The organism is Bradyrhizobium sp., assembly GCF_028868675.1.
In the GTDB taxonomy this organism is placed as follows: domain Bacteria; phylum Pseudomonadota; class Alphaproteobacteria; order Rhizobiales; family Xanthobacteraceae; genus Bradyrhizobium.
The window spans coordinates 1-55,361 of sequence record NZ_JAGWUA010000005.1; the positions used below are offsets into that span (position 1 = coordinate 1).

Genomic DNA, 55,361 nt, shown 5'->3' on the forward strand with positions numbered 1-55,361 from the left:
CCTGACCTAGACTTATGTGCCGAATGGGACAGCCAGGTTCACCCGATCCGGCCCAAACGGCAATTCTGCGGAACAACCCCATGCACTGTACAGAGGCGGGGTTCGCATGGCTCATCGCGCCTCGCGTTTTCCCCCTTCAAACTGCAAGTTTTTTGTGCCAATTGCCCGTAAAGATGCCAAATTGACGCAGCGCCCATGCGTGCTGCGTCGGCGAAGCCCGGGAAGACAGGCCTGACCATGAAACTCGTCGTCGCGATCATCAAACCCTTCAAGCTCGACGAGGTGCGCCAGGCGCTGACGTCGATCGGCGTCCACGGCATGACCGTGACCGAGGTAAAGGGCTATGGCCGCCAGAAGGGCCACACCGAAATCTATCGCGGCGCCGAATATGTCGTGAACTTCCTGCCGAAACTGCGGATCGAAATCGCGGTGCCGACCGACATCGCGGAGAAGGCGGTCGAGGTGATCACCTCGACGGCGCGCACCGGGCAGATCGGGGACGGCAAGATCTTCGTGACCCCGATCGACCACGCCCTGCGCATCCGCACCGGCGAAACCGACGCCGACGCGCTCTGACCTTTTCGTCGATCGCACCGTTCGTCGATCGCATTTGGCGGCGACGTCACGGGGCGGCCGGCCTCTCTTGCTGGGGGACCACGACATGGCGGCTCACTCGCGCCGCGCGGCAACGATGGCTGCGCCGACTGGACTCGCGTTCGCATTCTCGCTCGTGACGCCGGCGCACGCCGCGGCAAGCGAGATCAGCGCCGCCGACACCGCCTGGATGACGGTTGCGACCGCGCTGGTCCTGATGATGACCATCCCCGGGCTCGCGCTGTTCTATTCGGGCATGGTGCGCAAGAAGAACGTGCTGGCGACCATGGCGCAGAGCCTCGCCGCCGTGGTGCTGATCTCCATCCTCTGGGTCGCGTTCGGCTATTCGCTCGCCTTCGTCGGCGACGGCCCGTGGCTCGGCACGCTGGACCGCTGGTTCCTCGCCGGCATGGCCATGGACAGCGTGAATCCGGGCGCCAAGACGATCCCCGAGGCGCTGTTCATGCTGTATCAGATGACCTTTGCCATCATCACGGTGGCGCTGGTCGCAGGCTCCGTCGCCGACCGCATGCGCTTCTCCGCCTATGTGCTGTTCTCGGTCGGCTGGTTCATCTTCGTCTACATTCCGCTCGCGCACTGGGTATGGGGCGGCGGTTTCCTCAACAGCGCGGGCGTGCTGGATTTCGCCGGCGGGCTGGTCGTGCATCTGTCGGCGGGCACCGGGGGCCTGGTGGCGGCGATGATGATGGGCCGCCGTCACGGCTACGGCACCGACAACCTGTCGCCCTTCGACCTGTCGCTGGCGGTGATGGGCACGGGACTGTTGTGGGTGGGCTGGTTCGGCTTCAACGGCGGCTCGGCGCTGGCGGCCAATTCGCGCGCGGTCATGGCGATCACCGCCACGCACCTGGCGGCCTGCGCCGGCGCAGCGACCTGGGGCGCGATCGAATGGTCGACGCGGCGCAAGCCCTCGGTGCTCGGCATGATCTCGGGCGCGGTGGCCGGTCTCGGCACGATCACGCCGGCCTCGGGCTTCGTGGCGCCCTGGCACGGCATCGTCATCGGCATCGTCGCCGGCCTGATCTGCTACTGGGCCTGTACCTGGCTGAAGCTGCGCTTCCGCTACGACGATTCGCTCGACGTGTTCGGCGTGCACGGCATCGGCGGGCTGACCGGAACCCTGCTCTGCGGCGTGTTCGCCACAGCCTCGATCGGCGGCACCGGCGGCCTGCTCGAGGGTCATCCGCAGCAGGTGCTGACCCAGCTCTACGGGATCGCGGTCACCTTCCTCTGGTCGGGGGCAGCGACCTTCGTCCTGCTGAAGCTGGTCGGGCTGTTCGTCCCCTTGCGCGTGTCCCGCGAGCAGGAACTCGAAGGCCTCGACATCACCCAGCACGGCGAAGCGCTGCAATAGAGTCTTCAAACGGTATTTTAAAACCGACGCCTGCCCGACACGTGAGCAACAACGTGTCGGCAGTTCAGCCTGCCCAAACCGTAGGCAGGCACGATGACGTTTTGAGCGCGACGTAACAGCGCACTGCGTCCCGATCCAGGGGGAGCGCGAAAAGCCCCGATTTCATAAACCGTTAGACGATGTCGAGCGATCTGGCACGGCATTTGATTCTACGGGTCCCGGCTGTGCCCGCGTAGTGATCCCTTCTCCTCGTGGCGAACCAGTCGAGAGCGCCCGGCCATGTCCGGATCGGGCCCAAGCGGGGATAGGACCCATGAAAATCGTTATGGCGATCATCAAGCCATTCAAGCTGGAAGAAGTCCGTGATGCCCTGACCGCCATCGGCGTTCACGGTCTCACGGTGACGGAAGTCAAGGGATATGGCCGCCAGAAGGGCCACACGGAAATCTATCGCGGCGCCGAATACGCCGTGAGCTTCCTGCCCAAGATCAAGATCGAGGTCGCCGTCGCCACCGAGCAGGTCGACAAGACGATCGACGCCATCACGTCCGCGGCCAAGACCGGACAGATCGGCGACGGCAAGATCTTCGTCATCGGTCTCGACCATGCGGTCCGCATCCGCACCGGCGAGGCCGACGCCGCGGCCCTCTGATTTCGCGCTCAACCTCATCCCATCAGGAGTAAATGAAAATGACGTTCAAGCGTCCCTATGGCGCGGGATTGGCGGCCCTCGCAGTCGGCATGTTCGCTGCGACCGCAGCCTGTGCCGCGCCGACCGTGAACAAGGGCGACAACGCCTGGATGCTGACATCGACGGTGCTGGTGCTGTTGATGACCATCCCGGGCCTTGCACTGTTCTACGGCGGCCTCGTCCGCTCCAAGAACATGCTCTCCGTGCTCGCGCAGGTGTTCTACACGGTCTGCGTCGTCACCGTGCTCTGGGCCCTCTACGGCTACAGCCTCGCCTTCACCGGCGGCTCCGACTTCATCGGCGGCTTTTCCAAGGCCTTTCTGATGGGCATCACGACGGACTCCAGGGTGGCGACCTTCAGCGTCGACGCCAACATCTCGGAGCTCGTCTATGTCTGCTTCCAGATGACCTTCGCGGCGATCACGCCGGCGCTGATCGTCGGCGCCTTCGCCGAGCGCATGAAGTTCTCGGCGGTCGCGCTGTTCATCCCGCTCTGGGTCACGCTGATCTACTTCCCGATCGCGCACATGGTCTGGTACTGGCCGGGACCGGACGCGATCCAGGATGCGGCGAAGGCGTTGGCGGCCGCGACCGACGCGGCGGCGAAGGCCGCGGCGCAGGCCAGGCTCGACGAGATCAACGCCGACGCCGGCTGGGTCTTCAAGAAGGGCGCGATCGACTTCGCGGGCGGCACCGTGGTGCACATCAACGCGGGCATCGCCGGCCTCGTCGGCGCGCTCCTGATCGGCAAGCGCACCGGCTACGGCAAGGAGCTGATGGCCCCGCACTCGCTGACCATGACCATGATCGGCGCCTCGCTGCTCTGGGTCGGCTGGTTCGGCTTCAACGCCGGCTCCAACCTCGAAGCCAATGGCGGCGCCGCGCTCGCCATGACCAACTCCTTCGTCGCCACCGCCGCCGCCGCGCTGTCGTGGATGTTCGCGGAGTGGATCCTGAAGGGCCATCCCTCGGTGCTCGGCGCGCTCTCCGGCGCGGTCGCGGGCCTCGTCGCGGTCACCCCTGCGGCCGGCTATGCCGGTCCGATGGGCGCGATTGTGCTCGGGCTCATCGTCGGCGTCGTCTGCCTGTTCTTCTGCACCGTGGTGAAGAATGCGCTCGGCTATGACGACTCGCTCGACGTGTTCGGCGTGCACTGCGTCGGCGGCATCGTCGGCGCGATCGGCACCGGCATCCTGGTCAACCCGGCGCTCGGCGGCGCCGGCATCGTCGACTACACAGCGATCCCGCCCAAGGTCGCCGACTACGACTTCGCGGCGCAGATGATCGCACAGGCTACCGGCGTCTGCACCACGCTGGTGTGGTCGGGCCTCGGCTCGGCGATCCTCTACAAGGTCGTCGACGTGATCGTCGGCCTGCGCGCCAATGTCGAGACCGAGCGTGAAGGCCTCGACATCACCGAGCACACCGAGCGCGCCTACAACATGTGACTGTTCCTCCCGGGATGCGGCTCCCGACCGGACTGCATCCAAAACTTCGGTTTGGGCACATACCCGGCAATGCCCCGACCGTTGAGGGGCTCCAGCGCAAGCTGGAGCCCTTTTCTTTTTGCCGTGCGCTCAAGAGAAAGGGCAAGAAAGGGGATTGCCAAGCGCGGCTGCCGGCGCAGAAATGGCGGCCACAACAACCACAACGAGGGGAGGTCGCCATGCGACTTGAAGGCGGATGCTATTGCGGCAAGGTGCGCTACGTGGCCGAGGGCGAGCCGATGATGCAGGCGCAATGCCATTGCCGGGAATGCCAATACATCACCGGCGGCTCGCCCAACACGTTCATCGCGATGCCGGCGGCCGGCTTCAGCTACGTCGCCGGCCAGCCCAGGCAGTTCACGCGCAGCGACCTCGAGCGGGCGGTCACTCGGGAATTCTGCCCCGAGTGCGGCACGCATGTGGTGACGCGGGTGCCCGGCCTGCCGATGGCGGTCGTCAAGGTCGGCACGCTGGACGAACCGGCGCAATTCCAGCCGCAGATGGCGATCTACACGATCGACAAGCAGCCCTTCCACCAGATCCCGGCGGGACTGGCGGCGTTCGAGAGACTGCCGGGACGATAGATCGTGACGGGATGAGGCCGAACTGCAGCAGCATCGGAAACTTGCCTCTCCCTTGAGAGAGGTACCGAGGCCCGCGAGGCCGGCCGATTCAACGCGCTCAGGCGGCGACCAGCGAACGCGCGTCGGCCTCGACCACCCGGTCGCGGCCGCGGCGCTTGGCGGCGTACAGCGCGCGGTCGGCGATCCGCATCAGTTCGGCAAGATCGGCGTCGGCGCAGGAGACCGTGAAGCCGATGCTGATGGTCACCCGCTCCAGATGCGAGCCGATCGGGATTTCGCGCGCCGAACAGGCGGTCCGGAGCTGCTCGGCATATTGCTCGGCCTGATCGCGGGTGGCGCCGACCACGAGGCCGGCAAATTCCTCGCCGCCATAGCGCGCGACGAGCGCGCCCTCGTCCTTGGCGAGCCGCCGCAGCACGCCGGCGATCTCGACCAGCACGTTGTCGCCGGCCTCGTGGCCGAAGCGGTCGTTGATCGACTTGAAATGGTCGATGTCGCACAGGAACACCATCACCGGCACCGCGCGCTTCCGCGCGGAGGTCAGCGCCAGGACGGCCGCATCGTCGAAGCCGCGCCGGTTGAACAATCCGGTGAGCTGGTCGGTCTGCGAGATGCGCGACAGCTCGCTGCGGGTCACCGTCAGGTCCCGCATCAGCCGCGCCGAACGATAGCTCAGCGCGGCCGACAGCGAGATCGAGATGAGAGTCGCAACGGCGAGGCTGAAGCAGAGGATGTGGCCGACGCTCACGGTCGCGTCGAAATTGGTGCCGAGATCCGCAAGCAGCGTGATCGCGGTCATGACGATGGTCAGCCCGGCGGCGATCGCCGCGCGCTTGCCGGTGTGGCGAAGGACATCGCCATGCGTCGAGATTTGAGTGGCCATGCCCCGCCCCCGCTGTCGCGGAAGGGCATAGCACCGCGCCTGATTGCGAACCGCTAAGGTGGCGACGTTCTTGAATCCGGCGGTTAACGTTGCGCGACGCAGGCGGCTAAAATGCAGGGAAAACGAGATTGCCGGCGCAACCGTCGCGAGGCCGCATCCCGTTGTCATCGACGGAAATAGTCGGCTCTGGACGGATGGGCCGGCCGATGGTTAATCGCGTCTTAACCTCGCCCTATCTATGGTGAACTGAACCGCTTCCGGCCCGGTTTCACATGCGACCGGCAGTTCCAAGAGTTCAGTTCAACAGTGCTGGCGCCCAACGTATGGCTATGACCGCTTCATCCCGTGCGCCGCAGGGCGGTGGAAGCTCCGAGACCGAGCGCTCGCCCTTCATCCGGCTGACCGAGCTGCTGGCGCCCCATCAGCCCGGTAAGCCTTTGATAACGCTGTCGCTTGGCGAGCCGCAGCATCCGGTGCCGGACTTCGTCGGGCCGGTGCTGGCCAAGCATGTCGCCGATTTCGGGCGCTATCCCCTCGCCAAGGGCATCGAGCCGTTCCGGAAAGCCGCCGCAAGCTGGCTCGGCCATCGCTTCCGCCTGCCGCGACCGGTCGACCCCGACAGCGAGGTGCTGGTGCTGAACGGCAGCCGCGAGGGCTTGTTTTTCGCCGCGCTGACCGCCGTGCGCTATGTCGGCGAGCGCCGTGGCAGGCCGGCGATCCTGATGCCGAATCCGTTCTATCCGGTCTACGGCGCCGGCGCCCGCGCCGCCGGCTGCGAGCAAGTCTATCTGCCGACCACGGTCGAAAACGGCTTCCTGCCCGACCTCGACGCCATCGACGAGGCGACGCTGGCGCGCACGGTCGCGTTCTACATCGCTTCGCCCGCCAACCCGCAAGGCTCGGTCGCCACGCGCGGCTACTTCACGAAGCTGAAGGCTCTCGCCGACCGTTTCGGCTTCGTCATCCTCAGCGACGAGTGCTATTCGGAAGTCTACACCAAGGAGGCGCCCGGCAGCGCGCTCGAATGCGCCGGCCCCGACTTCGCCCGCGTCGTCGCCTTCCAGTCGTTGTCGAAGCGCTCGAACCTGCCGGGCCTGCGCGTCGGCTTCGCGGCCGGCGACAAGACGTTTCTCAACATGTTTCACGAGCTGCGCAACGTGGCCGCGCCGCAGGTGCCGGTGCCGCTGCAGCACGTCGCAACGGTCGCCTATGGCGACGAGGCGCATGTCGAGGAGAACCGCCGGCTCTATCGCATCAAGTTCGATCTCGCCGACCAGATTCTCGGCAATCGCTACGGCTATCGCCGGCCCGACGCCGGCTTCTGCGTCTGGCTCGACGTCTCCGCGCTCGGCGGCGACGAGGCGGTGACCGTCAAGCTCTACAGGGAAGGCGGCGTACGCGTCGTGCCGGGGAGCTATCTGGCGCGGCTGCAGCCGGACGGCTTCAATCCGGGGGCGGGGTTCATCCGCCTCGCGCTGGTGCAGGACGGCGAGACCACCGCCGAGGCGCTGCACCGCCTGGTCGAGACGCTGGGTTAGGCAATCCCCATGAGCATGTCGACGATCGAACGTGTCATCCCGCTGGTCGCTCACCTGCCGCCGTCGGTTCGCGACGCGCTGGCGCGGCGCTTCCGCGAGCTCGCGGGCCTCGGCCTGATCGCGCTGTCCGGTGTCGCCGCGAGCGCGCTGATGACCTGGTCGGTGCTGGATCCGAGCCTCAGCCACGCGACCGCGCGACCGATCCGCAACATCCTCGGCCATGCCGGCGCGATCGGCGCCGATCTCATGATGCAGATCTTCGGCCTCGGCGCGATCATGCTGATCCTGCCGGTCGCGGTGTGGGGCTGGCGGATGCTGACCCATCGTCCGTTCGATCGCGAGGCGCTGCGGCTCGGCGCCTGGGTGCTCTGCACGGTGATCGCGGCCGGCTTCGCCGGTTGCTGGCCGCATGGCGGCGCATGGCCGTTGCCGACCGGGCTGGGCGGCGTGGTCGGCGACGCCCTGGTACGCGCGCCGGCGGTCATCTTCGGCCCGCCCGGCACGATCTACCGCCTCTCGCTCGGGGCCATCCTGTTCGTCGCGACGGCCGCGACCTTCCTCGTCGCCTGCGGCCTCGGTGCGCGCGCCCGCGACGAGGAGCTCACGCCGATCGTGGATGACGACACACCGTTCGAGGCGACGGACGAGGATCGCGGCTCGGTGTCGCTGGGCTGGCTGTTCCATGCGCTGATGAGCGCGAAGGCACGGCTCGGCTGGCTCATCGGCGCCGCTTACCGCTCGCTGGTCTCGAGCGCGCCGAAACCGCACGCGGTATCGTTCGATCGCCAGGAGCCCAGCCTCGGCGGTCGCAATGCGCCTGCACTCGCGCCGCAAACCGACGACGAGGAAGAGGACGAGGAGGAAGAGGAGGAGGCGCCGGCCGCGCGCACCCCGCGCAAGAAACCCGCGCCCCGCGCCGCCGCGAAGAAGGCCAGCGACAAGTTCGATCTTCCCTCCGTCTCGATGCTCGCGGCGCCGAAGGCCACCGACCGCCAGCCGCTCAGCAAGGCCGAGCTGGAAGCCAATTCGCGCGCGCTCGAAGGCGTGCTCGGCGATTTCGGCGTGCGCGGCGAGATCGTCAAGGCCCATCCGGGCCCGGTGGTCACGCTGTATGAGCTCGAGCCCGCACCCGGCATCAAATCGTCGCGCGTGATCGGATTGTCCGACGACATCGCCCGCTCCATGAGCGCGTTGTCGGCGCGCGTCGCGGTCGTTCCCGGCCGCAACGCCATCGGCATCGAGCTGCCGAACGCGCATCGCGAGAAGGTGTATCTGCGCGAGCTCCTGACGGCGAAGGAAGCGACCGAGACGGTGGCGAAGCTGCCGCTCTGCCTCGGCAAGACCATCGGCGGCGATCCCGTCATCATCGATCTCGCGCGCACGCCGCACATGCTGATCGCCGGCACCACCGGCTCCGGCAAGTCGGTCGCCATCAACACCATGATCCTCAGCCTGGTCTACCGCCTGCGCCCCGACCAGTGCCGGCTGATCATGGTCGATCCGAAGATGCTCGAGCTGTCCGTCTATGACGGCATTCCCCATCTGCTCACGCCCGTCGTCACCGATCCGAAGAAAGCGGTGGTCGCGCTGAAATGGGCCGTGCGCGAGATGGAGGAGCGCTACAAGAACATGGCCAAGCTCGGCGTACGCAACATCGACGGCTACAACACGCGCCTGCTCGAGTTGAAAGCCAGGGGCGAAGAGCCGACGCGCACCGTGCATACCGGCTTCGACAAGGAGACCGGCAAGGCGATCTACGAGGAGGAGAAGCTCTCGCTCGATCCGCTGCCCTACATCGTCATCATCGTCGACGAGATGGCCGACTTGATGATGGTCGCGGGCAAGGACATCGAGGGCGCGGTACAGCGGCTGGCGCAGATGGCGCGCGCCGCCGGCCTGCACGTGATTCTCGCCACGCAGCGTCCGTCGGTCGACGTCATCACCGGCACCATCAAGGCGAACTTCCCGACCCGCATCGCCTTCCAGGTCACCTCGAAGATCGACAGCCGCACCATCCTCGGCGAAATGGGTGCCGAGCAGCTGCTCGGCCAGGGCGACATGCTCTACATGGCCGGCGGCGGCCGCATCAGCCGCGTGCACGGCCCGTTCGCCTCCGACGAGGAGGTCGAGAAGGTGGTGCGTCATCTCAAGACGCAAGGACAGCCGGAATATCTCGAGGCGGTCACCGCGGAAGAGCCCGGCGAGGACGAGGACGGCGCGGTGTTCGACGCGACCGGCATGGGCGCGGACGGCGGCGGCGACCTGTTCACGCAGGCGGTTGCGATCGTCAAGCGCGACCGCAAGGCATCGACCAGCTACATCCAGCGCCGCCTGCAGATCGGCTACAACCGCGCGGCATCGCTGATGGAGCGCATGGAACTGGAAGGCATCGTCGGGCCGGCGAATCACGCCGGCAAGCGCGAGATCCTGGTCGAGGAAGAAGACAGCCATATGTGAGGCCGCCCGGCCTCGAAATGGATCATTTTCACGCAAAAACGATATCCGCTTTTCACCGAAACCACGGTAAAAGGGCGCCCAGCCACACAGGACGACGCGTTGATCAGGAATCAGAAAACATCCGCCGCCTGCCTTGCTGCGCGCGGCGTGCGCATGGCGGGCGCGCTCCTTCTCACCGCCTCGATGGCTGCAGCGAGCGCGACCTCGTTCGCGCAAGCCGTGCCGGTGCCGAAGCCGGCGCCGAAGGGCCGCGAGGCGGGAGCTGCGGGCGCCGCCGACGCGCAGAGGGGACCGACGACAACGGGCGCGACCCAGGTGCCGCCCAATCCGGTCATTCCCGATCCGCGCCGCAACGTGCCGACCAATTTGTTCCAGACGTTCGATGCCGGCCAGAAGGCGCAGGCGGCCAAGGTCAGCGCCTATCTGTCGTCGCTGCAGACGCTGGTCGGGAATTTCGTCCAGGTCGGTCCCGACGGCAGCAAGACGCAGGGCGACTTCTACATCCAGAAGCCGGGCAAGGTGCGGTTCGAATACGATCCGCCGAATCCGATCGACATCGTCGCCGACGGATCCTCGCTGGTGGTGCGCGACCGCAAGCTCGCCACGCAAGACGTCTATCCGCTGTCGCAGACGCCGCTGCGCTTCCTGCTGTCGGATCGCATCGATCTGATGAGGGACACCAACGTCGTCAGCGTCGCTTCCGACGACCTCTTCGTCAGCGTCACCATCGAGGAGAAGCAGGCGCTGATCGGCACCAGCCGGCTGCTCCTGATGTTCGGCGCCAAGGACGGCCAGCTGAAGCAATGGACGGTGACCGATCCGCAGGGCTACGACACCACGGTCGCGGTCTACAATCTCGACTCCACCAAGAAGCTCGATCCCGGCATGTTCAAGATCGACTTCACCAATTACGGCACGCCGCCGGGTTGAGGGCCACTGCCGTAGGGTGGGCAAAGCGAAGCGTGCTCACCTCGTTCTTCGCAAGCTGGCAGAAAATGGTGGGCACGGCGCTCTGCGCCTTTGCCCGCCCTACCAGGGCTTGCTAAGACGCATTTTCCATGCGTCTTTCCCTGACAACCTGGAACATCAATTCGGTGCGGCTGCGCATCGATCTCGTCGCGAAGTTCATCAAGAGCGCACGGCCGGACGTGCTGTGCCTGCAGGAGACAAAGTGCATCGACGATGCGTTTCCGCTGAAGCGCTTCAAGCGGCTCGGCTATGAGCACGTCGCGCTGAACGGGCAGAAGGGCTATCACGGCGTCGCCATCGTCTCGAAGCTGCCGTTCGAGAGCAAGGACATCCGTACCTTCTGCGACAAGGTAGATTCGCGCCACATTTCAGTGTCCTTCGGTGAACGTGCGAACATCGCAAAGCCGCTGGTGGTGCATAATTTCTACGTGCCGGCCGGCGGCGACGTTCCCGATCCGGCGCTCAACGAAAAGTTCGACCACAAGCTTCGCTTCCTCGACGAGCTCCGGGCTTGCGAGCCGCTGCATCCGCGCGGCGACGATCGCCACATCCTGGTCGGCGATCTCAACGTGGCGCCGCACGAGAACGACGTCTGGTCGCACAGGCAGCTCTTGAAGGTGGTCTCGCACACGCCGATGGAATGCGAAAAGCTGCTTGCCGCGCTGTCGGCCGGCGAATGGATCGACGTCGCGCGCGAGCGCATCCCGATGTCGGAGAAGGTCTATACGTGGTGGAGCTACCGCGCCGCCGACTGGACCGTGGGCGACCGCGGCCGCCGCCTCGACCACATCTGGGTCTCGCGCGCGCTGAAGGACGCGGTCAGCGATTTCAGGATCTTGCGCGACGCCCGCGGCTGGGAGCGGCCATCTGACCACGTGCCGGTAACGGTGACGCTGGAGGTGTGATCTCATGGGCCACCCGTAGCCCGGATGCAGCGAAGCGCAATCCGGGCTACAAGACTACGAAGCCGGCTCGCACGGGACGTCTCACGTGCTCAGCTTGCCGCCGGCCATCAGGATGTCGCTGGCAATCTGGCTCGAGCGCACCGCGAATTCGTCGCGCAGGCGGCGCGCGGCGGCGGGATCGCTTTCCAGCACGCGCTGGAACAGGCTGCGGGCGATGCGGATGACGGCGGAATGCTCCAGCGCGACCGCGCTCGAGGGCCGCTTCATCGGCACGACCAGCGCGAGCTCGCCGATCAGCGCGCCGGGGCCTGCGATCATCTCGGCGCCGGCGCCGTCCTCGACCCGAAACGCGCCGCGCTGAACCACGAAGCCGGCATCGGCCTCGTCGCCCTGGTTGAACAGCGTGTCGCCGCGCGCGAAACCGCGCTGCTCGGAGCCGATCGCCAGCATGCGCAGCGAGGCGTCTCCCAACAGGCGCAGTGTCGGGACACGCTCGAGCAGCGCTACGTCATCTTCGATCGACATTCAGGACCGAGGCATTCAGGACCGAGGCTCAAAAACACCCGGTTCTACGACGAATCGCGGGTCCTTCGAGCGTATCACGGCACCAGCTTGTAGCCACCGGCTTCCGTGACCAGGATCTCCGGATTGGCGGCGTCCTTCTCGATCTTCTGGCGCAGCCGGTAGATGTGGGTTTCCAGCGTGTGGGTGGTGACGCCTGAATTGTAACCCCAGACTTCCTGAAGCAGCGTCTCGCGCGACACCGGCATCTGGCCGGCGCGATAGAGGAAGCGGAGGATGGCCGTTTCCTTCTCCGTCAGTCGCACCTTGCGGGCGTTGGCAGCGGTCAGCATCTTCGATCCCGGCCGGAAGCTGTAGGGACCGACCGAGAACACCGCGTCCTCGCTTGCTTCGTGCTGGCGGAGCTGGGCGCGAATCCGCGCCAGCAGAACGGCGAAGCGGAAGGGTTTTGCGACGTAGTCGTTGGCCCCGGATTCCAGGCCCAGAATGGTATCGGAGTCGGTGTCGTGGCCCGTCAGCATGATGATCGGAGCCTTGAAGCCGCCCTTGCGCAGCGAGCGCACGACCTCGCGGCCGTCGGTGTCGGGCAGGCCGACATCCATCAGGACCAGATCGGGTGCGTTGGCCTTGGCGGCGCTGGCCCCCTTGGCACCGGTGTCGACGCCGGAGGCTTCGAACTCTTCGTGCAGCGATAATTGCTCCACCAGCGTGTCGCGCAGATCGGAATCGTCATCCACGATCAGGATCTTGCGGGCATTGGCCATGGGGTCATCCTTTGCGGTCCGGCCAGACGCGTGCGACGGGCCGCGCTCGAGCCGTGATGGTAAGTTGAGGGTCGCCAGATTTATTGTTGTTCGTGTTGAAGTAGTGGGCTGTTACCGATTCACAAGCCAGAACCACTCTAACCCAAAATGGCAGGGCATTTCGATGAATGTCCTGTAATGCGGCCGGGACTGCGATCTCGCATGAAAACAATAGATCAATCAAATGCTTATATCAGAGGCCGGTGTGCCGGACCGCTGTCCGCGCTGCGCGTCCGACCGGCCGCCGGCAATCCCAGGCGGGGCTGGCTGACGGCGGGCGCGCTGACGATTCCCGTGGCGCTCGGGCGGGGCGGCATCCGCGCCAACAAGCGCGAGGGCGACGGCGGCACGCCGAGGGGCACCTTCCGGCCGCGGCAAGTGTGGTGGCGGGCGGACCGCCACAGCCGGCCGCAGACCTACTTGCCGGTCCGCGCCATCGACGCCGAGGATGCCTGGTGCGAGGACCCGACCAACCGCCACTACAACCGCGCGATCCGACGCGGGGGCGAGCAGGGCGGCGACCGGCTCGCCCGCGCCGACCATCTCTACGATTTCATCGTCGAGATCGACCACAATACGCGGCCGCGCATTGCCGGCCGCGGCAGCGCGGTGTTCCTGCATCTCGCGCGCGACAATTTCGGTCCGACCGCGGGCTGTGTCGCGATGACGAAATCGGCGATGCTGCGATTGCTGCGGCGAATGGGGCCGCGCACCAGGATCATCGTCGGGTGAGGACCATGCTGAACAACGACCAGATCGCCGCCGCCTCGCGTATCCTCTACGGCCACTGGCAGGCCGGTACCAAGCTTGATGCACTCGAGGCGCCGCTGCAGCCGCGCGATCGCGCGGACGGCTATGCCATCCAGGCCGCGCTCGAATCCCGCTCGAACGAGAAGCCGTTCGGCTGGAAGATCGCGGCGACCAGCGAAGCCGGGCAGAAGCACATCAACGTCGCTGGGCCGATGGCCGGACGCATTTTGGCCGAGACCGTCATCGCCGATGGCGGCACCGCCTCGATGAAGGGCAACGAGATGCGGGTGGGCGAGCCCGAATTCGCCTTCCGCATGGGCCGCGATCTGCCGCCGCGCGCATCAGCCTACAGCGTCGCGGAGGTGCTTGCCGCGGTCGCCACGCTGCATCCCGCGATCGAAATCCCGGACTCGCGCTTTGCCGATTTCGTCAGCGCCGGAGAAGCGCAGCTCATCGCCGACAACGCCTGCGCGCATCTGTTCGTGCTGGGTTCGCCGACGACGGCGGACTGGCGCGCGCGCGATCTCGTGGAGGAGCGGCCGGAGATCACGCTGCGCGGCCAGCGCCATGTCGGCCACGGCAGGAACGTGCTCGGCGATCCCCGCGTCGCGCTCGCCTGGCTCGCCAACGAATTGCGCGCGCTCGGCATCACGCTCCGGGCGGGGGAGGTGGTGACGACAGGCACCTGCCATCCGCCGCTGCCGATCGCGGCGGGCGATCGTCTCGCGGCGGATTTCGGCGTGCTCGGAAAAGTATCGGTGAAGTTCGAGTAGGACGCCACAAGATAGCCTGCTGCGATGTCAGGCTAGCGATGCCCGAAGATCGCCGAGCCGACGCGGATATGCGTGGCGCCGAGCATGATGGCGGTGGCGAAATCCGCGCTCATGCCCATCGAGAGATTCTCCAGCCCGTTGCGCGCGGCGATCTTGGCGGTCAGCGCGAAATGCGCGGCCGGCGGCTCGTCTACCGGGGGGATGCACATCAGTCCGGAGATCCGCAAACCATAATCGTCGCGGCAGCGCGCGAGGAACGCGTCGGCGTCGCCGGGCGCGACGCCGGCCTTCTGCGGCTCCTCGCCGATGTTGATCTGGACGAACAGTTCCGGGTGCCTGTTCTGGGATTCGATTTCCTTGGCTAAGGCCTGGCAAATGCTCGGGCGGTCGACCGAATGGATGGCGTCGAACAGCGCGACCGCCTCTTTCGCCTTGTTGGACTGCAGCGGCCCGATCAGGTGCAGCCGGATATCGGGGTAAGCGGACATCAACGCCGGCCACTTTCCCTTGGCTTCCTGCACGCGATTTTCACCGAAAACGCGTTGTCCGGCGGCGATCACCGGTGAAATCGCATCGGCCGCGAAGGTCTTGGAGACCGCGATCAGCGTCACCGAGGCGCGATCGCGCCGCGCATCGGCGCAGGCCCGCGCGACCTCCCGCTCCACCGCGGCGAGCGCATTTGGTGAATGCCCGGTTAACGGCGCGGTGTTCGTTGCTGTCATGATGTCCGATCGACCGTGATAGTACGGAGGTAGTTCCAATTTTACCCAGTTCAAGAAAGGGTTCTTGAACCCTTCGGCCTACCTTGCGCGCGGGGGTGGGTAACGAAAATGGCAAACGTCAGTCTCAACCGCAAGCGCGTGAAACTCAAGCAGGTTCTCGGCATCCGGGCCAGGCTGGCCCTGCTGGCCGTGATCCTGGTTGCGCCCCTGATGTTCGAGCGCATCCGTTCGCTCGAGGAAGCGCGCGGCAAGCAGATCGCGCAGGCCACGGTCGAATTCACCACCGTGGCGCGGCACAGCGCGGACGCGCAGCGGGAGGTCATCTCCTCGGTCGAGACCATCCTGAAATCGGAAGCCTTCATCCGCGCCTCGATCGGCGGCGTCAGCCGCAGTTGCGACGTGCTGCGCGCGAGCCTGCCGACCAGCCTGCCGTGGATCCGCACGCTGCTGATCGCCGGCCAGGACGGACGCATCCAGTGCTCCACCAACAACATGTATGTCGGCCTCGATCTGAGCGACCGGCCGTATTTCCAGCAGGCGCAGGAGACCGGCCGCTTCGTGCTGTCCGACTTCCTGCTCGCGCGTCCCGCGCAGACGCCGACCGTCATGGCGGTCTACCCGGTCTCGGCGCTGTCGGGCGAATCCGACGCCGTCGTGCTCGCCACCGTGAACCTCGAGTGGATGTCGAAGATCATGTACAATCTGGGCGGCCGGCCCGGCATCTCCGCCGTGCTGGTCGACAGCGCGGGCACGGTGCTCGCGGCCCCCGCCGACCAGCGCAGCGCTGTCGGGCGCCCGCTCGACAACATCCCGCTGATGGCGGCGATCTCCGACATGGCGCTGCGCTCGGACCAGGACGAGGGATCGCTGTCCTTCATGGCGGCCGACGGCTCCAGGCGCGCGGTCAGCTTCATCCGCATCGCCGGCACCAATGCGCGCCTGATCGCCAGCATCGACGAGGACAAGGTCTCCGCCGCCGTCAGCCGCGACATCCGCACCGCCTATCTGCAGCTCGCCTTCGTCGTCGTCTTCGTCCTGCTCGGCGCGCTGATCGCCGCCGAAAAACTCGTGATCAAGCCGATCGAGATGCTGGCCGACATGGCCAAGCGCTTCGGCGAGGGCGACCTGTCGGCGCGCGCCGCGCGCAATCGCCTGCCTTCCGAATTCGTGCCGCTCGCGCGCGCCTTCAACGCCATGGCAGCCCAACTCGGCCAGCGCGAGCGCGAGCTGGTCGCCAGCAACGACCGCCTGACCGTGATGGCCTCGATCGACATGCTCTCGGGGCTCGCCAACCGCCGCGGCTTCCAGAGCCGGCTCGATTTCGACTGGATGCGGGCGCAGCAGCATCACAGCGAGCTGTCGCTGCTGATGATCGACGTCGATCATTTCAAGCTGTTCAACGACACCTACGGCCACCTCGAAGGCGATTCCTGCCTGACCAGAATCGGCGAGACGCTGTCCGGGATCGCCGCCGACACTTTGGGCTTTGCGGCCCGCTATGGCGGCGAGGAGTTCTGCCTGTTGCTACCGAACGCCGACCTGGCGCAGGCCGCCGAGATCGGCGAGAAGGTGCGCGCCGCCGTGCTGCAGCTCTGCCTGCCGCACATCACCTCCGAGCACATGATCGTGAGCGTCAGCATCGGCGTCGCCGCGACCCGTCCGAACGAGACCTTGCGTCCGGGCGACCTGATCGAGGCGGCCGACGCCGCCCTCTACGCCGCAAAGCACCGCGGCCGGAACATGGTGGTCGAGCACGGCGTGGTGCCGGTCCGCGCCGGCATCGCGATGGCGGGCTAGCCGCCGCCCTTCCCTGGGCCTTTTCGGCCGTCCCGGGCGTTGACCCCCGAGCCCCTTTTGTGGCCTAGTCCGCCGTCTTTATCGACGGCCGAATCCACGAAAAACCCCAGCGATTCCATGACCTCCGAACGATATAACGCCCGCGACGCCGAACCGCGCTGGCAAGCCGCCTGGGACGACCAGAAGATCTTCGTCTCCAAGAACGACGATCCGCGGCCGAAATATTATGTCCTGGAGATGTTCCCCTACCCGTCCGGGCGCATCCATATCGGCCATGTCCGGAACTATACGCTCGGCGACGTGCTGGCCCGCTTCATGCGCGCGAGGGGCTTCAACGTGCTGCACCCGATGGGCTGGGACGCTTTCGGCCTGCCGGCCGAGAACGCCGCGATCGAGCGCAAGGTCGCGCCGAAGGCCTGGACCTACGACAACATCGCCACGATGAAGAAGCAGCTCCGTTCGATCGGGCTGTCGCTGGACTGGAGCCGCGAGATCGCGACCTGCGATCCCTCCTACTACAAGCACCAGCAGAAGATGTTCCTGGACTTCTTGCGCACCGGTCTCGCCGAGCGCGAGAAGCGCAAGGTGAACTGGGACCCGGTCGACATGACCGTGCTCGCCAACGAGCAGGTGATCGACGGCCGCGGCTGGCGCTCCGGCGCCGTCGTGGAACAACGGGAAATGAACCAGTGGGTCTTCAAGATCACGAAGTACTCGCAGGAACTGCTTGCCGCGCTGGATGGGCTCGATCGCTGGCCCGACAAGGTGCGGCTGATGCAGCGCAACTGGATCGGCCGCTCGGAAGGCCTCTTGATCCGCTTCGCGCTCGACGCCGCGACGACGCCCGCTGGCGAGACGGAGCTGAAGATTTTCACCACGCGCCCCGACACGCTGTTCGGCGCCAAGTTCATGGCGATCTCGGCCGATCATCCGCTGGCGCAGGCAGCAGCCGCGAAGAATCCGAAGCTCGCGGAGTTCATCGCCGAGATCAAGCGGATGGGCACCGCGCAGGAGATCATCGACACCGCCGAGAAGCAGGGTTTCGACACCGGCATCCGCGCCGTGCACCCGTTCGATCCGACCTGGAAGCTGCCGGTCTACGTCGCAAACTTCGTGCTGATGGAATACGGCACCGGTGCGATCTTCGGCTGCCCCGCGCACGACCAGCGCGACCTCGACTTCGTCAACAAGTACGGTCTCGGCAACGTACCGGTGGTGTGCCCGGAAGGCCAGGATCCGAAGTCATTCGTCATCACCGACACCGCCTTTGACGGCGACGGCCGCATGATCAATTCGCGCTTCCTCGACGGCATGACCATCGAGCAGGCCAAGGAAGATGTGGCCAAGCGGCTGGAAACCGAGACGCGCGGCAACGCGCCCGTCGGCGAGCGGCAGGTCAATTTCCGCCTGCGCGACTGGGGCATCTCGCGCCAGCGCTATTGGGGCTGCCCGATCCCGGTGATCCACTGCCCGACATGCGACGTGGTGCCGGTGCCGGACGAGGACTTGCCCGTGCGGCTGCCTGATGATGCGACCTTCGACAGGCCCGGCAACGCGCTCGACCATCATCCGACCTGGAAGCACGTGAATTGCCCCAAATGCGGTGGCAAGGCGCAGCGTGAAACCGACACCATGGACACCTTCGTGGATTCGTCCTGGTACTTTGCGCGCTTCACCGATCCCTGGAACGAGACCTCGCCGACCACCCAGCCGCTGGTGAACCGAATGATGCCGGTCGACCAGTATATCGGCGGCGTCGAGCACGCGATCCTGCATCTGCTCTACAGCCGCTTCTTCGTGCGCGCGATGAAGGCGACCGGCCACATCGCCATGGAGGAGCCGTTCGCCGGCATGTTCACCCAGGGTATGGTGGTGCACGAGACCTACCAGAAGGCGGACGGCACGTTCGTCCAGCCGGCCGAAGTGAAGATCGAGGGAGCCGGCAACGACCGCCGCGCCAGCCTGCTGGCGACCGGCGAGCAGGTCGCGATCGGCCCCATCGAGAAGATGTCGAAGTCGAAGAAGAACACCGTCGACCCCGACGACATCATCGAGACCTACGGCGCCGACGTCGCGCGTTGGTTCATGCTGTCGGACTCACCGCCGGATCGCGACGTGATCTGGAGCGACGAGCGGGTGCAGGGCGCCTCGCGCTTCGTGCAGCGGCTGTGGCGGCTGGTCGGTGAATCCGCCGGTATCGCCAAGGGCGCGTCGGCCGCCCGGCCGGCGAGCTTTGGCGAGGACGCGACCGCCTTGCGCAAGGCCGCTCATGGCGCGCTGGACAAGGTCACGGCCGGGATCGAGCGGCTGCATTTCAACGTCTGCCTCGCCCATATCCGCGAGTTCGCCAACGCCCTGTCGGAGGCCCTGCAGCGGCCCGGCCAGCCTTCCCCTGACCTTGCCTGGGCGGTCAAGGAGGCCAGCCGGATCCTGGTCCAGCTGTTCTCCCCGATGATGCCGCATCTGGCCGAGGAATGCTGGCAGGCCCTGGGCGGGAGCGGACTGGTATCGGAGGCCGCTTGGCCGCAAATCGAACGCGATTTGCTGGTTGAAGATAGCGTGACACTGGTGGTCCAGGTCAACGGCAAGAAGCGGGGCGAGGTCACCGTGGCAACAGCGGCACAGAATCCGGAAATCGAGGCTGCCGTTTTGGCGCTCGATGCGGTAAAGCTGGCGCTGGACGGCAAGCCCGTCCGCAAGGTGATCATCGTTCCCAAGAGGATCGTGAATGTCGTCGGCTAGGATCCGCATCGCAGCCCGCCTTCTGGCCGTCGCCGGTCTGGCCGCGCTGACGGCCGGCTGCTTCCAGCCGATGTATGCCGAGCGCAGCGACGGCACCCCCGCCCTGCGGGAAAAGCTGATGGGCGTGGAGATTCCGCCCGTCGACAAGCCGAACGCCTCGCGCGAGGCCCGAGTCGGGGTGGAGATCCGCAATGCGCTCGCCTTCAAGCTCTACGGCAGCGCCACCGGCATGCCGCCGACCCACCGCCTGGTGCTGCGGTTCACGTCGAGCCGCTCCTCGCTGATCATCAATCCCAACACCGGCCTGCCGAACAGCGAAAACTACGGCATCGACGCGCAGTACAATCTGATCGAGATCGCGACCAACAAGTCGGTGATGACCGGCACGACCTTTGCGCGCGTCTCCTACGACATGCCCGGCTCCTACCAGCGCTATGCCCGCACCCGCGCCTATCGCGACGCCGAGGACCGTGCCGCCAACGAGATCGCCGAGAACATCACGACCCGGCTGGCCTCGTTCTTCACCGCCGGCATCTGACACCACTTACGTCATTTCGGGGCGCGTAGCGCGCGGCCCCGAAATGACAGCTTGAGGATCGATGGTCGCGCTCCGCGGAAAAGAGATCGACAGCTTCCTCGCCCGGCCCGATCCGGGCCGCCCGATCATCCTGCTCTACGGCCCCGACGCCGGCCTCGTGCGCGAGCGCGCCGACGCGCTGATTGCGTCCGCGGTCGACGATCCCAACGATCCCTTCTCGCTGGTGAAGCTCGACGGCGATGAACTGTCGGCCGAGCCGTCGCGGCTGGTCGACGAGGCCATGACGGTGCCGCTGTTCGGCGGCCGTCGCGCGATCCGCATTCGCGCCGGCTCCCGCAGCTTTGCCGGCGGCGTCGACACGCTCAGCGAGATGTCGGTCAGGGATTGCCGCATCGTGATCGAAGCCGGCGAGCTGCGCCCGGAATCGCCGCTGCGCAAGGCCTGTGAGCGGGCCAGGACCGCGGTCGCCATCGGCTGCTATCCGGACACCGAGCGCGATCTCGCAAAGCTGATGGAGGACGAGCTCAGGCTCGCGAATTTGCGCATCGCGCCGGACGCGCGCGCGGCGCTGATGTCGTTTCTCGGCGGCGACCGCCAGGCCTCGCGCAACGAGCTGCGCAAGCTCACGCTCTACGCCCATGGCAAGGGCGAGATCACGCTCGACGACGTCATGGCCGTGGTCGCGGACGCCTCCGAGCTGAAGCTCGATCCGATCGTCGACGGCGCCTTCGCCGGCCGGCCCGACATCGTCGAGAGCGAGTTTGCGAAGGCGATGATCGCCGGCACCTATCCCGGCGTGATCATCTCGGCCGCGCAGCGCCAGGCGGCGTGGCTGCACAAGTCCGCGCTCGCGATCGCCGACGGCACGCCCCTGTCGGCCGTGCTCGACGGCGGCTTTCCGCGCCTGCATTTTTCCCGCAAGGGTTCGGTCGAGACGGCGTTGCGCAATCTTGGCGTAGCAAGGCTCACCGCCATCATCGAGCAGCTCGCCACCGCAGCGCTCGACACCCGCAAGCAGCCGGCGCTCGCCGCCGCCATCGCCCAGCGCGCGCTGATGTCGATCGCAGCGAACGCAAAACGGCGGGGGTAGAAAGTCTCTCCTCCGTCATTGCGAGCGAAGCGAAGCAATCCAGACTACCTCCGCGGAAACAGACTGGATTGCTTCGTCGCTTCGCTCCTCGGAATGACGGTCAGATCCCCTTCGCCAGCCGCCGCATCACCTCGTCGAGCTGGTCGAGGCTGGAATAGCTGATCTGGACGGTGCCGCCGGGATCGCGGTGATTGACCGAAACCTTCAGCCCGAGCGCGTCGCTGACGCGGCGCTCGAGATCGAGCGTGTCGGGGTCCTTCGCCTTTCCGCCGGCCCTCGCCTTCTGCGGCTTGCGCTCCGGCACGCCCTCTTCATGCGCGAGCGCTTCGGCCTGGCGCACGTTGAGGCCTTCGGCGACGATGCGCCTGGCGGCCGCGAGCGGATCGGGTACGCCGATCAGCGCGCGAGCGTGGCCGGCCGAGAGCTGGCCCTGCGCGATGAAAGCCTGCACCTCCGCGGGCAGCTTGGTCAGCCGCATCATGTTGGCGACGTGGCTGCGGCTCTTGCCGACCACCTTGGCGATGTCGTCCTGGCTGCGTTTGAACTCGTTGGCGAGCGCGTGATAGCCCTGCGCCTCCTCCAGCGGGTTGAGATCCTCGCGCTGCACGTTCTCGATGATCGCGAATTCCAGCGCGTCGCTGTCGCTGATGTCGACCGGGACGATCGGCACCTCGTGCAGGCCGGCAAGCTGCGAGGCACGCCAGCGCCGCTCGCCGGCGATGATCTCGTAGCGGTCCTGCGCGCCCTTCACCGGACGCACCACGATCGGCTGGATCACGCCGTGCTGGCGAATCGAATCGGCGAGCTCCTTCAGCTCGACCTCCGAGAAGCTGCGGCGCGGGTTGCGCGGATTGGGCTTGATGAACTCGATCGGCACCTTGCGCTGCGCGCGCGGCCGTTCGACATGGGCGGCCTCGCCGCCGACGTCGCCGATCAGGCTCGCAAGACCCCGGCCCAGTCGCGAACGCGCTTCGTCGGCCATCGCCAGCTCCCTTGGATTCACGTAGCAACACTCCAGAACTGAATTTCACGTGTGGTGATCGTAGGGTGGGCAAAGGCGCGTCTTCGCGCCGTGCCCACCATCTTCCGACCGGATATAGCTTGGTGGGCACGCTTCGCTTTGCCCACCCTACGGATCATCGCATCAATGCGTGGTGCGCAGCTCGCGCTCGCGCTGGATCACCTCGGTGGCGAGGCGCAAATAGGCTTCGCTGCCGACGCATTTGAGATCGTAGACCAGCACCGGCTTGCCGTAGGACGGCGCCTCCGAGATGCGCACGTTGCGCGGGATCATGGTCTTGTAGACTTTTTCGCCCATGAACTGCCGGACGTCGGCCACGACCTGGTTCGACAAATTGTTGCGCGAGTCGAACATGGTCAGCACGATGCCGTGGATCGACAGGTTCGGATTGAGCGTCGAGCGTACCTGCTCCACCGTCTGCAACAATTGCGACAGGCCTTCGAGGGCGAAGAACTCGCATTGCAGCGGCACCAGGATCGCGTCCGAGGCCGCCATCGCATTGACCGTGAGCAGGTTGAGCGAGGGCGGACAATCGATCAGCACATAGGTGTAGTCGGCGTCCGGCGAGACGTTGTTGTTCAGCGAGCCGATGGCGTCGCGCAGGCGGAAGGCACGGCCCGGCGTGGTGCCGAGCTCGAGCTCGAGGCCGGAGAGGTCCATGGTGGAGGGCGCGATGTGCAGCCGCGGCACCGCAGTCGCGACCACGGATTCGCGCAAGGAGGCCTCGCCGATCAGGACGTCGTAGGTCGAGCAGCTCCGGTTACGGCGGTCGATGCCCAGCCCGGTCGAGGCGTTGCCCTGCGGGTCGAGATCGACGATCAGGACGCGCTCACCAATTGCGGCGAGTGCCGTACCGAGATTGATCGCTGTGGTTGTCTTGCCGACGCCGCCCTTCTGATTCGCGAGCGCCAGGATACGGGGATGGCCCTGTGGCACGGTTTCGGCCTGCTCGTGCTGTGGCTCGTCAATCTCGGTCATGCCCATCACCCAACTCGACCCCCGTCGACCCCTCACCCGCGCCGCTCAATGGCGGCAAGCTCCACGATCCAGCCGTCGCCCGTCCGGCTCTGGTGCAGTTGCGGCTGGATACTCCAATATTTAGCGGCTTCGGTCAATTCAGCCTCTATATCTTGACCCTTCAGAAATAGAGCTTTTGCACCGAGGTGCACCAGCGGCTCCGCAAAACCTACGAGTTGGTGTAGCGGAGCCAGCGCACGGGCAGTGACGCAATCGACCGGGCCGGTGATTCTATCCACATTATCCCCGATCTCGGCGAGATGGACCATGCTCGGCGAGCCGGTGACGCGAATCGCCTCGCGCAGGAAGGCCGCCTTCTTGGCATTGCGCTCGACCAGGTGGACGACCGCGCCCGGAAACTCCGCCATGACGCAAGCGAGCACGATCCCCGGAAAACCGCCTCCGCTGCCGAGATCGACCCAGCTCCGGGCATCGGGCGCCAGCGCCACCAGCTGCAGCGAATCGGCGATATGCCGGGTCCAGAGGTGGGGCAAGGTCGAGGATGCGACCAGATTGGTCTTGGCCTGCCACTCACGCAGCAGCGCGATGTAGCGGTCGAGCCGGGCTTCCGTTTCACGTGAAACAGGCGCGAGCTTGAGAGCGGCGGCCTTATCGGCGGCAAGCGCCGTGTCCAGGGATTCGTCCGGGACAGAAACCGCCTTCGCCGGCGTCTGCGGAGCCGAACCGGAACGACGCCTCGGCCCCTTACCTGCGCCGGATCCTTGAGAATGGGAGGTGCCTTTCGGCGGCCCGCGATGTTTCACGTGAAACGCCCCCTAGGCGATGGCCTTCGTGCTCTTCCGCCGGGCCTCGCGCCGGAGATAGGCGGCGAGGATGCCGAGTGCGGCCGGTGTCATCCCGTCGATCCGGCCCGCCTGCCCGACCGTGAAGGGCCGCGCCGCTTCCAGCTTGGCGCGGACCTCGTTGGATAGTCCGGGCACCAGGCTGTAGTCGATCTCGGCCAGGATCAGGCTCTCGTCCCGGCGGAACGCCTCGACGTCGGCGCTTTGGCGCCCCAGGTAAACGTCGTATTTGGCGTCGATCTCGAGATGGGCAGCGCTGACGGGGTCAATGGCCGACAGCTCCGGCCAGATCGCTCGCACCTGGTTCCAGCCGATCTCGGGATAGGCCAGTAGCTCAAAGGCCGACCGACGCTGGCCATCACGGTTGAGCGACAGTCCGTGCCTGATAGCCTCGTTCGGGGTGATCGCCAGCGACTTCGACAAGGCCTTCGCCGCTTGCAGCGCCGCCATCTTGGCCCGGTGATGCCGGGTCCTGGCCGCGCCGACGCAACCCAAGGCAATGCCGTTCTCGGTCAGGCGCTGGTCGGCATTGTCGGCCCGCAGCGTCAGCCGGTATTCGGCACGCGAGGTGAACATCCGATAGGGTTCATTGATGCCGCGGGTGACGAGATCGTCGATCATCACGCCGAGATAGCCGTCGGCGCGATCGAACACCGTCAGCACGGAGCCACCGGCCGAAAGCGCCGCGTTCAGGCCGGCGACAATCCCTTGGGCGGCAGCTTCCTCATATCCGGTGGTGCCGTTGATCTGGCCGGCCAGGAACAGGCCCCGCAGCCGCCGGGTCTGCAGGGTCGGATCGAGCTCGCGGGGATCGACGTGGTCGTATTCGATGGCATAGCCCGGCCGAACCATCTTGACCCGTTCCAAGCCCGGGATGGTGGCAAGGATCGCGAGCTGGACCTCCTCCGGCAGCGAGGTGGAGATGCCGTTGGGATAGACCGTGCTGTCGTCGAGCCCCTCCGGCTCGAGGAAGATCTGGTGGCCGTCGCGGTCGCCGAAGCGGACAATCTTGTCCTCGATCGAGGGACAATAGCGCGGTCCCGTGCTCTTGATCTGCCCGGAATACATTGGCGAGCGGTGCACATTGGCCCGGATCACCTCATGGGTGGCCGGTGTGGTCCGGGTGATGCCGCACTGAATCTGCGGAGTGGTGATGCGCTCGGTCAGCACCGAGAAAGGCTCAGGCGGATCGTCGCCGGGCTGCATTTCGACCGCGGACCAGTCGATCGTGGTGCCGTCGAGCCGCGGGGGCGTCCCGGTCTTGAGCCGGCCCAAGGTGAAGCCGGCCCGTTCAAAGGACCTTGAAAGACCCATCGCTGGCGCCTCGCCGACCCGCCCGGCGGGCCAGGTCCTTTCGCCGAGATGAATCAGCCCCCGCAGGAAGGTCCCCGTGGTGACGACGATTGCCCCTGCCCGCAGCGTCCGGCCGTCAACCAGACAAATGCCGCAGACGCGTCCCTCCACAACGATCAGTTCGTCGGCCTCGCCCTCGATCACCTCAAGGCCGGCGGTCGCCCGGATGGCGGCCTGCATCGCGGCTGCGTAGAGCTTGCGGTCGGCCTGGGCCCGGGGCCCACGGACGGCCGGGCCCTTGCGGCGATTGAGCACGCGGAACTGGATCCCGCCGGCATCCCCCACCACGCCCATCAGACCGTCGAGCGCATCGACCTCGCGGACCAGATGGCCCTTGCCGAGACCGCCGATCGCGGGATTGCAGGACATGGCGCCAATGGTGGCGAAGCGGTGCGTCACCAGCGCCGTCGCCGCGCCCATCCGGGCGGACGCAGCCGCAGCCTCGCAACCGGCGTGGCCGCCGCCGATGACGATGACGTCGAAGTTGGATCGCGGTGTCGGCATGCCGGAGCTTTATCTCAGGTCGATCGGGGCCGAAAGCGGAAACTTGGCAGGGGTTGTTTCACGTGAAACAAGCTCTTCCAGCCAACCGTTTCACGTGAAACGCCAAGCCGTGGACGTAGAAATAGTCCTAGAACGTAGAACTAAGGCTACTTTCCGATACAAAACTTCTGAAAAATGGCGCCGAGGATGTCCTCGACATCGACCCGGCCGAGCAATCGCCCGAGGGCATAGGCCGCCGCCCGCAGTTCCTCCGCCGCGAGCTCCTCGCCGGCATCGACCAACTCCAGGCTACGCGCCAGCGCCTCCGCTGCCCCGCTCAGGAGCTCCCGCTGCCGGGCGCGGGTGACCAGGGCACCCTCGCTGGTTCCAAAGAACGACGCCGCGAATTCGACCAGCGCCTTGATCAGATCCGCGAGGCCCTCGCCCTGCTTCGCCGAGATCGCGAAGACCGGTCCCTTACCGGGGCCTGCTTCCGGACTCAAGCCCCCCGATTCAAGATCGATCTTGTTCCGCACGGTCCACACCGGCGTGGATCCCGCCGACGGCGCCTCACCCGTCTGCCCGCCGTCGGTCAGCCACAGCACGAGATCGGCGTCCGCCGCCCGCGCGCGGGCGCGCCGCACGCCCTCCTGCTCCACGGGATCGTCGGTCTCGCGGATGCCGGCGGTGTCCATGACGGTCACCGGATAGCCGTCGAGATCGAGCTGCACCTCGATCACGTCGCGCGTAGTGCCGGCATGCGGCGAGACGATCGCCACCTCACGCCGCGCCAGCTGGTTGATCAGCGTCGACTTGCCGACATTGGGCGGGCCAGCGATCGCGACCACCAGGCCGTCGCGCAGCCGTTCGGCTTTGCCCTGTGCCGCAAGCACTTTCGCGATTTCCCCGTGGAGCGCGCCGATCGCGCGCAGCGCCGGCGCGATCAATTCCGCCGGCACGTCGCCCTCGTCGGAGAAGTCGATCCCGGCTTCGATCAGCGCCGAGGCCTCGATGATGCGCTCGCGCCAGTCGCGCGCGCGGTCGCCGAGCAGGCCCTGCAATTGCCGTAGCGCCTGGCGCCGCTGGCGATCGGTGTCGGCATGAATGAGGTCGTCGAGGCCCTCGGCTTCGGTGAGGTCGAGCTTGCCGTTCTCGAACGCGCGGCGGGTGAACTCGCCGGGCTCGGCGGTCCGCACATTCGGAATAGCGGAAATCGCGGCGACGAGCGCCGTCAGCACCGCGCGGCCACCATGGACGTGGAATTCGGCGACGTCCTCGCCGGTCGCGCTTGCCGGTGCCGGAAACCACAGCACCACCGCATCGTCGATCGCCTCACCGCCGACATCGCGTAGGAGCCTCCGGCTCGCCCGGCGCGCCGACGGCAGTTTGCCGCACAGTCGCCGGACGACCTCGCCGGCCGCCGGCCCGGACACCCGCACGATCGCTATCGCGCTCGGCGGCCGGCCTGACGACAGGGCGAAAATGGTCTGGTCTCGCGGATGCATGGCCTATTTGTCCGCCAGCCCTTCAAAACGCAAACGGCGATTTCAGCAAACCCCAAATGCCGACCCGACCGCTATTGCATCGCAACATGGGTGCAACAATTTTGCTGCGAATTCGTGCCTAAGGTCGCTCCAGGCACACAGATATTGTCAAAACCCCATTTATGCCAATGGCTTACATTTCATCCACCGCGACAATCCACCCGCCGCCATGCTGCACCCTTGCCGCAGCAATTGCTGCAACAAAACAGAAAGGGCGCCCGGAGGCGCCCTCTGCAATCTCGGCTGCCACGATCGGCTCAGGTGTTCATGGACTCGAAGAACTCAGCGTTGTTCTTGGTGTTGCGGAGCTTGTCGAGCAGGAAGTCGATCGCGTCCATCGTCCCCATCGGGTTCAGGATCCGCCGCAGCACGTACATCTTCTTCAGCACCTGCGGATCGGTAATCAACTCCTCCTTGCGGGTGCCGGAACGCGAGATGTCGATCGCCGGGAAGGTGCGCTTGTCCGAGACCTTGCGGTCGAGGATCAGCTCCGAGTTGCCGGTGCCCTTGAACTCTTCAAAAATGACCTCGTCCATGCGGCTGCCGGTATCGACCAGCGCGGTCGCGATGATCGTCAGCGAGCCGCCCTCCTCGATGTTGCGCGCAGCGCCGAAGAAGCGTTTCGGCCGCTGCAGGGCGTTGGCATCGACACCGCCGGTCAGCACCTTGCCGGACGACGGCACCACCGTGTTGTAGGCGCGGCCGAGGCGCGTGATCGAATCCAGGAGGATGACGACGTCGCGGCCGTGCTCGACCAGACGCTTGGCCTTCTCGATCACCATCTCGGCGACCTGAACGTGACGCGCGGCCGGCTCGTCGAAGGTCGAGGACACCACCTCGCCCTTCACCGATCGCTGCATGTCCGTAACTTCCTCCGGACGCTCGTCGATCAGGAGCACGATCAGGTAGCACTCCGGGTGATTATGCGTGATCGAATGCGCGATGTTCTGCATCAGCACGGTCTTGCCGGTACGCGGCGGCGCCACGATCAGGGCGCGCTGACCCTTGCCGATCGGTGCCACGATGTCGATGACCCGGGCCGACAGGTCCTTGCGCGTGGGATCGTCGATCTCCATCCGGAACCGCTGGTTCGGGAACAGCGGCGTGAGGTTGTCGAAATTGACCTTGTGCTTGGCCTTTTCCGGCTCCTCGAAATTGAGCGTGTTGACCTTCAGCAGCGCGAAATAGCGCTCGCCCTCCTTGGGGCCCCGGATATGGCCTTCGATGGTGTCGCCGGTGCGAAGCCCGAAGCGGCGGATCTGCGACGGCGAGACGTAGATGTCGTCCGGGCCCGGCAGATAGTTGGCGTCCGGCGAGCGCAGGAAGCCGAAACCGTCGGAGAGAACCTCGACGACACCCTCGCCGATGATGTCGATCTCCTGGATCGCGAGCTGCTTGAGGATGGCGAACAGCAGCTCCTGCTTGCGCATGGTGCTGGCGTTCTCGACCCCGTTCTCCTCCGCAAACGAGACGAGCTCGGCCGGAGTTTTGGACTTGAGGTCTTGGAGCTTGATTTCCCGCATTGGGGTGGTCCTGTGGGGTAGTCTCTGGAAGGGGTGCGAGGAGGCTTGGAATGCGGACGTGCGCGAGGTGCAAGATAAGGTCCGCAGGTCTAGCAAGGTGAGTGCCGGTGAGGCTTCAAACCTGATGCGGTGTCCGGCTCAGAAAGCTCGGAAGCAACCACATCCGCCTGCGTTGGGTGGGATGCACTCAATATAGAAAATCGCTTCTCGCTCCGCAAGCCGAAGCGCTGAGCGCAGGCGAGCGATTTCTGCCTAGAACGGTTTCACGATCACCATGATGACGATGAAGATCATCAGGATCGTCGGCACCTCATTGATAATCCGATAGAATTTCTGACTCCGCACGCGCCGGTCCGCGGCAAAGTCCTTGACCCAGCGGGAGAAAAAGCCGTGGACCCCCGACAGCGTCAACACCAGCGCCAGTTTGACGTGAAACCAGTGCGCCGAAAACCAGTGGCCGGACCATGCGAGATAGAGCCCGGCGAGCCAGGCCACCATCATTGCGGGATTGATGATCAGCTTGAACAGCCGCCACTCCATCACCTTGAAGGTTTCCGACTGCTTCGAGCCGACCTCGGCCTCACAATGATAGACAAACAGTCGCGGCAGATAGAGCATCCCCGCCATCCAGGAGATCACTGAAATCACGTGCAGCGCCTTGATCCATTCGTACATGCTGGTCGTCCCGACTTCCCAACCCCAGCCTTTCGGGCAGTGGGGATAGTAAGAATTCATTCATGAATGTGAGCGCACACATATCCCTGCGCTCGGCTCTTCTAAACCTAAAACTTCTAGATTCTTAAGGTTTGAGTCTGAGTGACGGTGGATTTGACTCACGCAACATCGTCAGCCGTCTTGCCAGCGCTTCTTCACATCGATCAACATGTCCGGCCCCGATCTTCCGCGCGCGGATAATCCGTCCATCTTCAAGGGCTTGCGCAAAACTGTCGGCAGCTTATCAAGAGCTTCCTGCCTGCAATCCCGGTTTCGGCTCATGCAGGCTCCCGACTTGTTCCCTGGCGAGGCGATGTGAAGAAACTTGGCGGTTATCCCGCCGCCGGTGTCGCACAACCCTTTCCAAGGGGTTAAGCTCCACAGCTATTCACACCTCGCCCAGCCGTCATCCGAAGAGTTTTCGTGCCGACGTCCAACTATTTCCATCTCCATCTCGTCTCCGACTCCACCGGCGAAACGCTGATCACCGTGGCACGCGCCGTTGCCGCGCAGTATGCCAACGTGACGCCAGTCGAACATGTCTATCCGCTGGTGCGGAGCCAGAAGCAGCTCGACCGTGTGCTCGACGAGATCGAGGAAGCGCCGGGAATCGTGCTGTTCACGCTGCTGGAGAAGGATCTGGTGGCGCGGCTGGAGGGCAAGTGCAAGGAAATCAACGTTCCGAGTCTCTCGATCATCGGCCCGGTGATGCAATTGTTCGAGGCCTATCTCGGAGCGGCCACCACGGGGCGTGTCGGCGCCCAGCACGTGCTCAATGCCGAATACTTCAAACGAATCGACGCGCTGAATTACACGATGATGCATGACGACGGCCAGCACGTCGAAGGCCTGGAAGAGGCCGACGTGGTCCTGGTCGGCGTGTCCCGAACGTCCAAGACGCCGACTTCGATCTACCTCGCCAATCGCGGCATCCGCACGGCCAATGTGCCGCTGGTGCCTTCGATTCCGATCCCCCATCAACTGGAAACGCTGACCAAGCCGCTCGTGGTGAGCCTTCACGCTACGCCCGAGCGTTTGATCCAGGTGCGGCAGAACCGGCTGCTCAGCATGGGCGCCGACCGCAGCAGCGACACCTATATCGACAAGCAGGCCGTCGCCGACGAGGTCGCCTTTGCGCGCAAGCTCAGCGCCAAGCACAACTGGGCGCTGCTCGATGTGACGCGACGCTCGATCGAGGAAACCGCAGCCGCGGTCCTGAAGCTCTATACCGACCGGCAGCGCAACCGGCCTTCCTAATGACGGTTTGGCCATGACAATCTGGCGCGGCAAAGTTCCGTTGATCCTGGCCTCGCAAAGCCAGGCGCGAAAGATGTTGCTTGCCAACGCAGGCCTCGCGTTTGAGGCGATGCCGGCCGATATCGACGAGCGCGGGGTGCAGGACGATTCAGGGCTGACGCACCCGCGCGAGATCGCCCTGCTGCTGGCACGCGAGAAGGCCAAGGCGGTCTCGCGAAAGAATAACGGCCGCTACGTCGTCGGTGCCGACCAGACGCTTGCGCTGGGCGAACGGCTCTTCAGCAAGCCAGCCGGGCGCGCGCACGCGATGGCGCAGCTGCGCGATCTGGCCGGCCGCAGTCACGAGCTCTATTCCGGGGTGGCGGTCGCCCGTGACGGCAAGATTCTCTTCGAGGATGTTTCGGTCGCCCGCATGACGATGCGATCGCTGGATGACGGCGCCATCGCCGCCTATCTCGACGAGGCCGGCGATGCCGTGACCTCGAGCGTCGGGGCCTATCAGCTCGAGGGCCTCGGCATCCATCTGTTCGAGCGCATCGAGGGCGATCATTTCACCGTCCTCGGCCTGCCGCTCCTGCCGCTGCTTGCATTCCTCCGCCGCGAGCGGCTAGTTGAGATCTGACCAACGGGATGGCGCTGGCGCGATGCTGATCTTGGGACTGACCGGCTCGATCGGGATGGGAAAATCCACCACCGCAAAGCTGTTCGCGGAAGCCGGCGTTCCCGTCTACGACGCCGACGCCCGGGTCCATGAACTGTATGAAGGCGAGGCTGTCCCGGCGATCGAAGCCGCCTTCCCCGGCACCACCGCCGGCGGCAAGGTCGATCGGGCCAAGCTCTCCGCGCGCGTGGTCCACGATCCCTCGGCCATAAAGCGCCTGGAAGCAATCGTGCATCCGATGCTCGGCGCCTCGCGCCAGAAATTTTTTGCGGATGCGGAGGCTTCGCACGCGCCGGTCGTCGTGCTGGATATCCCGCTTCTGTTCGAAACCGGCGGCGAGACACGGGTCGATGCCGTAGTCGTGGTGACGACGTCGGCGGAGCTGCAGCGCGAGCGCGTGCTGGCGCGCGGGACGATGGACGCGGCCAAGCTCGACGCCATCGTCGCGAAACAGCTTCCGGACGCCGAGAAGCGCAAGCGGGCCGATTTCGTGGTGGATACCTCGCACGGGCTCGATCCCGTGCGCGCGCAGATCAAGCACATCCTGGCCGAAGTCGCTAAGATGCCGCAGCGGCGGAGCTGATTCGCCCACGACCATCGGTAGCAACCGACACCATGCGCGAAATCGTCCTCGACACCGAAACCACCGGCCTCGATCCCCTGCGCGGCGACCGCCTGGTCGAGGTCGGCTGCGTCGAAATCTTCAACCGCATGCCGACCGGGCAGACCTTCCACCGCTACATCAACCCTGAACGGGACGTGCCGGCGGAAGCCTTTGCGGTGCATGGGCTGTCGACCGAGTTCCTGGCGACGAAGCCGCTGTTTACGGAGGTGGTCGACGAGTTCCTGGAATTCATCGGCGACGCGCCGCTCGTCATCCACAACGCCTCGTTCGACATCGGCTTCATCAACGCCGAGCTCGACCGCATCAAGCGGGTGCCGATCCCGCGCGATCGGCTGGTCGATACGCTTCTGCTGGCACGGCGCAAACACCCCGGCGTGTCCAACCGGCTGGACGATCTCTGCTCGCGCTACGCGATCGACAATTCCCACCGTACCAAGCACGGCGCACTGCTCGACGCCGAGCTGCTCGCCGAAGTCTATGTCGACCTGATCGGCGCGCGGCAGTCGCAGCTCATCCTGGCGGCCGAGACCGTGGAGATCCGGGTCGGCATTGCCGGCGAAACGCCGCGGCGGCAGCGGACGGTTCCGCTTGCCGCACGCGTCACGGACGCCGAGCGCAAGGCCCATCGGGCCTTCGTCGCCACGCTCGGCGAGAAGGCGATCTGGAACGAGTTCCTGCCGGCGCCTGCCGTCAGCTCGGCTTGACCGCCGACTGCTGGGCGGCCATCTGCCGCTCCATGTTCTGCCGGTACAGACCGACGAAATCGACGGGGTCGAGCATCAGCGGCGGGAACCCGCCGTCGCGCACGGCCGTGGCGATGATCTCGCGGGCGAACGGGAACAGGAGGCGCGGGCATTCGATCATGATCAGCGGATGCAGGTTCTCCTGCGGCACGTTGACGATCCTGAACACGCCGGCATAGGCGAGCTCGAACGAGAACATCACCTTGCCCGCGTTCTCGGCCTTGCCCTCGACCGACAGCGTCACCTCGTATTCGTGCTCACTGACGTTGTTGGCGTTGACGTTGATCTGGATGTTGATCTGCGGTTGCTGGCCCGGCTGGAGCGAAGCCGGCGCGTTCGGATTCTCGAACGAGAGGTCCTTGGTATACTGCGCCAGCACGTTGAGCTGGGGAGGAGGGGCCGCCTCGGGAGGGTTGCCGTTGCCATTGGTCATGAAAGTCTCTCCTAACCCGAATATGGGCCTGATATCGCGGGCGGTTGGCTAACATAGCCTCGCCTCGGTCGACAAGGACGAACGGCCCGCAAACGGCCCGCCGGACGGCGGCCGGAGGGGTCTTCTCAGGTTCGTTCCCGGTCCGCCGTCCTCGCCTTAAACGATTGAAGATGCGCGATTTCCGCCCACGATCGGGTTTCCCCTTAAGCATAAAACGCGCTACAATTTATACTGTGCCAAAAGGCGCCATTGGCCGGGCAAGATTTCGTGCCTACATCCCACAGACCCGAAGCGGGCCTAAATTGGTGATGTAGTCTTGCCGTTCCGGTAAGGAACGGTCTACTGGCCGGACCTGTTCTCCCGGCGAAGACCAGAAAGCGAATACCACGTGGACATCTACACCATCATCTTTCTAGCGCTGGCGGTCTTCATTTTCCTGCGCCTGCGCAGCGTGCTGGGGCAGCGGACCGGCAGCGAGCGGCCGCCGTTCGACCGCAGCGCGCGCAATGCGCTGCAGGGCGCCCAGGACAAGAACGTGGTTTCGATGCCGGGCAAGGTGATCGACCAGGCCCCGCTTGCGCCCACCGCGGAGGTCGAGCAGCCCAGCGATCGCTGGAAGGGCCTGACGGAGCCTGGCACCGCGCTCGCGCAGGGGCTGGACGCCATCGCGGAGAAGGATTCCTCGTTCGATCCCCGGCACTTCCTTTCCGGGGCGCGCAGCGCCTACGAGATGATCGTGCTCGCCTTCGCCAACGGCGATCGCCGTGCGCTGCGCGAGTTGCTGTCGAGCGATGTCTACGAAAGCTTCGACGCCGCGATCAAGGAGCGCGAGAAGGCCGAGCAGAAGACGGAGACGCGCTTCGTCTCGATCGACAAGGCCGAGCTCGTCGGCGCCGAGCAGCGCGACCGCACTGCCCAGCTCACCGTGCGCTTCGTCTCGCAGATGATCTCGGTCACGCGCGACAAGGTCGGCAGCATCGTCGACGGCAATCCGGACAAGGTTGCCGACATCACCGACATCTGGACCTTCGCCCGCGATACCGCCTCTCGCGACCCGAACTGGAAGTTGGTTGGCACCGGAAGCGCGCACTAGACTCGTCGTCAAGAATTGCGCGATGGCGCTGTGCGCAGGTGCCGTCGCGCTGTCGTCGTTTTCGCTCGGCGCGGAAGCTGCGCGTCGCCATTACCATCCGCATCATCGCGCTGAGACCGCCGCGACGCCGCCACGCGCCCTGCCCTATCCCAACCTCGCGCTCCCCTTCGAGATCGCCGGGGCGCAGTATCTGCCGCTATCCTGGCCGGACGTTGCCGGCTGGCCAGGCGACGATCATCTTGCCGCCTACAAGGCCTTTCGCGTCAGCTGCCGGTCGATCGCGGCCCAGCGCCAGGCCGCATCCGAACCGAAGGCCCTGGGCGCTTCCCTGGTCGAGCCGTGCCGGATCGCCAAATCGCTCGATTTCCCCGACGATGCCGTCGGCAGGGCCAAGGCCAGGACCTTCTTCGAGCAGAATTTCCTTCCCTTGCGCATTTCGCGGCTCGGCGAGGCGGACGGCTTCGTCACCGGCTATTACGAGCCGATTCTCGATGGCTCGCGCACGCAGACCGACGTCTACAACGTGCCGGTCTACCGCCGCCCCTCCAACCTGTTCGTGCGCGGCTTCAGTCAGGACTCGGTCAGCCTGCCCAACAAGGGACCGGTGTATCGCAAGATCGGCCGCCGCAAGCTCGTGCCCTATTATGACCGCGGGGAGATCGAGGACGGCGCGATCGCCGGCCGCGGGCTGGAGATCGCCTGGCTCAGGGACCCCACCGATCTGCTGTTCGCACAGATCCAGGGCTCGGCGCGGATTCGCATGGAAAACGGCTCGATCGTCCGCATCAATTACGATTCCTACAACGGCTATCCCTACACCGCCGTCGGACGCATCCTGATCGAGCGCGGCATCATCCCCAAGGAGGAGATGTCGATGCAGAAGATCAGGGAGTGGATGGCGCAGAATCCGGACGGCGCGAAGGAGCTGCGACGGCAGAACCGTTCCTACATCTTCTTCCGCGAGGTCAATCTATCCGACAAGGACGAGGCGGTCGGAGCCCAGGGCGTGCCGCTCACCGCAGGCCGCTCCATCGCGGTCGACAAGGCGCTGCACGTCTACGGCACGCCGTTCTTCATCGAGGGCGAGCTGCCGATTGAAACCGAAAGATCGAGGACGCCGTTCCACCGCCTGATGATCGCGCAGGATACGGGATCGGCGATCGTGGGCCCTGCGCGGGCCGATCTCTATTTCGGCGCCGGCAGCGAGGCCGGCCGGGTCTCGGGGCGGCTGCGCCACAACATGCATTTCGTGATGCTGGTGCCGAAGAGCCTCGATCCCGTGGCGCGCGGCAAGAGGCTCCCGGTCCCGGATCCGAGGCCGTCGGAGAAGATCGCAAGACTGTTTCCGCAAACGGACCCCGGCAAGGATGCCGCGAAGGCGCTGAAGAACGCCGCCAATCCGTCCGATGCAAGGCCATCTGCAGCCGGTACTTCCGCAGGCTCGCAGACCAGCGGCGCCGCGATGGCTGCCGCAAACCGGGTGCCGTTGCCGGAGCCGCGTCCGGCCATTAAACCGGACCCCGAACCGCGCGGCCACGTCCGTCGTCATCGCCGGCAATGAAACGACCGTCCCAACCGCCCGCCCCGGAACGTCATCCCTCGCCTCGCCGCCGCGCGCTCAGCGAGGAAGAGCGCGCGCTGTGGGACACGGTCGCGCGCCAGATCAAGCCGCTGAAGAAGCAACGCGCGGCGAAGACCCAGAGCGCGCCGCGGCAGGACGCTTCGCTGCATGGGCCATCCGCCGCAGGACATCCGGCGCCGGCGCGACCCGTGGCTCCACCGCCGGCGCCGCGCGCGACGAGACCCGCGACCCCGCCCCTCGCACCGCTCGGCCGCCGCGAACGGACCAAGCTGTCGCGTGGCCGCAGCGCGATCGAGGCGCGGCTCGATCTGCACGGCATGACGCAGGTGCGCGCGCATCACGCGCTGTCGAACTTCCTGCACCGCGCCCATCATGACGGCCTCACCTTCGTGCTGGTCATCACCGGCAAGGGCCGGAGCGGCGGCGAGAGCGGCGTGCTGCGCCGCCAGGTGCCGCAATGGCTGAGCCTGCCGGAATTTCGCTCTCTTGTCGTCGGCTTCGAAGAGGCGCATATCGGCCATGGCGGCGAGGGCGCGCTCTATGTGCGGATCAGGCGTGCGAAGGCTTGAGCGGTGCCTGTCGATTTCAGCGCGAAGCCTACAGGATGAACCGGCTGAGATCGGCGTTCTTGGCGAGGTCGCCGACGTGCTTCTGCACATAGTCGGCGTCGACCTGCACGGTCTCGCCGTTGCGATCCGGCGCAGTGAAGGAGATTTCGTCCAGCACCCGCTCCATCACCGTCTGCAGCCGCCGCGCGCCGATGTTCTCGACCGTCGAATTGACGGCGACCGCGATGTCGGCGAGCGCGTCGATCGCGCCGTCGGTGATGTCGAGGGTGACGCCCTCCGTCTGCATCAGCGCGACATATTGCTTGATCAGCGAGGCCTCGGGCTCGGTGAGGATGCGCCGCATGTCGTCGCGGGTCAGCGCCTGTAATTCCACCCGGATCGGCAGCCGGCCCTGCAGCTCCGGCAAGAGGTCGGAGGGTTTTGCGATGTGGAAAGCGCCGGAGGCGATGAACAGGATGTGGTCGGTCTTCACCGCGCCGTGCTTGGTCGACACGGTGGTGCCCTCGATCAGCGGCAAGAGATCGCGCTGCACGCCCTCGCGCGAGACGTCGCCGCCGACGCGATTGTCGCGCACGCAGATCTTGTCGATCTCGTCCAGGAACACGATGCCGTTGTTCTCGACGGCGCCGATCGCCTCCAGCGTGAGCTGGTCGGTGTCCAGGAGCTTGTCGGATTCCTCGTTGACGAGGAGCTCGTGCGAGCCCTCGACCGTCAGCCGCCGCGTCTTGGTGCGGCCCCCGAGCTTGCCGAAGATGTCGCCGATCGAGATCGCGCCCATCTGCGCGCCAGGCATGCCCGGGATCTCGAACATCGGCAGGCCGCTGCCGGAGCCCTGCGTCTCGATCTCGATTTCCTTGTCGTTGAGCTCGCCGGCACGCAATTTGCGGCGGAAGGATTCCCGCGTCGCCGCGCTTGCATTGGCGCCGACCAGTGCGTCCAGCACGCGTTCCTCGGCGGCGAGCTGGGCGCGCGCCTGCACGTCCTTGCGCTTCTTCTCGCGCACCTGGGCGATCGCGACCTCGACGAGATCGCGGACGATCTGCTCGACGTCGCGCCCGACATAACCGACCTCGGTGAACTTGGTCGCCTCGACCTTCAGGAACGGTGCGTTGGCGAGCTTGGCGAGGCGCCGTGCGATCTCGGTCTTGCCGACGCCGGTCGGCCCGATCATCAGGATGTTCTTCGGCAGCACCTCTTCGCGCAGATTGCCCGCGAGCTGCTGGCGCCGCCAGCGGTTGCGCAGTGCGATGGAGACCGCACGCTTGGCGTCGGCCTGGCCGACGATGAAACGGTCGAGTTCGGAAACGATTTCGCGGGGCGAGAAGTCTGTCATGGGACCTTAGCTAGGGCGGGAGACGGCCAAGGACAAGCCGCCTTTTGGCTCAGATGATCGGCGGGCCCGATTGCCACTGCTTCACCGCCGCCATGGGATGGAGCAGCATCAGAACGTTCAGAGTCAGGTTGTCGCGAATGTGAAGCGCCGTCATGATCTCGAAGGCGAGCCCGATCAGCACCGTGGCCGTCACCGGCAGGTGCCGCGCCGCCAGGAAACCCAGGATCATGAATCCGGTGTCGGAAACCGAATTCACGATGCTGTCGCCGTAGTAATCCAGCGAGATGGTGCCGGCGCGATAGCGCTCGATGATGAAGGGCGAGTTCTCGACGATCTCCCAGGCGCCCTCGATCAGCATGGCGACGAGCAGTCGCGCCTGCCAGGGCAATCGCCGCGCGAACAGGAGCCAGGTTGCGGCGTAGAACAGGAAACCGTGGATGACGTGGGAGAAGCTGTACCAGTCGGCAATATGCTGCGAGTTCTCCGAGCTCTGCACCACGCCGTGCCAGAGCTTGACATAGCCGCAGGTGCAGATCGGCACCCGCCCCATCGTGAACAGGATCGAGGCCTGCAGCGCCAGCAGCAGAAGCGCGATCGCAACCCAATGCACCGGCGCAAGCGCCGGTCCGCTCGGGCTGGTGCTGCGGGCCAAGACCATCTCTAGCCGCCCGACAGGCTCTCGATGGTCACGTTGCGGTTGGTGAAGACGCAGATGTCGGCGGCGATGTCGAGCGAGCGGCGGACGATGGCCTCCGCATCCTTGTCGGTGTCGAGCAGCGCCCGCGCCGCCGCCAGCGCGTAGTTGCCGCCCGAGCCGATCGCCATCACGCCGGCCTCGGGCTCCAGCACGTCGCCGGTTCCGGTCAGCACCAGGGAGACGTCCTTGTCGGCGACGATCATCATGGCTTCCAGCCGCCGCAAATAGCGGTCGGTGCGCCAGTCCTTGGCGAGCTCGACCGCGGCCCTGGTCAGTTGTCCCGGATATTGCTCGAGTTTGGCCTCCAACCGCTCAAAGAGCGTAAAGGCGTCGGCCGTGGCGCCGGCAAAGCCGCCGATGACGTCGCCCTTGCCGAGCCTTCGGACCTTCTTGGCGTTGGATTTGATCACGGTCTGACCGATCGAGACCTGGCCGTCGCCGCCGACCACCACCTTGCCGCCCTTGCGGACCGTCACGATCGTGGTGCCGTGCCAGACCGGCACCTGATTCCCGGAATCCTGCATGAAGTACCTCTTTTGTCCGGCCAGATTTAGGGGGTCCGGGCCGAGGACACAACGGGCGCCCCTTTGCCGATTCCGCTCACCATAGGCAGAAGTAGAGGCCTGCCCGGGCGATCCCGCAGTAGCGAAGGTGCCATTTGGCTGCTAAAAGACCGCCGTTTTCGGCCCGAATGAGCATGATCCGGAAAAGTGGGCACCGGTTTTCCAGCAAGATCGTGCTCACACGACATCAAGAGCGAAAGCCAGCTTTCAATGCGCACAGCGACGATCAAGCGCAAGACCAAGGAAACCGACATCGAGGTGTCCGTGAACCTCGATGGCACTGGCGTGTCCAAGATCGCGACCGGTATCGGCTTTTTCGACCACATGCTCGATCTCCTCGCCCGCCATTCCCGCATCGACCTCACGGTCAAGGCGGTGGGCGACCTGCACATTGACCATCACCACACGACCGAGGACACCGGCATCGCGCTGGGACAAGCCGTGAAGCAGGCCCTCGGCGCGATGGCCGGCATCACCCGCTATGCCAGCGTCCACATGCCCATGGACGAGACGCTGTCGCGCGTCGTCATCGACATCTCGGGCCGGCCGGTCCTGGTGTTCAAGGTCGGCTTTCCCCGCGACAAGGTCGGCGAGTTCGATACCGAGCTCGTGCGCGAGTGGTTTCATGCCTTCGCCATGAACGCCGGCGTGACTCTGCACGTCGAGACCCTATATGGCGAGAATAGCCACCATATCGCCGAATCCTGCTTCAAGGGTCTGGCGCGGGCGCTGCGAACCGCCGTCGCCATCGATCCGCGGGCGGCGGGCGAAGTGCCCTCGACCAAGGGCTCGCTCGGCGGCTGACATCTCCGCCACGCGGCGCGAAGCGCCACCGGCGGTATCACGAATTCCAGCGAACGAGGCATCACCGTGCCTGTCTTCACAGTTCATGCACCCTCCCCCAATGGAGCGGACCTGCGCGCGACCGACGACTTCGTCTTCGTGCGCGACAGCTTCCATTTCTGGGCGATGATCTTCGGCCCGTTCTGGCTGCTGTGGCACCGGCTGTGGCTGGCGCTGATCGGCTGGGTGATCTTCTTCGGCGCCTTCCAGGCCGGCCTCGCCAGCCTCGGCGTCGGCCAAAGCTCGATCTTTTTCGCCGATCTCGTCGTAGCCGTGCTGATGGGGTTCGAGGCGGCAAGCCTGCGCCGCTGGACGCTGTCGCGCCGTCATTGGCAACAGCTCGACGTCGTGGTCGCCGACGATGAGGATACCGCCGAACATCGCTTCTTCGATCGCTGGGCCCGGAAGCAGCGCGGCATCGTCAACGATCAATGGGCGGTGGATCGCGGCGGCCCGCCGCCGACCCGCAACGTGCCCGGCCAGCCGTTCTCGAATCCGCCGCCGCTGCCGTCCGGCGGCATCATCGGCTTGTTTCCGGAACCGGGGGGATCGCGATGAGCGTCGCCATCATCGATTACGGCTCCGGCAATCTGCACTCGGCGGCCAAGGCCTTTGAGCGCGCCGCGCGCGGCCTGCAGGATCCGCAGAAGATCTTGGTGACCAGCGATCCGGAGAGGGCCTATCGCGCCGACCGCATCATCTTGCCCGGTGTCGGCGCCTTCGCCGATTGCCGGCGCGGGCTCGATGCGGTTGACGGCATGGTCGAGGCGCTCAACGAAGCCGTGCGCGTCAAGGCGCGTCCCTTCTTCGGCATCTGCGTCGGCATGCAATTGATGGCGAGCCGCGGCAAGGAGCATGTGACGACCGACGGGCTCAACTGGATCGCCGGTGACGTCGAGAAGATCGCGCCGCGCGACGAGAACCTGAAGATTCCGCACATGGGCTGGAACACACTGGACGTCCTGCGCGAGCATCCGGTGCTGGAGAAATTGCCGCTCGGGCCGAAGGGCCAGCACGCCTATTTCGTGCACTCCTATCACCTCAATCCGTCCGACGAAGCGGACGTCCTGGCGCGCGCCGATTACGGCGGGCCGGTCACGGCGATCGTGGCCAGGGACACCGCGATCGGCACCCAGTTTCACCCCGAGAAGAGCCAGCGCTTCGGCCTCGCCCTGATCTCGAACTTTTTGCGATGGAAGCCGTGATCCTCTTTCCTGCCATCGACCTGAAGAACGGCCAATGCGTGCGCCTCGAGCAAGGCGACATGGCGCGCGCGACCGTGTTCAACCTCGACCCCGCGGCGCAGGCGCAAAGTTTTGCCGCGCAGGGCTTTGAATATCTCCACGTCGTCGATCTCGACGGCGCCTTTGCCGGCAAGCCGGTCAATGCGCAGGCCGTCGAGGCGATGCTGAAGACGATCAAGATGCCGGTGCAGCTCGGCGGCGGCATTCGCGATCTCGCCACCGTGGAAACCTGGCTCGCCAAGGGCGTCACGCGCGTCATCATCGGCACCGCAGCGGTGCGCGATCCCGAACTCGTCAAGAGCGCCGCGAAGAAGTTCCCGGGCCGTGTCGCCGTGGGGCTCGATGCCCGCGACGGCAAGGTCGCGGTCGAAGGTTGGGCCGAGACCTCGACCGTGACCGTGCTCGAGATCGCGCAGCGTTTCGAGGACGCCGGCGTCGCCGCCATCATCTTCACCGACATCGCGCGCGACGGCCTGCTCAAGGGCCTCAATCTCGACGCGACCATCGCGCTGGCCGAGAACATCTCGATCCCCGTGATCGCCTCCGGCGGGCTTGCCTCGATCGAGGACGTCAAGGCCATGCTGATGCCGCCGGCGAAAAAGCTCGCCGGTGCGATCGCCGGCCGGGCGCTCTATGACGGTCGGCTGGATCCCGCGGCGGCCCTCACCTTGATCCGCAACGCACGCGCGGCCGCCTAGGAGCTTTCGATGTTCAAGGTGCGCGTGATCCCCTGCCTCGACGTCAAGGACGGCCGGGTCGTCAAGGGCGTCAACTTCGTCGACCTGCGCGACGCCGGCGATCCGGTCGAAGCGGCGATCGCCTACGACGCCGCCGGCGCCGACGAACTCTGCTTTCTCGACATCACCGCGACCCATGAGAACCGCGGCATCATGCTCGACGTGGTCCGGCGCACGGCGGAAGCCTGCTTCATGCCGGTGACCGTCGGCGGCGGGGTGCGCGCCATCGACGACATTCGCACGCTGCTGCGCTCGGGCGCCGACAAGGTCTCGATCAACAGCGCCGCCGTGGCGCGGCGCGAATTCGTCAAGGAAGCTGCCGAAAAATTCGGCGAGCAATGCGTCGTGGTCGCGATCGACGCCAAGCGGGTCAAGCGCACCGGCGGCTCGGACCGCTGGGAGATCTTTACCCATGGCGGCCGCAACTCGACCGGCATCGATGCCATCGAATATGCCCAGGAGGTGGTCTCGCTCGGCGCCGGCGAGATTCTGCTCACCTCCATGGACCGCGACGGCACCAGGCAGGGTTTTGACATTTCGCTGACTCGGGCGATTGCCGACAGTGTTCCGGTACCCGTGATCGCATCAGGCGGCGTCGGCAATCTCGACCATCTCGTCGACGGCATTCGGGACGGCCACGCCACCGCGGTGCTGGCGGCCTCGATCTTCCATTTTGGCGAGTTTACCATCCGCGAAGCCAAGGAGCACATGGCGCGCCGGGGCCTGCCGATGCGTCTCGATGCCTGACGACTCCCGATCATAAGAGTGCTACATTTCCCCGTGGGGACCGGCGCGTCAGCCGGAGCGTGTTCTGAGTATTTTGTATGCGGCGTTTCACGATCCACGACCTTGCCGAGACCATCGATGCCCGTGCGGCCGCCGGTGGAGAGGCGTCCTACACCCGCAAGCTCCTGGACAAGGGCGCCGAGCATTGCGCCAAGAAGTTCGGTGAGGAAGCGGTCGAAACCGTCATTGCGGCGGTCGAAAACGATCGCGCGCATCTGATCGCCGAAAGCGCCGACCTGGTCTACCATTTCCTCGTGCTGTTGAAGTCGCGCGGCATAAGACTGGAAGAGGTCGAGGCAGCGCTCGACAAGCGAACCTCGATGTCTGGACTGGACGAAAAGGCGTCGCGCAAGAGCGACTAGCGGGAACCGTAACGGAAAAGGTAGCGTCATGGATGTCCGCGCACCCGAGCAGCAGTATAATCCGTACCGCGTCTACACGCGCGACCAATGGTCGTCGCTGCGCAATGACACGCCGATGACGCTGGAGCCGGGCGAGTTCGATCGCCTGCGCTCGATGCATGATCGCCTCGACCTGCAGGAGGTCGAGGACATCTACCTGCCGCTGTCGCGACTGCTGTCGATCTATGTCGATGCCATGCAGCGCCTTTATTACGCGCAGCGTCAGTTCCTCAATATCCGCGACCGCAAGATGCCCTATATCATCGGTGTCGCCGGCTCGGTCGCGGTGGGGAAATCCACCACCGCCCGCGTGCTGCAGGCGCTGCTGGCCCGCTGGTCGCCGCGCCCGAAGGTCGACCTGATCACGACCGACGGCTTCCTGTTTCCCAATGCCGTGCTCGAACGGCAGGGCATCATGCAGAAGAAGGGCTTTCCGGAGAGCTACGACCTGCCGCTGCTGCTCGGTTTCCTCTCCGACATCAAGGCGGGCCGCCATCCCGTGCGCGCGCCGGTCTATTCGCATCTGACCTACGACATCGTGCCCAACAAATGGGTGGAGATCGACCAGCCGGACATCCTGATCGTCGAGGGCGTCAACGTGCTGCAGACCGGGAAGCTACCGCGGGACGGCAAGGCCGTGCCCGTCGTCTCCGACTTCTTCGACTTCTCCGTCTATATAGACGCCGACGAAGCGGCGCTGCGGCAATGGTACATCAAGCGCTTTCTGGCGCTGAGGGATACCGCATTCACCGATCCGAAGTCGTATTTCCACCGCTACGCGCCGCTGTCGGACGAGGAAGCGATCGCGACCGCAACCGCGATCTGGGAGCGCACCAACCTCGCCAACCTCGAGGACAACATCCTGCCGACCCGTCCTCGGGCGACACTGATCCTGAAGAAGGGCGCGGACCACGTCGTGGAGTCGGTGGCGCTGCGCAGGCTGTAGCTGGCTGCATTCACGACGATGGAGAGAACCGCTACACCGCCAGCTGCCGAGATGCCGTGAGCGTCGCCAGCGCCTCTTCCAGCTTCTCGCGGTCGAGCGGCTTGATCAAGAATCCGTCCATGCCGGCTTCGAAGCAGGCGTAGCGGTCCTCCACCAGCGTGTTCGCCGTGAGCGCCAGGATCGGCGTGTGGCGACCGGGCTCGCCGGCCTCGCGCGCGCGGATGCGTTTTGCGGCCTCGATACCGTCGAGCTGCGGCATCTGGATGTCCATCAGCACGAGCTCATACGGCGTTCCCGCGGACTTCGCGGCGAGCCAGGACTCCAGCGCCGCCTCGCCGTTGGTCGCGATCACCGCGCGATGGCCGAGCCTGGTCAGCAGCGAGCGCATCAGGAGCGCGTTGATCTCGTTGTCCTCCGCGACCAGGACCGATAGTCCCTTCGTCGGATTCGCTGGCGCTGGCTTCGTCTTCGGCGATTCGCTCGGCGGCTCCGGCGCCAGATCGGGCGAGCCGATGTCCGGCGTCAGCGACAGGCGCGCCGCGAGCGAGGCCGCGCGCAGCGGCTTGACCAGATAGCCGGTGAAGGCCGGCGAGAGCTGCTGCTCGTGCCGCGTGACGGGGGTGAGCAGCACCAGCCGCTGCGCCGCATGCGTGCGGGCGGCCTCGCCCAGCCGTTCGACGACGTCGCGGCCGAGCGCACGGTCGATCAGCACGGCGTGCCAGGACCGCTCGGGCAGCAGCGCCAGCGCGACGTCGGGATCGGAGACCAAGCAGGCCTGGCCGCCCCAGCGCTCCAGCCGCCGCGCGAGGAGCGAGGGCTCGATGCCCTGCGGAGCGATCAGCAGGATCGACTTGCCGGTGAGGTCGGTGCCGGGGAACGCCGTCTGTCCCGCGGCTGCGTTCGACGGCTGCAGCGGGATCGAGACTTCGAACGTCGACCCCCTGCCCGGCTCGCTCTCCAGCGCGATCCGGCCGCCCATGCGCTTGACGATGCGCTCGCTGATCGCAAGGCCGAGGCCGGTGCCGCCATAGGTGCGCGCGACGCGCTCGTCGGCCTGCTCGAACTCGCGGAAGATGCGCGACTGGGCTTCGGGCGCGATGCCGATGCCGGTGTCGCGCACCAGAAAGCTGATCTCGTTCGGCCGCATGCCGGGCTCGACGATCAGCGCTACACCGCCTTGCGCGGTGAACTTGATGGCGTTGCCTGCGAGATTGAGCAGCACCTGGCGCAGCCGCGCGGCGTCGCCGACGACTTCGAGCGGCAGGCGCTCGTCGACATAGGAGGCGATCTCGAGGTTCTTGGCCTGCGCGCGCGGCGCCAGCAGCTCCGTGATCTCCTCGATCAGGGTCGACAGCGCGAAGGAGCGCTGCTCGAGATCGAGCTTGCCGGCCTCGATCTTGGAATAGTCCAGGAGTTCCTCGATCAGCGCCATCAGCGCCTCGCCGGACGTCTTGACCGCCCGGGCGTAAGTCGCCTGTTCCGGCGTCAGCGCGGTGTCGAGCAATAGGCCGCTCATGCCCATGATGCCGTTGAGCGGCGTGCGGATCTCGTGGCTCGCCATGGCGAGGAAGCGCGACTTGGCGCGGTTGGCTGCATCCGCCTGGTCGCGCGCTTCGGAGAGCGCACGTTCGGTCTCGGTGCGGTCGGTGACGTCGCGTCCGACGCTCTGCAATTCGGCGGGATGGCCGGCATCGAGCCGCACCAGGCCTTCGCGCCAGGCGATCCAGCGGGTGCCGAATGACGTTGCGATCTTCTGGTCGTGAATCCGCGTGCCGCTGCCTTCCAGCACGCTGTCGCCCTGCTCGACCAGGTCGAAGTTGAAGGGGGTTCCGACCAGCGCGCTGCGTGGTTGTCCGGCGAGCGCGCAATAGGCGTCGTTGGCGAAGGTGATGCGGCCCTGGTGGTCGCGCAGCACGATCAGGTCGCCTTGCGACTCGAACAGGCTGCGCGCGCGCTCTTCGGCTTCCTTCAGTTCCCAGTTGCGGTCGACCAGCGCCTCATTGTGCTGGGCGAGCGTGCGCAGCCGCTTGTTGACGAAGCGCAGCCGCATGCTCAGCGTCGCGAGCCCGAGGCAGGCGAGCGCGAACAGGAAGCTCGCGCCGATCGCAAAGGCGTTGGGATCGTAGCCGGAGCGCTCGGCACGGCTGCCGGCGATGAAGCCATAGGCGGCGCCGAACGTCGCCGAGAAGATCATGAAGGAGCGGATCGCGAAGCTGATCCTGGGATGGCGGCGCCTGAAGCGGCGCATGCGCACTTTGATCCGGAACGCCCGACCCATCGCCAAGACCCTGATGTTCATCAACCCGAAGCCCGTCCTGATCGACGATGCGTCGGTTCAGCTTGCGAAGTGTTTGAGGGTGAGAGAGGTGCTTGCGAACGCGGTTGACGGGACGTTAACGGCTCACAGTGCGGTCAAGGCCTCGAAACGCAACATCGCACTCACGCGCCGGAAGCCGGGCAGGGCACGCCCCAGGGCTCATGGTTTGCAGACCGTAAAGGAAACTCGTTACCGCCGTGTTGATATGCGGAAGGCGTCACGCCATCTGGCGCACATCTTCCGCGAGTGCGCGGTAGGACAGCGCTTCGGCGAGATGCAGCCGGCCGATTGTCTCGGCGCCGTCGAGGTCGGCGAGCGTGCGCGCCACCCGCAGCACGCGGTGATAGCCGCGCGCCGACAGCCGCATGGTCTCGGCGGCATCGCGCAGCAGCTTTTGACCCTGCGTATCGGGTTTTGCCACCTCTTCCAGAACGGATGCTGGCGCTTCGGCGTTGGTGCGGACCTTCGGCAGGCCGGCGTCGGCATAGCGTGCGCGCTGGATGTCGCGCGCGGCCGCGACGCGTGCGGCGACCTCGGCCGATCCCTCCGCTGCCGGCGGCAGGATCAGGTCCGCCGCGGTGACGGCCGGCACCTCGATGCGCAGATCGATGCGATCCATCAGCGGGCCGGAGATGCGCGCCTGGTAGTCCGCGGTGCAGCGGTCGATGCGGCCGCGCTTGCAGGCATAGCCGGGCTCGAAGGCGTTGCCGCAGCGGCAGGGGTTCATCGCGGCGACCAGCATGAAGCGGGCAGGGTAGGTGACGCGGTGATTGGCGCGCGAGATCGAGACCTCGCCGTTCTCCAGCGGCTGGCGCAGCGAATCCAGCACGCGCGGATCGAACTCCGGCAGCTCGTCGAGGAACAGCACGCCCTGATGCGCGAGCGAGATCTCGCCCGGCTTTGCGCGCGCGCCGCCGCCGGTCAGCGCGGCCATACTGGCGGAATGATGCGGCGATCGGAACGGCCGCCGCGAGGTCAGCGCGCCGCCCTCGATCTCGCCGGCGACGGACGCGATCATCGAGACTTCGAGCAGCTCCGCCGGCGACAGCGGCGGCAGGATCGAGGGCAGGCGTGCGGCCAGCATCGATTTGCCGGCGCCGGGCGCGCCGATCATCAACAGGTGATGGCCGCCTGCGGCCGCGATCTCCAGCGCGCGCTTGGCGCTCTCCTGGCCCTTGATGTCGCGCAGATCGAGCGGCGAGGCGGCGGCCTCATGGACCCGCGGCGTGGGCCGCGACAGCACCTGGGTGCCCTTGAAATGGTTGGCGATCTGAATCAGCGAACTCGCGGCGACGATCTGGATGTCCGGACTCGCCCAGGCGGCTTCCGAGCCGCAGGACGCCGGGCAGATCAGGCCTTCCTCGCGCGCATTGGCGCCGATCGCGGCCGGCAGCACGCCCGCCACCGGCGCGATCGAGCCGTCGAGGCCGAGCTCGCCAAGCACCGTGAAGCCGGTCAGCGCATCCGGCGGAATCGCGCCGATCGCCGCCATCAGCCCGAGGGCGATCGGCAGGTCGTAATGGCTGCCTTCCTTGGGCAGGTCGGCGGGGGCGAGGTTGACGATGATCCGCCGCGCCGGCAGCGCCAGCCCCGAGGCGATCAGCGCCGAGCGGACCCGCTCGCGCGCCTCGGACACCGCCTTGTCCGGAAGACCGACGATGGCAAAGGCGGGCAGGCCGGGCGCGACCTGCACCTGCACATCGACCGCGCGGGCCTCGATCCCCTCAAAGGCAACCGTCGAAACGCGCTGAACCATGCCGCCCCTCTCCCGCAATCGAGGGTAGCAGGCGGGGCGCATCCTGGCAAGAACAATACGGGAACAAGCGCGACGGAGGCCCGGGCCGGTCCTAACGAAGCGTAAACGCGTTGGCGAGACTAAGCCTCGATTGCGAGCGGTTGCGCTCAGCACATTCCAACACATGTCCGCTAGCTTCGGATGGCGGGATGGGCCGTGATCCAACAGTGAATGATCCAAATGCTTGTAAATCGCCGTAGAAGCGAACGTCGGGTGTGCAGCAGGCTTGCCAAGATCCATCTTGGCGCGGGCTCCTTGCCGCGTGATTGCACAATCACGGATATCTCCGATGGCGGGGTGAAGGTGGTCGCCGAATTCGTGGAGGTACCGCCGGAATTCACCATCATCTTCGCGCCCGATCACTCCCGCCAGTGCCGGCTGCGCTGGCGGATCGGCTGTGAATTCGGCGCCGAATTCGTCGATTAGGCATGCCAAGGCGTCGTCCTTAACGGGAATTTAGCGTTAATCGGCAAAGCATCTCTGATCAGTCGCCGAGGCGTGATCAGAGTATGTCCAAGCGTTCATCCCTTTCCTCTCCGCCGGCGAAAATCCTGTTCTCCGTGCTCCTGGCCGCGGCGCTGGGCGCTTGCCAGACTACCGGCATCGACGACGTCACCGGCGCGCTCGGCACCAGGACCGAGAGCACGCGCAAGGCAGATGCCAGGTCCGATTCCAAGCCCGACCTGGACGGCCTGCGCGAGCGCTATCGCGCCAGCCAGAACGATCCCGAGATCGCCCTGCAATACGGCAAGGCGCTGCGCGACAACGGCCAGCGCTCGCAGGCGGTTGCCGTGCTCGAGCAGGCGGTGCTCGCCCATTCCGGCAACAAGGCGCTGCTTGCGGCCTATGGCCGCGCGCTTGCCGACAACGGCAACTTCCAGCAGGCCTTCGACGTCCTGAGCCGGGCGCACACGCCGGAAGATCCCGACTGGCACATCCTGTCGGCGCAAGGCGCGGTGCTCGACCAGCTCGGCCGCAACGAGGAGGCGCAGCAGTACTACGCCACCGCGCTGAAGATCGTGCCCGACGAACCGTCGGTGCTCTCCAATCTCGGCCTGTCCTACGTGCTGCAGAACAATCTGCCCAAGGCGGAGGAGACGCTGCGCCACGCCCATGAGCGCGACCCGTCCGATCCGCGCGTGCGGGCCAATCTCGCGCTGGTGCTGGGCCTGTCCGGCCGCCTGCCGGAAGCCGAGAGCATCGTGAAGGCCGACCTGCCGCCGGACGAAGCCGCGGCCAAGGTCACGGCGCTGCGGCAGTTGCTCGCGAAGAAGCAGCAGCGGGCGGACAAGTAGCCGCCCGCGCAAGCGGCGCCGCTACGACACCTTGCGATACGGTGCGCTCTCGCGCCGCGCCGTCTTCGCCTTCAGCTTCTTCAACAGCGGACCCAGCAGCGAGCGCTTTGCCTTCCGGGGCTCACCGCGCCCGGCGAGTCGGCTGGCCATGTCCTGGAACGTTTCGCTGGTGCGGTGGTTCTTGGCGACCTCCGCGATCATCTGGCCGTTGTTGGCCGCCGTGCTGAACAGCTTCGAATCGAACGGGATCGCGGCGATCGGCTGGCTCTCCATGGTCTTGGCGAACGCCTTGACCTCGATCTCCTGCCGCTTCGGCATTCCGGTCCGGTTGACCAGATAGAGCGGCGGCCGATCGTTCGGCCGCGCCGCCTTGAGCACGTTCAGCATGTTCTTGGTATTGCGCAGATTGGCGAGATCGGGCTCCGCCACGATCAGGATGTCGTCGGCGCCGATCAGCGCGCGGCGCGTCCATCCCGACCATTGATGGGGGACGTCGAGCACGATGCAGGGCGTGGTCATGCGCAGCGTGTCGAAGATCGCGTCGAAGGCCTCGGCACCGAAATCATAGACGCGGTCGAGGGCGGCGGGCGCGGCCAGCAGGCTGAGATGGTCGGTGCACTTGGCGAGCAGGCGCTCCATCAACGCGGTGTCGGGGCGCTCCTGCGACAGCACCGCATTGGCGATGCCCTGCACGGGATCCTGGTTGTAGTCGAGGCCCGCGGTGCCGAAGGCGAGGTCGAGGTCGATGACGACGGAATCCAGCGCGAGATCGCGCGCGATGGTCCAGGCCAGATTGTGCGCGACCGTCGATGCGCCGACGCCGCCCTTGGCGCCGACCACCGCGATGACGCGGCCGGTGATCATGGCTTCCGACGCCGAGAACAGGCTGCAGATCGAGCGCACCACGTCGATGGTCTCGACCGGGCCCACCACATAGTCGTTGACGCCGCGGCGCACGAGCTCGCGATAGGGCGCGGTGTCGTTCGGATTGCCGATCACGACGACGCGCGTTCCGGGATCGCAGACGCCGGCGAGATCGTCCAGTCCCTCGAGGATGTCGCGCGTGCCGTCCGACTCGATCACGATCACGTTCGGCGTCGGCATCGAGCCGTAGGCCTCGATCGCGGCGGCAAGGCCGCCAGGCTTCGCGGTGAGGTGCGCCTTGCCGAGGCGGCGATCCTCGCCCGCCGCCTTCACCGCGGCCAGGGTCTGGTCGGTCTCGCAAAACGCCTGTACCGAGATGCGCGGGACCGGCGCGATATGGTCCTCGACGTGCCTGACATCGTCGGCTTCTTCTTCGTTGGTGCCGCTCATCATTTGCCTGTGTCGCTGAGTTTGGCCTTGTCGGCGTCCGGATAGGTGGTCGCGGTCGAAACGCCCTTGCGGTACTTGTCGTAGGCGATCGAGCGCCGCGCGGTGTAGGCCGGCGTCTCCGCGCGCGGCTGTTCGAGATCGGCGGGGTTGTCGATCATGGCCGCGAGGTTGCGCTGGGATGCGCAGCCGAGATTGAAGTAGGGTTTGTTCTCGTTGTAGGAGGGATCGAGCACCGACGGGCCCAGATCCTCCGGCCACAGACCGCAAGGACCCGCGACCGCGGCGATGCGGGAGTAGCTCAGCCTTATCGTCGGCAACAGGCCAGGATCCTCGGGGCGGTAGGGATGCTGGACGATGCCGCGCGACGGCACGCCGCCGGCCGCCAGGATCGAACGGATCTCCCGATAGGTGGCCGCCGCGGCGCGGCCGTTCGCGGTCTCGACGGGCACGTCGACCACGACCGATCCGGTGCCTTCGCGGACCCAGTCCCGCGCGATCCCCATCACGTCGGCGCGCTGCGCCGCGGTCAGTCCGCCGCGGGCATGGCCCACGAAGATCACGATCGAGCGCTTGCCCTCCTGCACCGCGATCGGGTGACGCTGGCGATAGTCGTTCGGCACCGTCTGGGTGACGACCTCCTCGGTATAGGTGCAGGCGCCCAGCGCGACGGACATTCCCGTCAGCGCGACCGCGAGGCGCAGCCTGCGGCGGCGATCAACCGTTGTATTCGTCATCGCTTCATTCCCCTCGCGTTGAAGCTTTCGTTCGTCCCGTCTCAATCGATGATGAAGCCGAAATCGCCCTGGTAGCCACTGATGGGATCGACGCGGCGCGCGAGGCCATAGAGGCGATTGATGCGGCCGAGCAGCGCCGATTGCGCGTCGGATGCCGGTGCGAAGCCGTCGTCGGGCCGCGCCAACTCCTTCTGCGCCACCGCCCGCACCACATAGGGCGTGACCAGCACGACGAGCTCGGTCTCGTTGTTGACGTAGTCCTGGCTGCGGAACAGCGCGCCGAGGATCGGAACCTGGTCGAGACCGGGCAGGCCGTTGATCGCCTGCCTCGTCTGCTGCTGGATCAGGCCGGCCATCGCCATCGAGCCGCCGGACGGGATTTCCAGCGTGGTCTCGGCGCGGCGGGTCTGGATCGACGGGATGGTGATCGAGTTGGTCGAGGTCGCCGAAACGGCCTGCGACACCGTGATCGAATTCTGGTTCGACAGCTCCGACACCTCGGTCATCACGCGCAGGCTGATGCGGCCCTCGCTGAGCACGACCGGGGTGAAGTTGAGCGAGATGCCGAACTTCTTGAACGAGATCTGGGTGGTACAGACGTGGGTGACGGGGTCGCAGGAATAGCCCGCGGGAATCGGGAATTCGCCGCCCGCGATGAAGGTCGCGGACTCGCCGGAGATCGCCGTCAGGTTCGGCTCGGCCAGTGTCCGCACTACGCCCGCGCTCTCCATCGCGCGCATGGTCGCCGTCACCGTGGGCAGGCCTTTGGAAACTGCGGAAGCGGCGAGCGCGTTGCCGGCGACCAGCGGCACGCCGCTGGCCGTGAACGGGTTGGAATTGTTGAAATTGACGACCGCCGTGCCGGCATTGAGACTGGCCGAGAGGTCGACGCCCATCTGCTTGACGATGTCGCGCCGAACCTCGGCGACGATCACCTTGAGCATCACCTGGTCGCGGCCGCGCACGATGATGTTGTTGACCACCTTGTCGGCGCCGCCGACCAGCTTGGAGGCCACGTCGCCGGCCTGTTGCGCCTCGACCGGGCTCGACACCGAGCCGGTCAGCATCACGCTGTCGCCGACGCCTTCGATCTGAACCCCCGGCAGCGACTGCCGGAGCGCGGCGCGCACGCCGTTGAGGTCGCGCTTCACCGCGATGTCGTAGGAGGCGACCTGCTGGCCGTCGGCGGCGAAGAACACCACGTTGGTCTGTCCGACCGCGCCGCCGATGATGTAGGCGCGCTGCGCCGAGCGGATCACGGCATTGGCGATCTTGGGATCGGCCACCAGCACGTCCTTGGCCTCGCGCGGCAGGTCGATGATCACGGACTTTCCGACGCCGAGCGCAAGGAAGCGCGTCTTGGCCGGCACGTAGCTCGCGACCGGCGCCACGCCGAGGTCGGGCGCCTGCACCGGGCTCTGGTCGCCGACAGGCGCATCGGCGCCGATGGCCGCGGCCGGTGCGGTCGCCACGCCGAGCATCAGCATCGCCCCCGCCCAGAATGAGCGCGCGCGGATCCCCCGATCCGGCAGCGCCGCCTTGTTGTCCCCGTTCTTCATCTTGGGTATCCCCATCACTTCTGTGACGATGTGCTTGAAACGCCGTAGCGCACGACATTGACGCTGGCGCCGCGTTTCGCAGGCTGGTCGTCGGTTGTGTTGTCGGCCGCGTTGGCGTCGACGATGCTCCGCAGGGCCAGCGCCAGCGTGCCGGACTGGCGGGCGCGGGCGAGCGTCTCGGCCTGCTCGGGCTTCAGCTCCAGCGTCGCGGTGCGGCCGATGACGCTGTTCTGGCCTTCCTTCTCCTTCGGCATCTGGTCGATCGCGAGCACGCGGATGTTCGACAGGATGATCTCGGAGGAGATGAGCTCGGCCCGGCCTTCGCTGCCGACGCCGTTGTTCTTCTCGCGCCGGGTCAGGATGACGTCGACGCGGTCGTTCGGCAGGATGAAGCCGCCGGCGCCGCTCTCGGGCGACAGCTCGGTGGAGATCGCTCGCATGCCGGAGGGCAGGATCGCGGCCATGAAGCCGGAGCCCTCGGCCTTCACGAGCTTCTGCTCGCGGATCGGCTCGCCCTGCATCATGGGCACCCGCGCGATCGAGCCGGCGATCTGGGTCTGGGCGTCGGGCCTTCCGTCGCGGCGGATGAAGTTGCCGCTCGCGGTCCCGGCCGGCCAGCTCTGCCATTGCAGATCGTCGGGCCTGACCACCTGGCCGAGCCCGATGTCGGACCGTGCGACGAGGATCTCGGTCGTCGGAAGCTTTTCCGCCACAGGTGCAGCCGGAGCGGGCTTGTTCTCATAGCTGCTCGCCAGATACGCGGCGACGCCGCCGGCACCCAGCGCAATGACAAGGACGACTATGCGTGCGGTATTCATACGCGACTACTTGCTCTTCACTCGGACCCCCCGATCCGCACGTGGTGCAGCCTTCCCCGTGTCGATGAGTAGGCAGGAAAGGTGTAAGGGGTGTTGCGAGGGCGAGTGTGATCGGCCGTCACGCTGGCCGTTTTGGCCGCATGGTGAACGGAGCGTTAGCCGGACGGAGACAAGTCCGTAGATTCACGTGAGGCGGCAGCAGCGGCCATGACGCGCGCGCCGCGTTATGGTGAACGAGTGGTTAGTCGATCGCGAAGTTGTTGCTTGCGGCGATGTGGGGCAGGACTGGGTCCGCACCGTCATCAGCGCGAACCGACAGCGTGCGCTGCCTGCCGCCTATCGCGTCCCGGGCGCGGCGCAGGACTGCGTACCGCGCTGTGTCCGGGGCACGAGTGCTACTTGTGCTTCTTCTCGATCACGTCCCATATCCTCGCCGCGATGTCGGGGCCGCCGAGTCGCGCGATGGCGCGGATGCCGGTCGGCGACGTCACGTTGATCTCGGTGAGACTGCCGTTGATGACGTCGATGCCGACGAACAGCAGTCCTTGCTTGCGCAGCTCCGGCCCGACCGTCTCGCAGATCTCGCGCTCGCGTACCGACAGCTCGGTCGCCTGCGCCGCGCCGCCGCGCACCATGTTGGAACGCAGATCGTCGGGCGCCGGCACGCGGTTGATGGCGCCGGCAAACTCGCCGTCGACCAGGATGATGCGCTTGTCGCCGTGCTTCACCTCCGGGATGAACTGCTGGATCACCCAGGGTTCCTTGAAGGTGACGGAGAACATGTCGAACAGCGAGCCGAAGTTCATGTCCTGCGGCATCACGCGGAACACCGCCGCGCCGCCATGGCCGTGCAGCGGCTTCATGACGACGGCGCCGTGCTGCTCGCGAAACGCGTTGATCTCGTCGAGGTCGCGCGAGATCAGCGTCGGCGGCATGAGCTGCGGAAAGTTCATCACGAACAGCTTTTCCGGCGCGTTGCGCACGGAGGCCGGATCATTGACGACCAGCGTCTTGGGGTGAATGCGCTCCAGAAAGTGCGTCGAGGTGATGTAGGCGAGATCGAAGGGCGGGTCCTGCCGCAGCAGCACCACGTCGAAGGCGGTGAGCTTCTCGCGCCGGGGCTCGCCGAGCGTGAAGTGGTTGCCGGGCTCGTCGCGCACGGAGAGAATCTGCACGGGCGCGACCAGCTCGTCGCCGACCAGCGAGAGCTTGTCCGGCGTGTAGTAGGACAGGCCATGGCCGCGCTTCTGCGCCTCCAGCAGCAGCGCAAAGGTGGAATCGCCGCGGATGTTGATGCGGGCGATCGGGTCCATCTGGACGGCGACGTTGAGCTTCATG

53 protein-coding genes are annotated in these 55,361 nt (G+C 66.1%); 31 read left to right on the forward strand and 22 right to left on the reverse strand.

Annotated elements, in window-relative coordinates:
- The first annotated feature begins 237 nt into the window (after positions 1–237).
- The 5 genes from KGM94_RS01370 (at position 238) to KGM94_RS01390 (ending at position 4,731) form a co-directional block, all read left to right on the forward strand.
- Positions 238–576, forward strand: coding sequence for a P-II family nitrogen regulator (locus tag KGM94_RS01370; protein ID WP_300254110.1), 339 nt, complete (start codon positions 238–240; stop codon positions 574–576).
- Between the two features lie 85 nt (positions 577–661).
- A complete protein-coding gene (locus KGM94_RS01375; protein WP_300254111.1) occupies positions 662–1,969 on the forward strand; it encodes an ammonium transporter in 1,308 nt (435 codons plus the stop codon).
- Positions 1,970–2,282: 313 nt separating this feature from the next.
- Positions 2,283–2,621, forward strand: coding sequence for a P-II family nitrogen regulator (locus tag KGM94_RS01380; protein WP_300254112.1), 339 nt, complete (start codon positions 2,283–2,285; stop codon positions 2,619–2,621).
- 38 nt (positions 2,622–2,659) lie between these two features.
- Positions 2,660–4,108 (forward strand): ammonium transporter, encoded by a 1,449-nt coding sequence (locus tag KGM94_RS01385; RefSeq protein WP_300254113.1) that lies wholly within the window; start codon positions 2,660–2,662, stop codon positions 4,106–4,108.
- A gap of 218 nt (positions 4,109–4,326) precedes the next feature.
- Positions 4,327–4,731 carry a GFA family protein gene (locus KGM94_RS01390; RefSeq protein WP_300254114.1) on the forward strand — a complete coding sequence of 135 codons (405 nt, stop codon included), beginning with the start codon at positions 4,327–4,329 and terminating at the stop codon, positions 4,729–4,731.
- Positions 4,732–4,828: 97 nt separating this feature from the next.
- Here KGM94_RS01390 and KGM94_RS01395 read toward each other — a convergent pair whose 3' ends face one another.
- Entirely contained in the window at positions 4,829–5,614 is a 786-nt protein-coding gene (locus KGM94_RS01395; protein WP_300254115.1) for a GGDEF domain-containing protein, read from the reverse strand.
- 323 nt (positions 5,615–5,937) lie between these two features.
- Between KGM94_RS01395 and KGM94_RS01400 the strand changes: the two genes are divergently transcribed.
- The 4 genes from KGM94_RS01400 to xth all read left to right on the forward strand — a co-directional run bounded on the left by KGM94_RS01400 (position 5,938) and on the right by xth (position 11,483).
- Positions 5,938–7,152, forward strand: coding sequence for an aminotransferase class I/II-fold pyridoxal phosphate-dependent enzyme (locus KGM94_RS01400; protein WP_300254116.1), 1,215 nt, complete (start codon positions 5,938–5,940; stop codon positions 7,150–7,152).
- Between the two features lie 9 nt (positions 7,153–7,161).
- On the forward strand, positions 7,162–9,609 hold the full coding sequence (locus tag KGM94_RS01405) for a DNA translocase FtsK (RefSeq protein WP_300254118.1): 2,448 nt from the start codon (positions 7,162–7,164) through the stop codon (positions 9,607–9,609).
- Positions 9,610–9,762: 153 nt separating this feature from the next.
- A complete protein-coding gene (locus tag KGM94_RS01410; RefSeq protein WP_300254119.1) occupies positions 9,763–10,539 on the forward strand; it encodes an outer membrane lipoprotein carrier protein LolA in 777 nt (258 codons plus the stop codon).
- Between the two features lie 128 nt (positions 10,540–10,667).
- Positions 10,668–11,483 (forward strand): exodeoxyribonuclease III, encoded by an 816-nt coding sequence (xth, locus tag KGM94_RS01415; protein WP_300254120.1) that lies wholly within the window; start codon positions 10,668–10,670, stop codon positions 11,481–11,483.
- Positions 11,484–11,564: 81 nt separating this feature from the next.
- Here xth and KGM94_RS01420 read toward each other — a convergent pair whose 3' ends face one another.
- Positions 11,565–12,008, reverse strand: coding sequence for a cyclic nucleotide-binding domain-containing protein (locus KGM94_RS01420; RefSeq protein WP_300254122.1), 444 nt, complete (start codon positions 12,006–12,008; stop codon positions 11,565–11,567).
- Between the two features lie 74 nt (positions 12,009–12,082).
- Complete coding sequence (locus KGM94_RS01425) at positions 12,083–12,769, reverse strand: response regulator transcription factor (protein ID WP_300254124.1); 687 nt, start codon at positions 12,767–12,769, stop codon at positions 12,083–12,085.
- A gap of 201 nt (positions 12,770–12,970) precedes the next feature.
- Between KGM94_RS01425 and KGM94_RS01430 the strand changes: the two genes are divergently transcribed.
- Both KGM94_RS01430 and KGM94_RS01435 read left to right on the forward strand, forming a co-directional pair.
- Positions 12,971–13,540: a L,D-transpeptidase family protein gene (locus tag KGM94_RS01430; protein ID WP_300254126.1), complete on the forward strand. Its 570-nt coding sequence runs from the start codon at positions 12,971–12,973 to the stop codon at positions 13,538–13,540.
- Positions 13,541–13,545: 5 nt separating this feature from the next.
- A complete protein-coding gene (locus KGM94_RS01435) occupies positions 13,546–14,331 on the forward strand; it encodes a fumarylacetoacetate hydrolase family protein (RefSeq protein ID WP_300254128.1) in 786 nt (261 codons plus the stop codon).
- Between the two features lie 32 nt (positions 14,332–14,363).
- On the opposite strand, the gene KGM94_RS01440 is transcribed toward KGM94_RS01435, so the two are convergent.
- Complete coding sequence (locus tag KGM94_RS01440) at positions 14,364–15,053, reverse strand: YggS family pyridoxal phosphate-dependent enzyme (RefSeq protein WP_300254192.1); 690 nt, start codon at positions 15,051–15,053, stop codon at positions 14,364–14,366.
- A 108-nt stretch (positions 15,054–15,161) separates the two neighbouring features.
- Here KGM94_RS01440 and KGM94_RS01445 point away from each other — a divergent pair, with 108 nt between their 5' ends.
- The 4 genes from KGM94_RS01445 (at position 15,162) to holA (ending at position 21,220) form a co-directional block, all read left to right on the forward strand.
- Entirely contained in the window at positions 15,162–16,850 is a 1,689-nt protein-coding gene (locus tag KGM94_RS01445; protein ID WP_300254130.1) for a diguanylate cyclase, read from the forward strand.
- Positions 16,851–16,967: 117 nt separating this feature from the next.
- Complete coding sequence (leuS, locus tag KGM94_RS01450; protein ID WP_300254131.1) at positions 16,968–19,592, forward strand: leucine--tRNA ligase; 2,625 nt, start codon at positions 16,968–16,970, stop codon at positions 19,590–19,592.
- Entirely contained in the window at positions 19,579–20,130 is a 552-nt protein-coding gene (gene lptE / locus KGM94_RS01455) for an LPS assembly lipoprotein LptE (RefSeq protein ID WP_300254133.1), read from the forward strand. Before leuS ends, lptE begins: the two co-directional genes overlap by 14 nt.
- Positions 20,131–20,191: 61 nt before the next feature.
- Positions 20,192–21,220 (forward strand): DNA polymerase III subunit delta, encoded by a 1,029-nt coding sequence (holA, locus tag KGM94_RS01460; RefSeq protein WP_300254135.1) that lies wholly within the window; start codon positions 20,192–20,194, stop codon positions 21,218–21,220.
- 100 nt (positions 21,221–21,320) lie between these two features.
- On the opposite strand, the gene KGM94_RS01465 is transcribed toward holA, so the two are convergent.
- From KGM94_RS01465 to hemJ, 7 genes are all read right to left on the reverse strand, one after another.
- The gene (locus KGM94_RS01465) at positions 21,321–22,202 is read right to left on the reverse strand and encodes a ParB/RepB/Spo0J family partition protein (RefSeq protein ID WP_300254137.1); all 882 of its coding nucleotides are present in this window, start codon (positions 22,200–22,202) and stop codon (positions 21,321–21,323) included.
- 162 nt (positions 22,203–22,364) lie between these two features.
- The gene (locus KGM94_RS01470) at positions 22,365–23,219 is read right to left on the reverse strand and encodes a ParA family protein (protein WP_300254139.1); all 855 of its coding nucleotides are present in this window, start codon (positions 23,217–23,219) and stop codon (positions 22,365–22,367) included.
- Between the two features lie 32 nt (positions 23,220–23,251).
- Entirely contained in the window at positions 23,252–23,893 is a 642-nt protein-coding gene (rsmG, locus tag KGM94_RS01475) for a 16S rRNA (guanine(527)-N(7))-methyltransferase RsmG (protein ID WP_300254194.1), read from the reverse strand.
- A gap of 141 nt (positions 23,894–24,034) precedes the next feature.
- Entirely contained in the window at positions 24,035–25,918 is a 1,884-nt protein-coding gene (gene mnmG / locus KGM94_RS01480) for a tRNA uridine-5-carboxymethylaminomethyl(34) synthesis enzyme MnmG (protein WP_300254141.1), read from the reverse strand.
- Positions 25,919–26,064: 146 nt separating this feature from the next.
- Entirely contained in the window at positions 26,065–27,402 is a 1,338-nt protein-coding gene (gene mnmE / locus KGM94_RS01485) for a tRNA uridine-5-carboxymethylaminomethyl(34) synthesis GTPase MnmE (protein WP_300254143.1), read from the reverse strand.
- A 296-nt stretch (positions 27,403–27,698) separates the two neighbouring features.
- The gene (gene rho / locus KGM94_RS01490; protein WP_300254144.1) at positions 27,699–28,964 is read right to left on the reverse strand and encodes a transcription termination factor Rho; all 1,266 of its coding nucleotides are present in this window, start codon (positions 28,962–28,964) and stop codon (positions 27,699–27,701) included.
- 252 nt (positions 28,965–29,216) lie between these two features.
- Complete coding sequence (gene hemJ / locus KGM94_RS01495) at positions 29,217–29,639, reverse strand: protoporphyrinogen oxidase HemJ (protein WP_300254146.1); 423 nt, start codon at positions 29,637–29,639, stop codon at positions 29,217–29,219.
- Positions 29,640–30,101: 462 nt separating this feature from the next.
- Between hemJ and KGM94_RS01500 the strand changes: the two genes are divergently transcribed.
- The 4 genes from KGM94_RS01500 to dnaQ are packed head-to-tail and all read left to right on the forward strand — an operon-like array spanning position 30,102 to position 32,925.
- Positions 30,102–30,935 carry a pyruvate, water dikinase regulatory protein gene (locus KGM94_RS01500; RefSeq protein ID WP_300254148.1) on the forward strand — a complete coding sequence of 278 codons (834 nt, stop codon included), beginning with the start codon at positions 30,102–30,104 and terminating at the stop codon, positions 30,933–30,935.
- A gap of 13 nt (positions 30,936–30,948) precedes the next feature.
- Positions 30,949–31,557 (forward strand): Maf family nucleotide pyrophosphatase, encoded by a 609-nt coding sequence (locus KGM94_RS01505; RefSeq protein ID WP_300254149.1) that lies wholly within the window; start codon positions 30,949–30,951, stop codon positions 31,555–31,557.
- 22 nt (positions 31,558–31,579) lie between these two features.
- Entirely contained in the window at positions 31,580–32,179 is a 600-nt protein-coding gene (gene coaE, locus KGM94_RS01510; RefSeq protein WP_300254150.1) for a dephospho-CoA kinase, read from the forward strand.
- 32 nt (positions 32,180–32,211) lie between these two features.
- Entirely contained in the window at positions 32,212–32,925 is a 714-nt protein-coding gene (gene dnaQ / locus KGM94_RS01515; protein WP_300254152.1) for a DNA polymerase III subunit epsilon, read from the forward strand.
- On the opposite strand, the gene secB is transcribed toward dnaQ, so the two are convergent.
- Positions 32,912–33,397, reverse strand: coding sequence for a protein-export chaperone SecB (secB, locus tag KGM94_RS01520; RefSeq protein WP_300254154.1), 486 nt, complete (start codon positions 33,395–33,397; stop codon positions 32,912–32,914). The genes dnaQ and secB overlap by 14 nt on opposite strands.
- Positions 33,398–33,785: 388 nt before the next feature.
- On the opposite strand from secB, the gene KGM94_RS01525 reads away from it, so the two are divergent.
- From KGM94_RS01525 to KGM94_RS01535, 3 genes are read left to right on the forward strand one after another with little or no spacing between them, the layout of a single operon-like run.
- Positions 33,786–34,490: a Tim44/TimA family putative adaptor protein gene (locus tag KGM94_RS01525; RefSeq protein ID WP_300254156.1), complete on the forward strand. Its 705-nt coding sequence runs from the start codon at positions 33,786–33,788 to the stop codon at positions 34,488–34,490.
- Positions 34,468–36,051, forward strand: coding sequence for an MltA domain-containing protein (locus KGM94_RS01530; protein WP_300254158.1), 1,584 nt, complete (start codon positions 34,468–34,470; stop codon positions 36,049–36,051). Before KGM94_RS01525 ends, KGM94_RS01530 begins: the two co-directional genes overlap by 23 nt.
- Positions 36,048–36,641 (forward strand): Smr/MutS family protein, encoded by a 594-nt coding sequence (locus tag KGM94_RS01535; protein ID WP_300254160.1) that lies wholly within the window; start codon positions 36,048–36,050, stop codon positions 36,639–36,641. Before KGM94_RS01530 ends, KGM94_RS01535 begins: the two co-directional genes overlap by 4 nt.
- Before the next feature lie 28 nt (positions 36,642–36,669).
- Here the strand turns inward: KGM94_RS01535 and hslU are convergent, their stop codons facing one another.
- Genes hslU through hslV form a run of 3 tightly spaced genes read right to left on the reverse strand, consistent with a single transcriptional unit; the run spans position 36,670 to position 39,195 of the window.
- Entirely contained in the window at positions 36,670–37,974 is a 1,305-nt protein-coding gene (gene hslU / locus KGM94_RS01540) for an ATP-dependent protease ATPase subunit HslU (protein WP_300254161.1), read from the reverse strand.
- A 49-nt stretch (positions 37,975–38,023) separates the two neighbouring features.
- Positions 38,024–38,632, reverse strand: coding sequence for a DUF2585 domain-containing protein (locus tag KGM94_RS01545; protein WP_300254162.1), 609 nt, complete (start codon positions 38,630–38,632; stop codon positions 38,024–38,026).
- A gap of 2 nt (positions 38,633–38,634) precedes the next feature.
- On the reverse strand, positions 38,635–39,195 hold the full coding sequence (hslV, locus tag KGM94_RS01550; protein ID WP_300254163.1) for an ATP-dependent protease subunit HslV: 561 nt from the start codon (positions 39,193–39,195) through the stop codon (positions 38,635–38,637).
- Positions 39,196–39,444: 249 nt separating this feature from the next.
- Here hslV and hisB point away from each other — a divergent pair, with 249 nt between their 5' ends.
- The 7 genes from hisB (at position 39,445) to coaA (ending at position 44,191) form a co-directional block, all read left to right on the forward strand.
- Positions 39,445–40,038: an imidazoleglycerol-phosphate dehydratase HisB gene (hisB, locus tag KGM94_RS01555; RefSeq protein WP_300254165.1), complete on the forward strand. Its 594-nt coding sequence runs from the start codon at positions 39,445–39,447 to the stop codon at positions 40,036–40,038.
- Between the two features lie 66 nt (positions 40,039–40,104).
- Complete coding sequence (locus KGM94_RS01560; RefSeq protein WP_300254167.1) at positions 40,105–40,635, forward strand: DUF2628 domain-containing protein; 531 nt, start codon at positions 40,105–40,107, stop codon at positions 40,633–40,635.
- Positions 40,632–41,282 (forward strand): imidazole glycerol phosphate synthase subunit HisH, encoded by a 651-nt coding sequence (gene hisH / locus KGM94_RS01565; protein WP_300254169.1) that lies wholly within the window; start codon positions 40,632–40,634, stop codon positions 41,280–41,282. Before KGM94_RS01560 ends, hisH begins: the two co-directional genes overlap by 4 nt.
- Positions 41,279–42,019 (forward strand): 1-(5-phosphoribosyl)-5-[(5-phosphoribosylamino)methylideneamino]imidazole-4-carboxamide isomerase, encoded by a 741-nt coding sequence (gene hisA, locus KGM94_RS01570; RefSeq protein ID WP_300254171.1) that lies wholly within the window; start codon positions 41,279–41,281, stop codon positions 42,017–42,019. The genes hisH and hisA overlap by 4 nt, the downstream gene beginning before the upstream one ends.
- A gap of 9 nt (positions 42,020–42,028) precedes the next feature.
- On the forward strand, positions 42,029–42,805 hold the full coding sequence (hisF, locus tag KGM94_RS01575) for an imidazole glycerol phosphate synthase subunit HisF (RefSeq protein WP_300254173.1): 777 nt from the start codon (positions 42,029–42,031) through the stop codon (positions 42,803–42,805).
- 77 nt (positions 42,806–42,882) lie between these two features.
- A complete protein-coding gene (locus tag KGM94_RS01580; protein ID WP_300254175.1) occupies positions 42,883–43,206 on the forward strand; it encodes a phosphoribosyl-ATP diphosphatase in 324 nt (107 codons plus the stop codon).
- A 28-nt stretch (positions 43,207–43,234) separates the two neighbouring features.
- On the forward strand, positions 43,235–44,191 hold the full coding sequence (gene coaA, locus KGM94_RS01585) for a type I pantothenate kinase (protein WP_300254177.1): 957 nt from the start codon (positions 43,235–43,237) through the stop codon (positions 44,189–44,191).
- A 31-nt stretch (positions 44,192–44,222) separates the two neighbouring features.
- Here coaA and KGM94_RS01590 read toward each other — a convergent pair whose 3' ends face one another.
- Together KGM94_RS01590 and KGM94_RS01595 are read right to left on the reverse strand one after the other, a co-directional pair.
- Entirely contained in the window at positions 44,223–46,469 is a 2,247-nt protein-coding gene (locus tag KGM94_RS01590; protein WP_300254195.1) for an ATP-binding protein, read from the reverse strand.
- Between the two features lie 256 nt (positions 46,470–46,725).
- On the reverse strand, positions 46,726–48,264 hold the full coding sequence (locus KGM94_RS01595; RefSeq protein ID WP_300254179.1) for a YifB family Mg chelatase-like AAA ATPase: 1,539 nt from the start codon (positions 48,262–48,264) through the stop codon (positions 46,726–46,728).
- 219 nt (positions 48,265–48,483) lie between these two features.
- On the opposite strand from KGM94_RS01595, the gene KGM94_RS01600 reads away from it, so the two are divergent.
- Positions 48,484–48,729 (forward strand): PilZ domain-containing protein, encoded by a 246-nt coding sequence (locus KGM94_RS01600; RefSeq protein ID WP_300254181.1) that lies wholly within the window; start codon positions 48,484–48,486, stop codon positions 48,727–48,729.
- An 83-nt stretch (positions 48,730–48,812) separates the two neighbouring features.
- A complete protein-coding gene (locus KGM94_RS01605; protein WP_300254182.1) occupies positions 48,813–49,598 on the forward strand; it encodes a tetratricopeptide repeat protein in 786 nt (261 codons plus the stop codon).
- 21 nt (positions 49,599–49,619) lie between these two features.
- Here the strand turns inward: KGM94_RS01605 and KGM94_RS01610 are convergent, their stop codons facing one another.
- The 5 genes from KGM94_RS01610 to gshB form a co-directional block, all read right to left on the reverse strand.
- Positions 49,620–50,912 carry an AAA family ATPase gene (locus KGM94_RS01610; protein ID WP_300254197.1) on the reverse strand — a complete coding sequence of 431 codons (1,293 nt, stop codon included), beginning with the start codon at positions 50,910–50,912 and terminating at the stop codon, positions 49,620–49,622.
- Complete coding sequence (locus KGM94_RS01615; RefSeq protein ID WP_300254184.1) at positions 50,912–51,646, reverse strand: CpaD family pilus assembly protein; 735 nt, start codon at positions 51,644–51,646, stop codon at positions 50,912–50,914. Before KGM94_RS01615 ends, KGM94_RS01610 begins: the two co-directional genes overlap by 1 nt.
- 41 nt (positions 51,647–51,687) lie before the next feature.
- A complete protein-coding gene (locus KGM94_RS01620; protein WP_300254186.1) occupies positions 51,688–53,205 on the reverse strand; it encodes a type II and III secretion system protein family protein in 1,518 nt (505 codons plus the stop codon).
- A gap of 14 nt (positions 53,206–53,219) precedes the next feature.
- Positions 53,220–54,023 carry a Flp pilus assembly protein CpaB gene (gene cpaB / locus KGM94_RS01625; protein WP_300254188.1) on the reverse strand — a complete coding sequence of 268 codons (804 nt, stop codon included), beginning with the start codon at positions 54,021–54,023 and terminating at the stop codon, positions 53,220–53,222.
- A 395-nt stretch (positions 54,024–54,418) separates the two neighbouring features.
- On the reverse strand, positions 54,419–55,360 hold the full coding sequence (gene gshB / locus KGM94_RS01630; RefSeq protein ID WP_300254190.1) for a glutathione synthase: 942 nt from the start codon (positions 55,358–55,360) through the stop codon (positions 54,419–54,421).
- Position 55,361: the final 1 nt, after the last annotated feature.

Excerpts from the sequence above, each read along its gene's own strand:
- KGM94_RS01410 (WP_300254119.1), top strand. The coding sequence starts at position 9,763 with ATGGCGGGCGCGCTCCTTCTCACCGCCTCGATGGCTGCAGCGAGCGCG.
- KGM94_RS01590 (WP_300254195.1), bottom strand. The coding sequence starts at position 46,469 with ATGGGTCGGGCGTTCCGGATCAAAGTGCGCATGCGCCGCTTCAGGCGC.
- mnmG (WP_300254141.1), bottom strand. The coding sequence starts at position 25,918 with ATGCCGACACCGCGATCCAACTTCGACGTCATCGTCATCGGCGGCGGC.
- KGM94_RS01395 (WP_300254115.1), bottom strand. The coding sequence starts at position 5,614 with ATGGCCACTCAAATCTCGACGCATGGCGATGTCCTTCGCCACACCGGC.
- KGM94_RS01620 (WP_300254186.1), bottom strand. The coding sequence starts at position 53,205 with ATGAAGAACGGGGACAACAAGGCGGCGCTGCCGGATCGGGGGATCCGC.
- KGM94_RS01430 (WP_300254126.1), top strand. The coding sequence starts at position 12,971 with ATGAAAACAATAGATCAATCAAATGCTTATATCAGAGGCCGGTGTGCC.
- dnaQ (WP_300254152.1), top strand. The coding sequence starts at position 32,212 with ATGCGCGAAATCGTCCTCGACACCGAAACCACCGGCCTCGATCCCCTG.
- coaE (WP_300254150.1), top strand. The coding sequence starts at position 31,580 with ATGCTGATCTTGGGACTGACCGGCTCGATCGGGATGGGAAAATCCACC.
- hslU (WP_300254161.1), bottom strand. The coding sequence starts at position 37,974 with ATGACAGACTTCTCGCCCCGCGAAATCGTTTCCGAACTCGACCGTTTC.
- KGM94_RS01390 (WP_300254114.1), top strand. The coding sequence starts at position 4,327 with ATGCGACTTGAAGGCGGATGCTATTGCGGCAAGGTGCGCTACGTGGCC.
- KGM94_RS01405 (WP_300254118.1), top strand. The coding sequence starts at position 7,162 with ATGAGCATGTCGACGATCGAACGTGTCATCCCGCTGGTCGCTCACCTG.
- KGM94_RS01400 (WP_300254116.1), top strand. The coding sequence starts at position 5,938 with ATGGCTATGACCGCTTCATCCCGTGCGCCGCAGGGCGGTGGAAGCTCC.
- KGM94_RS01435 (WP_300254128.1), top strand. The coding sequence starts at position 13,546 with ATGCTGAACAACGACCAGATCGCCGCCGCCTCGCGTATCCTCTACGGC.
- gshB (WP_300254190.1), bottom strand. The coding sequence starts at position 55,360 with ATGAAGCTCAACGTCGCCGTCCAGATGGACCCGATCGCCCGCATCAAC.
- KGM94_RS01580 (WP_300254175.1), top strand. The coding sequence starts at position 42,883 with ATGCGGCGTTTCACGATCCACGACCTTGCCGAGACCATCGATGCCCGT.
- KGM94_RS01375 (WP_300254111.1), top strand. The coding sequence starts at position 662 with ATGGCGGCTCACTCGCGCCGCGCGGCAACGATGGCTGCGCCGACTGGA.
- hemJ (WP_300254146.1), bottom strand. The coding sequence starts at position 29,639 with ATGTACGAATGGATCAAGGCGCTGCACGTGATTTCAGTGATCTCCTGG.
- KGM94_RS01445 (WP_300254130.1), top strand. The coding sequence starts at position 15,162 with ATGGCAAACGTCAGTCTCAACCGCAAGCGCGTGAAACTCAAGCAGGTT.
- KGM94_RS01545 (WP_300254162.1), bottom strand. The coding sequence starts at position 38,632 with ATGGTCTTGGCCCGCAGCACCAGCCCGAGCGGACCGGCGCTTGCGCCG.
- KGM94_RS01470 (WP_300254139.1), bottom strand. The coding sequence starts at position 23,219 with ATGACCGAGATTGACGAGCCACAGCACGAGCAGGCCGAAACCGTGCCA.
- KGM94_RS01370 (WP_300254110.1), top strand. The coding sequence starts at position 238 with ATGAAACTCGTCGTCGCGATCATCAAACCCTTCAAGCTCGACGAGGTG.
- KGM94_RS01440 (WP_300254192.1), bottom strand. The coding sequence starts at position 15,053 with ATGACAGCAACGAACACCGCGCCGTTAACCGGGCATTCACCAAATGCG.
- KGM94_RS01505 (WP_300254149.1), top strand. The coding sequence starts at position 30,949 with ATGACAATCTGGCGCGGCAAAGTTCCGTTGATCCTGGCCTCGCAAAGC.
- KGM94_RS01605 (WP_300254182.1), top strand. The coding sequence starts at position 48,813 with ATGTCCAAGCGTTCATCCCTTTCCTCTCCGCCGGCGAAAATCCTGTTC.
- hisB (WP_300254165.1), top strand. The coding sequence starts at position 39,445 with ATGCGCACAGCGACGATCAAGCGCAAGACCAAGGAAACCGACATCGAG.
- coaA (WP_300254177.1), top strand. The coding sequence starts at position 43,235 with ATGGATGTCCGCGCACCCGAGCAGCAGTATAATCCGTACCGCGTCTAC.
- KGM94_RS01600 (WP_300254181.1), top strand. The coding sequence starts at position 48,484 with ATGCTTGTAAATCGCCGTAGAAGCGAACGTCGGGTGTGCAGCAGGCTT.
- cpaB (WP_300254188.1), bottom strand. The coding sequence starts at position 54,023 with ATGAATACCGCACGCATAGTCGTCCTTGTCATTGCGCTGGGTGCCGGC.
- KGM94_RS01465 (WP_300254137.1), bottom strand. The coding sequence starts at position 22,202 with ATGGCCGACGAAGCGCGTTCGCGACTGGGCCGGGGTCTTGCGAGCCTG.
- mnmE (WP_300254143.1), bottom strand. The coding sequence starts at position 27,402 with ATGCATCCGCGAGACCAGACCATTTTCGCCCTGTCGTCAGGCCGGCCG.
- KGM94_RS01385 (WP_300254113.1), top strand. The coding sequence starts at position 2,660 with ATGACGTTCAAGCGTCCCTATGGCGCGGGATTGGCGGCCCTCGCAGTC.
- KGM94_RS01610 (WP_300254197.1), bottom strand. The coding sequence starts at position 50,912 with ATGAGCGGCACCAACGAAGAAGAAGCCGACGATGTCAGGCACGTCGAG.
- hisH (WP_300254169.1), top strand. The coding sequence starts at position 40,632 with ATGAGCGTCGCCATCATCGATTACGGCTCCGGCAATCTGCACTCGGCG.
- rho (WP_300254144.1), bottom strand. The coding sequence starts at position 28,964 with ATGCGGGAAATCAAGCTCCAAGACCTCAAGTCCAAAACTCCGGCCGAG.
- xth (WP_300254120.1), top strand. The coding sequence starts at position 10,668 with ATGCGTCTTTCCCTGACAACCTGGAACATCAATTCGGTGCGGCTGCGC.
- KGM94_RS01425 (WP_300254124.1), bottom strand. The coding sequence starts at position 12,769 with ATGGCCAATGCCCGCAAGATCCTGATCGTGGATGACGATTCCGATCTG.
- secB (WP_300254154.1), bottom strand. The coding sequence starts at position 33,397 with ATGACCAATGGCAACGGCAACCCTCCCGAGGCGGCCCCTCCTCCCCAG.
- hisF (WP_300254173.1), top strand. The coding sequence starts at position 42,029 with ATGTTCAAGGTGCGCGTGATCCCCTGCCTCGACGTCAAGGACGGCCGG.
- KGM94_RS01535 (WP_300254160.1), top strand. The coding sequence starts at position 36,048 with ATGAAACGACCGTCCCAACCGCCCGCCCCGGAACGTCATCCCTCGCCT.
- KGM94_RS01615 (WP_300254184.1), bottom strand. The coding sequence starts at position 51,646 with ATGACGAATACAACGGTTGATCGCCGCCGCAGGCTGCGCCTCGCGGTC.
- KGM94_RS01595 (WP_300254179.1), bottom strand. The coding sequence starts at position 48,264 with ATGGTTCAGCGCGTTTCGACGGTTGCCTTTGAGGGGATCGAGGCCCGC.
- KGM94_RS01380 (WP_300254112.1), top strand. The coding sequence starts at position 2,283 with ATGAAAATCGTTATGGCGATCATCAAGCCATTCAAGCTGGAAGAAGTC.
- lptE (WP_300254133.1), top strand. The coding sequence starts at position 19,579 with ATGTCGTCGGCTAGGATCCGCATCGCAGCCCGCCTTCTGGCCGTCGCC.
- KGM94_RS01420 (WP_300254122.1), bottom strand. The coding sequence starts at position 12,008 with ATGTCGATCGAAGATGACGTAGCGCTGCTCGAGCGTGTCCCGACACTG.
- holA (WP_300254135.1), top strand. The coding sequence starts at position 20,192 with ATGGTCGCGCTCCGCGGAAAAGAGATCGACAGCTTCCTCGCCCGGCCC.
- leuS (WP_300254131.1), top strand. The coding sequence starts at position 16,968 with ATGACCTCCGAACGATATAACGCCCGCGACGCCGAACCGCGCTGGCAA.
- hslV (WP_300254163.1), bottom strand. The coding sequence starts at position 39,195 with ATGCAGGATTCCGGGAATCAGGTGCCGGTCTGGCACGGCACCACGATC.